Raw genomic sequence first — 57,671 nt, 5'->3', positions numbered from 1 at the left:
TTTGTTCACAGTGAAAAAGTGATTCTGTATTTTTATGTAAAAATATATAAATATGTGAACAATATTACAAATAAAGATGCAGTATAAGCAAATATAAATGTTTATTGATAACGATAAATATATACTTGAGTCGCAATTGTTAATAAAATATTAAAAAGGTGAAATTATGACTGATTCAGCAAATGTTAAAACTGTTACCGTAGATAAACTGATTTATATTCTTTTAGCTTTCTTCCTTGGAGCTTTGGGTGTACATAAGTTCTATGCAGGCCAGACCGGTATGGGTATTATTTACCTCGTTATGTGTTTAGCAAGTTTTCTGGTTATTCCGGGACTTGTTCTGCTTGTCTGCGTATGGTGGGAAATCATTGTGGCTGCGATGGCAAATGCTGATGAAAACGGCCGTATTACTCTTAAGGCCGGTTTTGTAAATACCAAGGCTTAAAATCAGGGAATTATTAGTTATTTTCTGATTAAAACTTCAGCAGAATCGAGCTTCGCATGATTTTGCTGAAGTTTTTTTTTGATTTGTGTGCTGATTTTCATCATACTGTGTTCTGATGTCTGCAGTGAAGAAAGATTTTTTACCGAGAGGTTGTTATGCGTGTAGAAATAAAATCAAGTGAGATAATGTACAATTTCAACACAGATTATGATTTTCAGGATGACAGTTATGCATTCATTCTGATGCCGGCTTCAGGAAAGAGGGCGCTGCAGATTTATCTTTCTTTCAGCAGAGCAGTCATGTCTGCTGTTCACATGGATATTGATCCGTCCGGTATGAGAATAAATCATGACATCCGGCCCATATCAACCAGACTGAGTGCGGAGGAAGTGAATGATCCTGCAAAGCTCAGTCAGCTGGTCAGGGATATTGCTGAACACGCAGGAATATCTTTTTCATCACTTCATTCGTACATAACCTCAAATCTTGATGAATTCATGCGGCAGCTGGTTCATGAGGCTCAGGAGCGTCAGCTCGGAATTAGATACAGAAACAGTTTGAACGGTACTAACGGAACGGGAATCTATAACTGGTCTGAAGTTGTAAGAGTTCAGAAACTTCCGTATATCCTGTTTGCATTTTTCCTTGGAGCTTTTGGTGTACATAAGTTCTATGCAGGCCAGATAGGTATGGGTATTGTTTACCTCGTTATGTGTTTAGCAAGTTTTCTGGTTATTCCGGCACTTGTTCTGCTTGTCTGCACATGGTGGGAAATCATTGTGGCCATGATGCAGAATTCTGACAGGGATGGTTACATCGTTCTTAAAAAAGGTTTTATTCTGACAGCTCCTTAAAAGTACCGGAACTGCGGTAATATCTGACAATCTGCGTGAAAGAACTCTCTGGAACATGAAATTCGGAATGTCCGGGGAGTTTTTTAATGACATGTCCGTAACAATGGATATTATTTAAGGAACTGCGGAAGTCTGCTGAAAAAGGTCTGCAGATCGTCGGTTTCCCTGCGAATATACTCAGCCTGTTCCGTTGGAGATTTCTTCAGAAAGAGACTGTTGCAGGTGTACTGATGAGGAAGACTGATATTGATATCACAGCGAAGTTCCCTGATGTAGAACGGTATGGATATGTGTCCGTAATCCTTGTTCACGGGAATTCCCGCATCAACGGTCAGATGTTCAGGCCATTGCGTGAATACTGCATTAGGGGATACGTCGAATGACCAGAATCCCAGATTGGTAAAAAGTCCGAATTTTGAAAGCATGAGAGGAACTTCATTTTCAACCAGAGGAAGATGAAGCGTCTTCAGGTAGATATTGAAATCCTTGCCACCGACGATGGGAATGAATTCGTCAAACTTACCTGATTCCTTAATGAATAAATTCAGATGGTGTTCTCTGATGTAGGGAATAAATTTTTCTTCAAACAGACGGAAACCGCCGGTGAGCTTGTTTACACATACAAGTTCTCTGTTGCATGCGCTGTTCCAGCGGGAATCAAGAGATTCTGCGTTTACCAGAGGTCTGAGAGCTTCCTTCAGATCCCTGAGATCCGCGTCATCCCATCCCGGTACTGTCAGAATGTCATTGAGATCGTTGTTGCAGCACAGATAGTAGCTGTCAAGCAGCGTCTGCGCCTGACGGGGCAGGTATTTCACCTCTGCGGATGAGAGACAGATGTCGTAAAGCTTGCAGAGCAGGGATGCGGCCAGGTATTCTCCCCATGATGAATACATCTTGATGATTCTTTCACCGCATATTTTAAGCAGGTCGTCGTATTCTGCCTGGTTGATGATTCCTATGCTGAAAGCACTGTCCACAAGATCCAGCTGTTTGGTCAGATTACTGAGAACAATCCCCGTGTCAGCCGCGATATCAAGTATGGTGGAGAATTTGTCACAGAAGGTGTTCATCCAGTTGAGCCGTCTTTCATCGCAGATGATTTTGGATACGGAATACTTCAGGGCCAGATGCGGGTCATGTCCGCATTCTTCATAGTAATCACCGAGGTTCGGATTGATTTCCAGTTCGTCAATAAATTTTTCCATTGAGGTGGAGTCATTTTTGAGACTTAAACCGGAAATGGAATTCGGATGTGTCTTGTTGTAGTGATGGAAAAATTTGAAAGCTCCGATTTTCCATGCGTCAGTGTCTCTTATGGAAATCAGATAATTTTTAAGTGACGTGTAATTACTTACCTTGTCCTGTCTTAACAGACGTTCGGTGTACGCCAGAACCTCCGACTGACAGGTCTGGGTGGCCCAGTACAGCTCTGGTGCGGAAAAAGGAACGTAATGAACTTCATTAAGATGATTAATAAATCTCAGGTTAAGATAAGGATTAAAGATCATTGGCGGTAAGTCTGCTCCTTATGGATACGTCAGGCTTCATAAAAAAGGAAGACTGATTATTACACATACAATCGACTGGTTGATATTTTAACAAAAAAAACAGATTTATACTGATTTTTTCATGCAACAGCAGTAAGTAAATTTGGATCTGAAGTGCAATTAACAGGAAACGAACCGGTAAAAATGTTCTCTGCCGTCATCTTGTAAGTCTGTATACAAGAGGAATGTTGACCATGAGATCCATGCCTGTAATGCCTGTATCAAATCCTATTAATTTTTCCCCGAGGCTTATCATTGCCTTGTCAAGTATTGGAGAATTACTGCTCTTTGTAAGTTTTGATGCCACAACAAGTCCTTTTCTGTTGATAGTTACGGTCAGAATCCCCCGGCCTTCAATACCTCTTTTTACCGCCTGGTAGGGATAGGTGTGAAGCTGTCTGGCTCTGTTGACAAGAATGCCGTAGGCTTTGTTGTAGTGATTTGCCTCAGCTGTATTTTTCGCTGTTCCCGAGGTTGAAGATGATGAGGCTCCGGAATCGGATGCTTCAATGCTTTTTCCTTTTTCCCCGGAAGTTCCGGTACTGCTGCCGGTCTGATTATTTATTTTTGCGGGGGAGGTTGAATTATGTTCAGCTGCGGATTTGTCAGAGGCGGTTTTTTTACTGACGGATTCCTGTCTGCGTGTTTTTTGCTGATGACGTGTTTTTTTAGTTGCAGTTCTGTTCTCCGTTTCCGTTTTTTTTACGGCTGCCGCCTTGTCGCTTACGTCTGCCGTATGCTTTTCGGCTGAGGTATGATTCGGAGTACTTTCCTTTACCGTTTCAGATGCCGTCGGTTCTCTGTGTATGTCTGAGCCTGAGACGGCATCGGGATTTACGGACCTGCCGCTTCCTCCGTTTAAGGATATTATTTCCGTAATAATCAGTCCGGAGGGATCTCCGGTATTCATTTCAGAATGATTCAGGTGATTCAGCAGGAGGGCGATTACCGCAACCGTCAGAATGACAGTTCCGGAAAAAGCTGTAATGACTGATTGAAAAACCGTTCTGTTTGTCATCTGCCTGACTGCTCTCCGTCGTTTACGGTGGTGATGATTATTCTGCCGTTTCGATGTGTTTTGGCAAGGTCGATTATTCTGATGACTTTTTCAAAAGGAGTGTTGCGATCAGTATATAGATTGATTTCCCTGTCAGGATTTTCAAGAATGGCCTGTTCCAGTTCCTCAATGGTACAAGGGGATCTGTCAAGCATCAGATTTCCGTTTTCATCAAAACCGGTTATCAGGTATTCACTGTCGGTTATAGAGGATGCATGTTCTGATTTCGGCAGTTCCGCTTTTATTCCGGTGGTAATGAAGCTTGTGGTCAGGACAAAGAAAATGATAAGCATGAAGATAACATCGATTAACGGGGTCAGATCGATGTTGAAATCCTCTTTGTCTGAATCGTACAGAAAATTACTCATTCCGGAAAAATCCTTTATTACTGTCTGACGTCAGCCGGTTCATCATGAAAATCCAGACCGTTGAGTCTGCCGGCGGTCGCCGCTTTCAGTTCCGGTCTGTTGTCGAGATCATCCATATTGAGACTGAGTTTATTCAGAATGGATCCGCTGATTGTTCTGACCCACAGGTTAATAAGATGAAAGGCAATAAGTGCCGGAATGGCTATTACAAGTCCCATTACTGTGGTAATCAGCGCTTCGGATATGCCTTTCGACAGAAGAGCAGGGTTTACTCCTGTATTGAGTGACAGAGCGTCAAAGACTTCAAGCATACCGAGAACCGTTCCCAGAAGTCCGCACAACGGAGATATTACGGCAATAACCTTAAGGCAGGTCAGGGCGCTGAATAGACCTTTTAATCTGATGTTGAAAAGAAATCCCGTTTCCTGACGGATGTTTTCGGCGGAAACTTCCTTTCTGTTCAGCAGACGTTTAAGAGTAAGTACGGATATGTAGCAGAATTCATTTCCGTCAATCCACTTTTTCAGATCTTCAGGAAGTGAACGCAGACTGGAGGAAGATTTCATGAAGGCCCTGAATTTCATCAGAGACAGAAAAACATAACTGAAACTGTACAGTGCCAGAAACGCGGCCACGACGGCCATAACAATCAGAACCAGTCCCACCGGGCCGGTAACGGTATAAATTTCACTAAACATCAGAAATTTCAAATATCAGAACAGGTCATAAATTACGTAAAACTGTTTTTATTATACACCATAAGGCAACCGAAAATTGCTTTTTTATGGATAAAGAAAGAGGTATCGTGACCTGTCACGATACCTCTCTGTTTTCATTGTTTACTGAACCTTAACTGTACGGACAGTAATATTACTTGCCTGTGCAGACCTGTTCAACTTCGTTCAGTAATCCCATGTCGATATAGATATCGGTCATGTACGGTAAGAGATACCAGGTACATAAGAAGCCGACAATGGAAAGAACAATGGTATATGGAATCGCCATAATGAACATTCTGCCGTATGAAAGTCTGATTAACGGTGCGATTGCAGAGGTTAACAGGAAGAGGAATGCAGCCTGTCCGTTAGGAGTTGCAACTGAAGGAAGATTGGTGCCTGAGTTGATGGCGATGGCCAGCATGTCAAACTGTTCTCTGCTTAAAGAGCAGTTCTGGAAGGCATTGTTAATCTGAGTTACGTACACTGAAGCCACGAACACGTTGTCAGATACTGCGGAGAGCACACCGTTTGCCACATAGAAGAGAGGAAGCTGAGCAGCCTTGTCCACTGAAAGCACCCATTGGATGATAGGGTCAAACAGATCAAGATGAGTGATTACCGCAACGATGGACAGGAATACACACAGCAATGAAGTGAACGGCAGACTTTCAGTGAATGCCTTGCCGATTTCTGATTCACTGTTAACACCGGTGAATGTGGTGGCAAGAATAATAACTGAAAGACCGATTAAACCTACAGGAGCCAGATGCAGAGCCAGACCTACGATTAACCAGATTGCCACAAGAACCTGACAGATGAGGGATATCTTCTGACCGGTGGTCTGATTGCTGCGTCTCTTCTGGTAGTTCTGTTCGAGAATTGTATAAACCTGTTCAGGGAGAGGTTCACCAAAGCCGATGATCTTGAATTTTTCCACAAAGATACAGGTCAGAATACCGCAGATGAATACAGGAACTGATATAGGAGATACACGGAGGGCAAATTCAACGAAATGCCATCCTGCGGTATCACCGATAATAAGATTCTGAGGCTCACCGACTATGGTAAAGATACCGCCGAGCGCGGTACCGACAGCTGAGTGCATCAGCAGTGAACGAAGGAATGCTCTGAATTTGTCCAGAACAACACGATCTTCGCCTGAAACCTTGGAGTTATCGCTTAATTGAGTCTTTTCAGGAGTGATTACACGGTGATAAATGGTGTAGAAACCGGTGCACACGGTAATGATTACCGCAAGAACGGTAAGTGCATCAAGGAATGCTGAGAGGAAGCTTGCGAGTACACAGAAAATAACCGAAAGGGTTACTTTTGACCTTACCGAAAGCAGAATCTTTGTAAATATTGCAACAAGCAGTTCTCGTATGAAGTGAATGCCTGCCACCATGAACATCAGTAAGAGGATAACTTCCAGATTGTGATATATTTCGGCCTTTACTTCTTCCACTGTAGTCATGCCGATGGCAATGGCTTCGATGGCCAGCAGACCGCCTGGAAGAAGAGGATAACACTTAAGAGCCATTGCCAGAGTGAAAATGAACTCGGCAACCAGACACCAGCCGGCTACTGAGGCTGAAGCGCTGTATATGAAAGGATTGGCTATTAAGAAAAACAGGATAAGGTGCTTATACCATGTCGGTGCATCACCAAGGAAATTAGATTTGAGAGCTGTTAGCGGCGATACATTGCCAGGAGCAGCTTTCACGTTACTGTTCATATAAGATTAAATCCTCAAAATAAAAAACATAAAAAACAAAAAAATAGAAATCCGTGCTTATTATACATTTTTTTGTGAATTGCGTTAAAAGATTGTAAAAAAAATAAAGAAATCATTTTGTGTGACAGTTGACGGTTAAATAAGCATCAGGGCCGTCGGAACAAGTTATTAACGGCTTGCGGAACGGCAAAAAATAAACTCTTTTTATAATAGCGTTTTGAGATCTAAAGTGATAAAATGCTCACGTTTTTTATGTGGCCGCGTTAAATTCTGCGGCCGTAAGTTAAATTTAATCAATCGATCGGTATAGTTTGTATGAATTTATTTTCATTTAGTGAAATCTCGATCATCACTATAATGATTGCTTTATCCTCAGTGATAGGTATTTTACTCGGGGCAATAAAGTATAAAGGTGTTGGTCTGGGTATCGGCGGGGTTCTCTTCGGCGGTATTTTTATGGGATGGCTTGCTCAGGAGCTCGGATGGATTCCTAATTTCTCCGGAGATTCTTTTAAAACTATTTTAGATAACGGCGGTGACGTCGTTAAAAATGCAGAGGCTGTAGGAAAGGTACATACTTTCAAGGAAATTCTCCACTACGTTAAGGAATTCGGCCTTATCTTATTCGTATATACTATCGGTATACAGGTTGGTCCTGGCTTCTTTGCTTCTTTAAAGGGTGCCGGTCTCAAGCTTATCGGTTATGCCGTTCTCATTGTATTCCTCGGTGCAGCAATCGCCCTCAGCTTCAATGTTTTCTTTGACATGAATCTTGATTCAACCATCGGTATCTATGCCGGTGCTGTTACCAATACCCCTGCTCTCGGTGCCGGTCAGGCCATGATTAAGGATCTGGTGGATGGTATGGCAGCAGGCGCTGTTCCTGCAGGTTTTGACGCAAACAACGTAGCTTCTGCCTATGCTGTTGCATATCCTTTCGGTATCTGCGGTATCATCATTACCATGCTGCTCATCAGATTCTTCTTCAAAGTTAACATCAATGCTGAAGGTGAAAAGTATGAACTTCAGAAGAAGAGCAACAGAAAGGATCTGGATACTCAGAACGTTTCTGTAAACAATTCTGAATTATTCGGTCTCAAGATTTCTGATATCAGCGTTCTTAAAGGCAACAAGGTTATCTGCTCCCGTTTAAAGAGAGGTGATATCTTAATGGTTCCTAAGGCTGATACCGTTGTTTACGCAGGTGATATTCTTCACCTCGTAGGTAATGATGCCGATCTTAACGCAGCCTGCGGCTTCATCGGTGAACCGGTTCAGGTTTCATTAACCACCAAGGGTACCGAACTTTCAGTTCGCAAGATTGTTGTTACCAATGAAAAGATTCTCGGTAAGACTCTTGATTCTCTTGAAATCAAATCAAAGTTCGATGTTGCAGTGTCACGTTTAATCCGTACCGGTATGGAATTCATTCCTCATAAAGGTACCACACTGCATTTCGGTGACCAGTTAAATCTCGTTGGTCGCAAGGAATCAATCGATGCGGTTGCCAATATCGTCGGTGACAGCACCGTAGCCATGCAGAAGGTTCACATGTTACCGGTATTTATCGGTCTGTTCCTCGGTATGATGCTCGGTTCCGTAGCAATCCCTGTTCCAGGTCTCCCTGCTGCCCTCAAGTTAGGTCTTGCCGGCGGTCCTCTGGTTGTGGCTATTCTTCTTTCACGTTTCGGTCACAATATTACCTTTGGTAAGATGCACTGGTTCATGCCTGCATCAGGTAACAGTGCATTAAGAGAAATCGGTATTGTTCTGTTCCTTGCCATCGTTGGTTTCAATTCAGGTGCAAGCGGATTCGTGGATACTCTGGTTCACGGTGACGGTCTTACCTGGATGGGCTATGGCGTGTTCGTAACCTTTATCCCTATCTTCATCTGCGGTATCCTTGCTTACAGGGTATCAAAGATTAACTATCTCTCAGTATGCGGTGCCATGGCAGGTTCTATGACAGATCCTCCAGCTCTGGCTTTCGCAAACGGTATGTACAAGAACTCAGAAGCAAGTTCTTTAGGTTATGCAACCGTATATCCGTTTACCATGTTCCTGCGTATTCTTACTCCGCAGCTCATGATTGTAATTGCTTACGCATTGATGTCTAAGTAATTCGAATAGACTGAAGATATAAACGGCAGAGGTTATCCTCTGCCTTTTTTATTGTTATCCCTGCCGGACCGACGGATTCGGCACATTTACTGGATGAAACGGAAATATAAATGCATAAACCAGGTCTGGATAAATACGCCATATGGGCGGTAAGACTTATAAAGAGCGGACTCAGAATCATCATAACGGAACCGGGATACTGGTTTCAGTCTCTCGTTATGGCCGTTTTGTCTCTGATGTTCCTGCCTTTCTGCTGGTGGATTCTTCCCATGTTCATATCGCATAAAAGACTGATTATCGTCAGGGAGATTTTCGGACTGTCATTGAGATTAAAATGGGTTTTTCTGTTGGAAATTCCTCTGGTTATGACTGTTTTTTCCGGATTCGTGATGCTGTACGGTTATCTGTGGAAAGATGAACTTGAGGCGGAACTCAACGGAATTCAGATCGTAACGGGGCAGCCTGTCGGATATTCGTGGCTGTGGTGGGGGATTCTCGGCACCGTGTATCTGATTACAGTGGTGAATGCTCTGATATTCTATATTTCAATCAAGATACCGGGACTTAAGGATTACGTTGCGGTTAAAGTATCGGCCAGACAGCTGTGTAAGGATTATATGCAGGTTGTGCTGACTGTCTTCGGTCTGGCAGCTCTTATAGTCGTATACAATGCCCATCTGCCTCAGATTATGTCTTTTCTGCAGAAGTTTATTACTGCTCATATAACGGATGTGAGCGGCAGCGGAATATTCAGACGTGATGACGTTTTTTTGATTGTAGGTGGAGTCTACTACACCGGGGTGGCGGTATATACTCTGAGAGTTCTGTCCAGATATCTGTTTCTGCGTCTGCTTAAGAATCTGCAGAACAGAGTCATAAAGTTGACGTAGTACGGAGAGTGGATGACTTTTTACTGATATTTTCAAAGAATGTCACGGCACTCGGTCAGGCCGTAAAAAAACAAGGCCTGAACTTTGGGGAAAGTAAACAAGCCTTGACTTGGAGGTTTGGTTTATTTATTGTAGTCCGTTATTATTAACGGTATGTGGTAGTTAATTTAATCAGCTTTATTGTGCGCCAGTGCAGCATAAAATCCGTAGGGCATCAGGCAACAATAGTTTTAATAGGTTCCGTTGTCATTAAATACCTGACGCAGGTCTTCAAGCTTCTCAAGTAATGCGTGAGAGAATACTTCTGAACCGGTCTTTTTATAATGGTCTACCTGATTTAAAGCGACTCTCTTTGAACCGTAATATACGGACCATACTTCAGCAACCTGTCTTAAATTAGGATCCTTCTTAAGCAGGGCAAGACAGCAGGTTTCTCTGGTTGTATGAGGAATCTGAGCACTGCGTGATTCAATTCTTTTTATCAGTTCGTTAGGATTATAGCGGTTTGCGTATTCCTCGCTTGTTGTTTCCATGTTACGCAGGCCTGCTTTACCATAATTTCCTGACATGATACTAGATATGGTATTCAATAGTCCCATGAGCCATCACCATTGATTCTTGAATGAGTTAAGTTAATATGTAAGTTTGAGTTTATTTATAATTCATAAGTCACTGATTTTTGCCTGCACTTTTAATTGTGACGGCAGTCTTGTTATTTAAATATGTTCTCTTCGTCAGTAACCGAATGTATTTTAGTTAAATTGTTGTTTTAAATGTAGAATACGTGTTAAAAATTTACACAAAATCACAAAATAATGTGTTTGGTGTATGATTATACGTGATATTGTTCTCGTTTTATGTATAGAAATTTATAAATATGTTGAAAGTCTAAAAATTAAGCGTGATGAAAAATTAAACATCTGTTTAGCTAAAAAACTGCAAAAAGGTTAACAAAAATGTCGGACGGCGTTTTTGGGGAGAATAATGAAAAAGGCAGGACACAAATATGTCATTTATTGTGTGTTACGGCATAAAATCTTTCTTCTGTTTCCGCAGGAGAGGGACTTTGTATGATTTTTTATGCTTTTTTTGATAAACTCAAGATACTTTGAAACTGTCAGACAGCTGAATTTGTTTCAGTCAGGATTATCGGTAAACATAAAATACATGCAAGGTTTGATATGGCTTCTGAGATGACTGCATTGCTTGAGAAAGGCTCTGAAGATGATTCACTTCACTTTGAAGATTTTGTACTGAATGGTAAAGGTACCGTCAGAGTACCGGCAGCAGAGGCGGGAAAATGGAAAAAGGTCGTTTTACGGAGTATTCTGACAAAGCAGTACTGGATAATATCCGGTGTTATTCAGGCCGTGTTTATCGTATATCTCTTCTTTCCTTTCCTTTTCCCTTTTTTAACCAATATCATGACCGCCGTTTCCGTCATGTATATCATATCCGAAAAGTATATCCGTAAAAACACGTCATCCGAGATGTTTTCCGCTTTGGGAAAAAGCTTTCTGGACACATTTATCTTTTCTCTGATTGATACGCTTATTCTGTGCTGTTTCTTCCTGGTGATAACCTTAATCTTTGTTGTGGGACATGTTACCGATTTTTACGATCTGGTAATCAGGTTCTATCAGTCCGGAGAGCAGAACGGTATTCAGCCTCAGGATGCTTGCATATGGGGTGTCAGACTGGTTGGTTTTTCAGTAGGCTGTTTTTTTGGATTTTTCTATTATTTCATTAAGGCTTTTACAATGCCTTTGATAGTTCTCGGCAACGTGCCTGTTTTCAGAGCCATGTTCATGAGTATTTCTGCCGTAAGAAAGAATTTTATTCATCTTCTGCCCGGAATAGTGCTGTATTCAATGACTTTCAGTCTGCTTATGCTGGTTGCTGTGAACTTCATGTTTATGGTTTTTACCGGCGGAATAATGCTTTATCTGACCGTGATTATGAACCTGGTTACAGGTATTCTGAATGACAATATCGTGTCATCGTTACTTGCACTGCTTGTCATACTGGCCATACCGATTATTACACTGATTGTAATCTCCGTATGGCCCGGATTGTATCATGTCGGACAGGCTGAATCAGCCATGGATATTTTCTGGTCTCATATCAAGACCAAAAAAGCGGCTGATGATAACGTCAGAGATGCCGAGTTCGAATGATGTAAGCCGCAGACATATGTCTTACGCCGTGCATGTATGCGGATGTGATATTCAGGTAATTCAGTGAATTACAGCATTTTACCTGTTGTTGTAATTGCTTCTGATTAATGCTTTGACGCTTATTCCATTTATGTCGGTTAAAAACAGATACTTAAGACTGATAAGCGGTAATATCATCAATGTCATAATGCTTTTCCTTTTATTTATTTCTCTGTTGTAAACAGCAGCTTCCGGCTTTTTTTTGAAAAATGAGTTTTCTGCTTTACCTGCTGCATGCTGTTTCTATGCCTTTTCTGAAGAATATTGACTCCGATAATTTGAACCGTATCAGATTATCTATAAAATATTTTTATAACACAATATAATTAAATAGAAATTGCCTATAACAAAACGCAAATATATAATTATCACATTCCTTGAGGAACAGACCTGAAAGGACTTCTGCTTAAGGAATGTTGTTTTCTGAAATTGCTATTTCATTCTGAAGAAAAGGAATTCCGGAAAGAGGAATGGTTGACACAGGTTAATGTTTCTTTTTTCGGCTTCCTCAGAAGAATTTTTTACTTATAACTACTTAAGGTTTTCAGACCATAAGAAAGGAGATACACAATATGTTAAACACCATCATCGGTTATCCTCGCATCGGCGGTAAGCGTGAACTCAAGTTCGCACTTGAAAAATATTTCAAGCATGAAATTCCTGCCGAAGAACTCAAGTCAGTTGCAGCTCAAATCCGTAAGCAGCATTACGGCTACTTCGCAGAACAGAATATTGATCTGGTTCCATGCGGAGATTTCTCTTTCTATGATAACCTCCTTGATACCGCATTACAGTTCGGCATTATTCCTGAACGCTATGTGAAGTCAGGTCTTAACGATCTTGATACCTATTTTGCTATGGCCCGCGGTGTACAGACCGATAGCGTGGATCTGAAAGCCTTACCTATGAAGAAGTGGTTCAATACAAACTACCACTACATCGAACCTGAATTCGACGGTAAGAACGTTGTTAAGTTCAATCCTGTATTTCTTTCAGGTCTGATTGACGAAGCAAACGAATTAAAGCTTAACTACAAGGTTGCCCAGACCGGTCCTTTCACTCTGCTCAAGCTTGTTAAGTACGTTGCCGGCACTTCAGTTAATGATCTCAGGGATGCTCTTGTTAGCGAATATGTTGAATTCCTTGATTTCTGTCGTTCAAAGAATGCATCTTTCGTATCATTCGCTGAACCTTCACTGGTTAAGGATTTAACCGCTGAAGACAAACAGCTTTTTGTTGAAATCTATCGCAAGCTTCTTTCTGTAAAGGGTAATCTCAAGATTGGTCTTGATACCTATTTCGGTGATATCAGAGATATCTACAATGAAGTAACCTCATTAGGCTTTGATGCCATTTCCCTGGACTTCAGAGAAGGCAGAAAGACCTTTGATCTTATCAGAGCAAACGGCTTCCCTAAGGATACCGTTCTGGTTGCAGGTCTCATCAACGGTAAGAATATCTGGCGCAGCAATTACGATACCGTAATCAAGGCTCTTGATGAACTCAAGTCTTTAGGCATCAACTGTGCTTTAGGCTGCAGCTGTTCATTACTCCATGTACCTGAAAGCACTGAATTTGAAACCAAGCTTTCAGCCAAGATTCTCAGCTATCTTTCTTTCGCAAGACAGAAGCTTGCCGAACTCAATGAAATCAAGGCAATTGTAAACGGCGATTCCGGTGCCGACAAGTTCCTTGCCGACAACAGAGCATTGTTCAGTGTTAAGCGTGTTGAAGATGATGCGGCTCTTGATGCCAAGATTGCTTCACTCACCGAAGCTGATTTCACCAGATTACCTGAAAGAACCGAACGTCTCCGCATTCAGCATGATGTTCTCGGTCTTCCACTGTTCCCGACAACTACCATCGGGTCATTCCCTCAGACTGCTCAGATCAGAGCTTTAAGACGTGATTTCAAGAACGGTGCCATCACCAGACAGGCATATGAAGACGGTATTGCCGCTCTGACTGTAGACTGTCTCAGACTGCAGGAAGAACTCGGTCTTGACGTTCTGGTTCACGGTGAATTCGAACGTAACGACATGGTTGAATACTTCGGTGAAAAGCTTGACGGTTACATCTTCACTCAGAACGGGTGGGTTCAGTCATACGGCAGCCGTTGCGTTAAGCCTCCTGTAATCTGGGGTAACGTAACCCGTAAGGAAGCTATGACCGTTAAGATGAGTGCATTTGCCAACAGCAAGTCTGACAAGGATGTAAAGGGTATGCTTACCGGTCCGGTAACCATTTTCAACTGGTCATTCCCTCGTGAAGATCTTCCTGTTAAGACTTCAATTCAGCAGCTTGCTCTTGCATTAAGAGATGAAGTACTGGATCTTGAAAAGGCCGGCATCAGAATCATCCAGATTGATGAAGCTGCCCTGAAGGAAAAATTACCGCTCCGTCGCAGTGACTGGGAAAGTGAATATCTTGATTTTGCTATTCCTGCTTTCCGACTTGTTCACAGCGGTGTTAAGCCTGAAACTCAGATTCACACTCATATGTGCTACAGTGAATTCAATGAAATCATTCCTTGGATTGACGCAATGGATGCTGACGTAATCACCTTCGAAGCTTCACGTTCAGACTTCGCCGTACTCGATGCATTGAAGGCCAATAACTTCAAGACTGAAGTAGGTCCTGGTGTTTACGATATTCATTCACCACGCGTTCCTTCAGTTGACGAAATCGTGAATGCATTAAAGCTCATTGTTTCAAGAGAAGACTACCACAAGGTATGGGTAAACCCGGACTGCGGTCTCAAGACCAGAGGAAACGAAGAAACCAAGAAGAGTCTGCAGAACCTTGTTGAAGCAGCTAAGATTTTAAGAAGTCAGTATAACTAATTTCTACAATCTTGCCTGAAACAGACAACAGGCTGTTTTGATTGCCGGACAGAATTTTGCTTAATATTGCAAAGTCTGTCCGGTTTTTTTATCAGTATTAAAAAAATACGTGAGTCTGAAAAATGATTGTGCTATCCTGGATAAATAAAAATTGAAAGAACATTTATTATCTGTACGGGGTGGATTATGCTTGAGGACGGACTCTATGAACAGCTTGTAAATCAGCTGCTTAAGGAAAAGATAAATGACGGTTCAAAAATAGTTGATACAAGAGAGCTGAGTGAAGAGGATGCCTCAAGAACCTTATCAAGATACGTTGCTGAAGTTGTAGAGCTCGGGATGAATTCCTGTAATAACGTTTCGTCCAAAATTCAGATGGCAAATAATCTGATTGAGAATCTTCAGTTACAGACAAATGAAAATTCCCTGAGCAGTTTCGCCATTCCACTGGAAAAAATCAATGACAAGGGAACGGTCGGTGCTCTGGAACTGCTGTCCGTATCCGGACGTGAGAACAATGTCAGAACCGTTAATGACAACGTAAAACCTGTCAGACCTCAGACATCTCTGGTTGAATCAAGCCTGTTCACCGGCTCTGAAAAGGAACCTTCGATGTTTGCCGAACTGCAGAAGGAGATTTTAACGGCTGACAGAATTGACATGCTGGTGTCATTTATCCGCTGTGCGGGAATACGTCTGATCTATGACCAGCTGAAGCTCTTTACCGGCAGAGGCGGAAAGTTAAGAATAATCACCACTTCGTACATGGGAGTTACGGAAGCCGCCGCTGTGGAAAAGCTAGCCGAACTGCCTAATACGGAAATTAAAATATGCTATGAAACAAAGCATGTCGGACTTCATGCCAAAGCCTATGTATTCTGTCGTAATACGGGGTTTTCCACCGCGTACATAGGTTCATCCAATCTTTCTCAAAAGGCTATTTCCTATGGTCTGGAATGGAATCTGAAAATTACCAGAAAAGAACTTCCAGAAACGTTTGACAAGGTAGAGGAAACCTTTGACATATACTGGAATTCTTCAGATTTTGAGATTTTTTCTCTCGATGGAAAGTCACGTCTTATTCAGGCTCTTAAACAGGAAAAACAGAGAGGAAGCAGCATATCGAAAGGTGGTTGCTACCTTTTTGAGGTAAGACCTTATAATTATCAGCAGGAAATTCTGGATAAATTGCAGGCTGAAAGAGAAGTCAGAAATAATTATCACAATCTGGTGGTGGCTGCCACCGGTACCGGCAAGACTGTAATTTCAGCGTTCGATTACCGTAATTTCTGGAAGAATAACCATAACGGCAGGGTGGATGATTATCCTAAACTGCTTTTTGTTGCTCACCGAAAGGAAATTCTGGTTCAGAGTCTGGAAACGTTCAGAGCCGTGCTCAGAGATGCAAATTTCGGAGAGCTCATGGTTGATTCATTTATTCCGGAAAAGTTTGAACATCTGTTTGTTTCAATCCAGAGTCTGAACTCCAAAAGTCTGACTGAAAAACTGACACCGGACTACTACGACTTTATTATTGTCGATGAATTCCATCATGCCGCCGCTCCTTCATATCAGAAGCTTCTTTCTTATTTCACTCCTAAAATTCTTCTCGGGCTGACAGCTACACCTGAACGTATGGACGGAGAGGATATTCTAAGATATTTCAATTATCGTGTTGCCGCGGATATCAGACTTCCCGAAGCCATAGAAAAAGGGCTGCTCTGTCCTTTCCAGTATTTCGGTGTCAGTGATACTGTTGATCTCAGTGAAATCAGGTGGACAGCGGGAGGATACGACAAAAAAGAACTGTCCAATGTATATTCACTCAATACTGCTGTAGCGGAAAGAAGAGCAGATTCCGTGATAATGAATCTCAATAAATATGCCATGGACTTGAGCACGGTAAGGGGACTGGGATTCTGTGTATCCGTTGAACATGCTAGATTTATGAGTGATTTCTTCAACAGAAACGGGATTGCTTCCGAGTACCTGACCGGAAATAGTGATGACGAATTGAGAAACGGGGTAAAAAGCAGACTGGTAAAGGGGGAGCTGAGTTTCATATTTGTAGTGGACATCTACAACGAAGGTGTGGACATACCGGAAGTAAACACCATTCTGTTTTTAAGACCTACGGAGTCACTTACAGTGTTCCTGCAGCAGCTTGGTCGCGGTCTTCGTCTTGCCGACGGTAAAGACTGTCTAACTGTTCTGGACTTTATAGGTCAGGCCAATAAAAAATACAATTTTGAGGATAAGTTCAGAGCACTTCTTTCCCGTACCAGAAAAGGTGTAGCTGACGAGGTTAAGAACAGATTTCCTTCTGTTCCAAAGGGATGTTACATATCACTTGAGAAAAAAGCGTCAGAGTATGTTCTCAGCAATATTTCCGGTTCCTACAGTTCCAGAAAGGGGATTCTCAGCCGTATGGCCACCTTTGCTGAGGATTCCGGAGAGGAACTTACACTGAGTGCTTTTCTGCGATATTACAAGCTCAGTCCTAAAATATTCTATAAATACAAAGCTTCATTCAGCAGTATGATGTGCGCGTGCGGATTCATTGACGAGTGCGAAGAGGTTTTTGACGGAAGGGCATGGTACGGTCTGGCTGTCATTGATTCACGAAGATGGATTGGTTTTCTTCTTGATTTTCTTCCTAAGGCTGAAACAGCAGATTTTAATGCGCTTTCAGTAATTCAGAAAAAAATGCTGCGCATGTTCTGCTTTACTCTGTGGGATAAGGTAAATGTTGAGGATGATGTTAATGCCGGGAGCATTAAAGGCAATATTCTCAGACTTGTGCGCAACAGAATCATTATGAATGAAGTAATGGAGCTTCTTGAATATAATCTCAGCCGAATAGACTTTGTTGACAGGCCTGTTCTTGATGATAAGGATCTGCCGCTGGATCTGTACTGTACATACAGCAGAAATCAGATTCTGGTTGCCTTTGACTATTACAATGTAGGTAATATGCGTGAAGGCGTGAAGTATTTTGATGACTGTAAAACGGATATCTTTCTGGTGACTCTTAACAAGAGTGACAGGGACTACTCACCTACAACCATGTACAAGGACTATTCCATAAACGAGAATCTCTTTCACTGGCAGAGTCAGAGTACTACAGGCGATACAAGCGCAACAGGTATGAGGTATATTAATCATGCCGCCACGGGAAACACGATACTTCTCTTTGTGAGGGAAAGAAAAAATACGGCTGTCAGCGGATTTACCGAAAGCTATACATTCCTTGGAAAAGCAAATTACGTATCGCATACCGGCAATAAACCAATGAGCATCATATGGAGACTTGAAGATCCTATTCCTTCGAAATTCCTGAAAAAGACCAGTAAACTTCTTGTCGGTTAAAGGCATGGACGGTTAGAAATGAACTGCCCGGGAGCGTTTTAGAAGTGAATGATAAAACAGCAGGATATAATCGCAGCTGCAGTTGTTATATTCACCTTGAAAATTAGTTCTTTATGAATAAAACGTCTATAACGGAAAAATCTTTTATGTGAGATAACTCATAATAAAAATATGGTATATAATTATAATCCATGCGATTATTTAAATGTTGATAGGAGAAAATATATGAATCGTCTTGTTTATAATTTAACGTATTGGCCATGCATTATATTGACAATTAATCTGTACAGGAATTCGGTAGAGCAGAATCAAAATACAACTTTACTTGCTATCGGCTCTGCTGTTGCTATTGCTTCCATTGTGATAGCAGGTATCAGAACTAAATCAATGGGAAAGTCGTTGTGGAACCTGATTTGGTTATTCATTCCTTTTGCCAGTTTTATATATGCACTGTATATAGGCATTGCTAATAAAAAAAAGTAACTGTTTGAACAGTACAGGTAAAGAATAGGGGGCAATATTATGGCCAGATTGGGATGCCGTTGCGGAGCTGAAATGACAAACACGGAAGGCCCGTCACCTCATCGGCTGAACGTGTTTTTAAAATCAGAGATTGACAAAGCATTATCATACAATCAGGATATCTCATTATGGGATTTTTATACAGGATGGGATGAACTGGCTGAGTGCCGGAATTCGTTCCAGAACCGTTCTGAACCTATTGAATACTGGTACTGTACCGGGTGCGGACGCATCTATGAAGTTCAGGCTGTTTCCTGCGGCAGAATACTACGGTGCTTCAAATCTGTTTCTGATTTAACGGAGAAATATAGCCCTGAAGGTTTAGAGGAATTATTTATACTCTGGGATAAAGAAATGGATGATTTTCTTGATTTGGGGAACGATTACCGGCTTAAGGATTATGTTTCTCAAGTGAAAGTAAAGCATTACATATCCTCTGATCAGAAAACAGTATACGGTCTTGATGCGGCTGAAAATAGATTGATTTGCAAATACATTCTGGAATCCTGAAGAAAATACAAATATCTTACCTGTTATCGCATGTGCGAATACCATATCTGCAGTCCGTACAGTCAATTGCGGTCTTAATCTGAAAAACAGCTGCCGAATTCACTTCTGTTCCATAAAAATTCCCCGTTATGCTTCAGGCATAACGGGGAATTCAATTCATTACCGTCCGTTAGTACAGAATGTTGGACAGAATTCTGATGGCATCATCAACATTGCCGTCAGCCTGCCCCTTCGCATACAGAGAACTGATGTAGTAGGTAGCCATTTCGTTGCCCTTAAGAGCTGCTGACTTGATGTTACCCAGAGCCTTAACAGGGTTCTTGCTGCCGCCGATACCGTTCATCTGCAGGGCTGCGAAGTTGAAGGTAGCCTTATAGTCACCGGCAGAATCGGCGTAGTTAAGGTTTCTGTAGGCTTCTTCAGCGTTAATGTTGGTACCGATACCCATCAGGTAGAAGATACCGAGGTTGTTGTATGCCTTGAAGTATTTCTGGGCTGCTGATTTGTGCATCCATTCGAATGCCTTTTCATAATTGCCTTCGTAGAAATAATTCATTGCCAGATTATACTGAGCCTTTGCGTCGGTAGGTTCTGATGAAGCAGGTTTCTTGACTTTTGAGTCTGCATCATGAAGAATATAACGACCAGGGTTATTGCCACAGATACGCTTTGCCTTGTTGAAGATATCATTATAGTTTGCAATACCGAGATTACGAACTTCTGTATAATAGAACAGGTTCATAAGAGCTGCGGCACTCAGGAGGGTGGTGTTGTGGGTTGCTTTACCGGTTTCACCCATGAGTACTGAATGGCTGCAGGTCTGAACGTTCTGACCCATCAGGATATCTCTTGCAAGCTTTGCCTTAGGTGCGGTCACGTTCCTCAGAATTCTTGAAGCGTGAGCCGGATTCTTTTCAATGCCGCGACCGTAGAAGTAGAAGGATGCAAGAATAACCTTGCTGCCGTCACTGAGCTTGTCTGCAGGAACTCTGTTCAGAAGAGCGAAGATTTCCTTGTAGTCACGCTTGTTTTCAGCGAGCTTGGTACGAATCAGGGATTCGATACACTTGGTTGAACCAGCCTGCATACCCTTGTTGTAGTACTGCATTGCGGTTGCCAGGTTTCTCTTGCCTGAAGCATCGGTTGAATACAGGTCACCTGCGTGACAGAATGCGTCAGGAATGTTCTTTGCCATACCAATCTTGTAGAATTCCTCGGCCTTCTGCAGGTTTTTGGTAACACCGTTGCCTGTTGCATACAGCAGACCCATTTCAACAGGATACTGTTCCTGAATTTCCTTCGGAGCAGTAAGGATCATCTTTGAGATTTCCTTGGTGTTGTTGGTCTTTGCATAGTACTTGAGAAGGACGGTATCAACGTCCTTGTCGTTCTTGTGCATGTATTCATCAAGATATTTCAGTGCTTCCTTGCTGGTAGACATGTTGCCAATCAGAGCCAGACCTGCCTTGCGGTAGGCATCCTTGACGTTGTGACGGGCTGCGAAGATATACAGATCCTTGATGGTCTGTTCATCTGATGTCACGTTCTTGACGCTCTCATCTTCATAGAGTTTTGCAAGCTGATAGGCTGCATTGCCGTTCTTCTTGGCGGCACTGGTAAAGAAACTTGCAGCCTTTCTAGGATCTGCCTGAACTCCCTTGCCGTCGAGGTACATCATACCAAGCTTGTACTGAGCGTCGGTGTTGTTCTTTTCAGCAGCAAGACTGAGGAACTGGGCAGCCTTCTGATAATTCTGCGGAATTATTGAACCGTCAAGATAGAGGTTACCGGCAGTATACATTGCATCCTGCATACCGGCTTCGGCAACATCGATTACATACTGCGCACCCTGCTGCTTCTGCTGTTTGGTGTACTTACCCTGCAGGTAAATGGAACCGAGCATGTATTTAGCTTCAGGATATCCGGCTTCAGCTGCCTTTGCGAGAAGGGCGTTACCGTTCTTGATGTCACGTCTTACGCCTTTCTTACCGCTGATGTAGCGTGAAGCAAGTTCATACTGGGCGATAGGATTGCCCGCGTCTGACTGAGTCTTGAGAGTCTTGAAATCAGCCTTTGCCAGCTGTTCCTTGGTAAGCATCTGAACTTCTTCAGTGCTCTGGGCTGCCTTTTCAGCTTCTGCCTGAGCAGCAGCGGCAAGTTCTGCTTCCATCTTGGCAGCGGCTTCTTCTTTTGCAAGAGCTTCCTTGCGGGCTGCTTCAGCGGCTGCTTCAGCCTTGGCGGCTTCCTGTTTTGCCAGTTCTTCAGCCTTGGCTGCTTCAATCTTAGCCAGTTCTTCCAGACGTGCGGCTTCTTCTCTTGCGGCTTCTTCAGCTTCCTTGGCAGCGGCTTCGGCTGCAGCCTTGGCGGCGGCTTCGGCTTCAGCATGCGCAAGTTCCTGAGCCTTGGCTGCTTCTTCAGCTTCACGACGGGCTTCTTCAGCTGCACGGGCAGCTTCGGATGCCGCTTCTTCCTGCTGTTTTACTTCAGAGGTGGTGTTCACGGCAAGCTCAATGGTGTCTTCATCGTTACTTGCAATGGCAATGAGGTCGTCTGCTTCATTGGTATCCTCAACGGAGAAGGCGTCAACGTCCAGATCCGCAGGAGATGATGCCAGAAGCTGAAGGTTAGGAGTTACGTTTGAAAGATTTTCCAGCTGCTTGTTGATTGAGTTTTCTCTGGTTGCCAGATATTCATAAGGAGAATTGAGCAGAGATTCAAAATCAAGCAGGACCATGCTTTCTTCAATGGTCTTGAATGAACTTACAATCTTGAGCTTTTCCTGAGCCTGACGCTGTTTTGCGGCAAGAAGCGGACTTGAAATAAAGATTAAGTCGGCATTGCGGCGGATATCAAGAGTGTTCAGCAGACTGTATGAAGGAAGGTTGAGGTTAACCAGTTTGCCTGCAATGTTGTTACCGTGATAGAAGCCTCTTTCAGGGAACTGCTTCTGCTTGTTTTCTACCGCTGCAAGTTCAGAACCGAGAAGTTCAAGCTTGATAGGAGTTTTTGACTTTTCGTTAATCTTTTCCATCAGCTTGATGTCTTCGGAATAGACATTGATGTCATTCTGACTCATTTTGGTCATGCCTGACTTCATCAGATTCTTGTATTCATTGAGTTTAGGTGCGGCCACGTAAATAGTGTCGTTGGTGCAGCCAGGAATTTTCTCCTTGAGAGAAACTTCATAAACTTCGAGCGGAATTCTGTCGATAATAAGATTATCGGTAGGTACAACACGGTTGATTACGCCGTCTACTGTAAAGCTGTCAGTGGTGTTTATCTGACATTCGTAGAAATTAACCGCATTGTTTGCGAAATTTACTGCCTTTCTTACAGCCTTGTCGTAGTTTTCGGTGATCTTCTGGTATTCATTTGCACTGGCCTGAGGATCATCGTCCATTCCCGGCTTAACAAGGGCAGGGTAGGAGATTACGCTTGGCAGCACGTGATTGAGGTTTGCCAGATCCTGAAGTGTGGTGGCATTCAGTTCGGTAAAATCGTCATTGGTAAAGAATTCACGATTGTCACCGATGCTGGTAGGAACCTTCTTGATCATGATGTTGATTTCACGAACCATGAAGTTTCTCATTTCGTATGGAGAAATTCGGCTGTAGTCATCAGCACCGATGAGATAGCGGCAAACTTTGAGAGCGTCGATAGGTCCATAGAGAGAGCGAATATCTTCTATGGTGTAGTATGCGTTTCTGGAGAAGGCCTTGTATGCCTTGATTGAGCGCATGAGTTCCTGTTCTTCTACAGAGTTCGGCTTATAGAAGGTGAATATGTTCTGTGCAACGTCAAGGTAGAACTTGTAGGTTTCAGGTACTGATTTGGCATTCAGCTGTTCGGAAATGTTCTTGAGTTTGCCTCTGATGTTGTCCAGTGCACCTTTGGAAAGATACGGACTGATATCAATTTCAAGAATTTCGCTTTCATTCTTCTTGCTTAACTTGCTTAATTCAGATTCAATGGCATTGATTTCCTGAAGATCGAAATCGTCGAGATTTTCGGTCTTCTGCTTCTTCTTGTGAAGCTGTTCTTCCAGTTCGGAAATCTTGATTGCCTTCAGTCTGTTGGTCAGATTTTCAACGTTGCTGAAATCATCTGACAGAACAGAGTTGTACAGGGCGGCTGCTACTGCCACCGGATTGTTCTTCTGGTCATCCTGAACATGGAGATTGTCCGTAACATCGTCACTGCTGTCCGTTCTGCCGTTTAAATAAGCCCATGTGCCTACACCGATTACGCCTGCTGTTGCTACAACGCCGAGTGCTATGGCTGCAGGTGAGGTGTTTCCTTTTTGCTTGAATGTACTCATTTTGTTTTTCGCTCTTGATAATTTAAGAAGAATGTCGCCTTCAGCATGTAAAACCCTGCATGTTCAGGTATTCATACTATTTTGATTCTAAAACATCGACAGGTATATAACAAAGAATACTGAATAATTGTGTCAATACCTGTAAGTTATTTCACAACTATTTTATGAGAGTGTTCTTTATATATGTAAGTTTTTTATACTTAATCCTGACGGTTTAGGAAAAATATACTGATTTATCAGTACTTTTCAGAAAGTTCAGAAATCAGTTTCGGCTAAGTTTTTCTTATAAGTCGTTATTATTATCTACGGGAATTCCCGTTTCCTTTCATATGTTGATTTCGCCGGCACAAAATTGCATTGCTGTTGAATTAACGGTTAATATCTTGGATTAATTTTGTTAAATCGTACCGGTCTTAAAAGTCATCAGGGAATAGAAAGTGATTTCTATTCCCCGATCTGGTTTCAGATACTATCTGCAGTTAAGACTGAAGAAAGTCCCCGACAGTGACGGAGCTTCAATCACGCCTGAAGATACCGCTCCCTTGCCCACAAGTTTGGTAAGGCTGCAGGTTCCGAGTCCCAGAGTGTTCCAGACTTCATTGCTGATGGCAATTTCTCTGGTGCTTTCACCGATGTTCAGTACATAGAGTACACGGTCGTTCTGGTACTGTTTCAGGTCAATGTATACGCTTTCATCACTGTAGATGTGTCGGCGGCTTCCGTTTGGCAGTGCCTTATGAGTATCGCGGAGATTCAGATATTCTGCGATATCCTTCTTCAGGTTGAGTTCCTGAGAGTTGAATCCGCTTGCTCTTGCCTGGGTTCTTGCCACGTGGTCGTCACACTGGTTGACTTCGTAGCACTTTGATGCAGGCGGCTTAGCGAAGTTAGGCATGTCTTCACCGACTTCGTCACCGTAGAACATGATCATAGGACCGGACATGGCGGTCATGTAACTGAATACTGCACGATGGGCGTTGTAGTATGAGTCACCCTTTCTGCCGTCCTGTTCGTAACCTGCTCTCTGGAGAAGGTCGCCGAATCTCACGATGTCGTGGCCGGAAATGTAGTTGGTCATTGAAGCATGTACTTCAAGATTGTTCAGCTTGTTGGTTTCCTCGTTCAGGAATGAAACAGGCTTTGAACAGTCGCCGTTTGAAAGAGATTCCTTGGTTGCGAATACGCGAATCATGGCGTTTCTTGAAGGAAGGCTGATTGCACTTTCAAGACTGTTGTTTACGAATGCTACATTCTGATAGTCCTTGAGGTTGTATGAAGCCATCTGAGCCATCATGAATGCTGCAGGCTGTACAGTCTGGTTGCCCAGCTTGTATGAATTGCTGCTCTTGGCAGATTCGGCTTCCATTGCCTTGCGGATTTCCTTCCACTGTTCAGGCTTGATCTGATAGGTCTGGTCAAGTCTCCATCCGTCGATCTTTGCTTCCTTAACCCAGTAGGTGGCAACTTCCTTGAGGAAGTCCAGAGACTGAGCTGTGTTAAAACAGGTACCGTAGGTGAAAATCATGTTGTCAGGATTACCGGTGATGTCACGACACTGCTTGTCTGCAACCAGACGGTGACCGCTAGGGCTTACAGGGTTAACATTGATCTTTGAGTGACCGAATGCGGCGTCGAAGATTACGCGCATGCCGAGAGCGTGTGCCTTGTTAACCAGTTCCTTGAGTTCTGCCTTTGTACCGAACTTAGGGTCAACTTCAAAGTAGTTTGAAGTAAAGTAGCCGGTACCGTCGAGCTTGTACAGTTCAGCATCCTGATCCTGCGCAACCTCGGTTTTGAAAATAGGGGTGAGAAGAATTGCATTTGCACCGGTGGACTTGATGTAGCTGAGGTTTTCGATAATGCCCTTCAGGTTGCCGTCATGCTGGCTCGGGCCCCATGCGTAACCATATCCCATGGCTCCGCCTTCTCCGTGAAGATAGCTTTCAACCATAATCTGGTACATTCTCATGTTACAGTTCTTTGCAGGACCGTTAAAGCAGCCCTGTCCGTCATTTTTGTCGGAACTCAGGTTGCTAGGTGTGATCATAATAGGGGTTGCCAGAACACTGCGTTTGCAGACTACTTCTTTTTGCCAGGCAAATGTACCTGCTGCATTTGCTGTTCCAAGATCAGTGAGTACTGTACCAGTGAATGCACCTAATGCCAGACTGGTAAGAGTCGCGAGTTTCTTTATGTTCATTTATTTATTTCCTCTAGAATAAATGTTTCCCTTTAACTTTAAGATATGTACTTGGATCAGATTCCTCAAACGTATAAATCCATGGCTTCCTTGCCACAGATTTACATCGCATATCCTTGTGCTTCTCTTCCGTTTTGTTTTATTTATATTTGACATTTTTTACGGGAAGAACATGCTATGCCGGTGAAAACTTCTGAAAAAGATTTTCACATGGTTTTATTATATCATTTACATTTCTGAAAATATAAGAATATTGTTGAAAAGTTTGATAAAATGGTGCGAGTTATTATATATATGTAAAAAACTTGTAAAAAATTTTGCCGTTTGCGTTTAAAAATCTCCGAAAAGTGCATAAAAACAACAGTTTAGAAAATTTTAAAAAGTAAATTTTTTAATTTTTTTCAGAAAATTCTTCCGATAATTTTTGCAGTAAAAGCGTTTTTGATAGTTTTTTGCTGTTATAAAAAATTTATTATACAGGTCTTTTTTTATATAAAATATCTATATATCGTAATCAGGAGGGGGCCGGATGATTTTCAGACAGGATGTTATCCCGGTGTGAAGTGGCAGGCATAAATCTCTGGGGGAGGCCGAACGGCAGGGTCAGGACGGATTCACCGTACCGGCACTGCCGTTTTCCGAAAGATGCGGGCTGCAGATCCTACTTCTTTTTCTGTGCGTGTTTTACTGCCTGTCTGTGATTAAGTCTTGAATCGATGTCATTCTTGAGATTGTTGACCCATCTGTTGTAGTTTCTGTGGATCTTTCCGTCCTTGTAGGCGTCCGGACCTGAACTGTGCTTAAGCTTGATTTCAAAAGAGTTTGCGGTGTATTCCACAACTGAGGTTACATCGATTTTACCCGGTTTGGAGTAGGATATCTCAACCTCGTGATCGTTGGAATTGATTACAGTCCAGTCTCTGTCTACAGCCGCGGCAATGATTTCGTCCTTTATTTCAGAGTTTGTCAGACCGTATGATGCCGGAATCACTTCTGAAGGAGTAAGTACCGGTGCTGTGGTGCAGGCTGCTGTGAGCATGGCGCTGAATGCGAGTGCCATAACCGTTGATTTGCTGAATTTCATATTGAAGTATCCTTTGCGCTTTATTGTCTTGCGGTATTGACGGGACATGTCGTCAGAACCAGAACCGGTTTCCGGAATACGGTTCTTTTAACATATTGCCCGTGTCGTTTTGTTTATGTTTTCGTGTCAGGTCCGAATACCGTCTGAATCAGATGCGTCTTTTTTCCTGACAGCCCCGCGTATCAGATTAAATGATTCACGTGAATATCAAGAATAAAAATTTTTACTGATGTTTCAGAATTGTGACTGTAAACATTTTTTGAACAGTGTCGCGCGGCATGGATTCGGATGATGCACGGTGAAAGACGACATTTCAGAAAAATTTGAATTTTACGAAAAAAATAGTAATATTGTAGTCAGTTTATACACCTGTCGGAGTGCCTTGCGGCTGAGATCATTTTATGAAATCCGTACAACCTGCCCGGGATAATGCCCGCGAAGGGAACAGATATAATCTTCTGGACCGTCAGGTCTTCAAGACCATTCCGTACCGGTGTTTTTGTATAGTTACCTCCGGAACAGTCTTATGTCAGAAACATCTCCATCACTCAAAGAAATATTTTCAGAAAGAGAAAAGGCCTCTCAGGAAAGATTAAAAACCCTGCGCGGTTATGCCTACCCGCGTTCTGCACGCAGATACATTCCCGTACCCGGGACGGATTACAGCGTTCCTTCAAGAACAGTCAGTCTTACCAACGGTGAAAGCGTGGATCTTTATGATACCGCGGGTATTTACGGTGACACCTCGGCTGTCATTGATGTGACAAAGGGGGCTCCGCTTGTTCGTGAATCATGGCTGAAAAAACGTGATGATCTGAGGATTGTTGAAGGAGCTTCCGAAAAGTGCGGAATATCATCCGCCAAAATCACCCGTGAAAGTGAAGGCTGCATGACCCAGCTTGCTCTTGCAAGAAAGGGAATAATCACCGACGAAATGAGATATATTGCCGCCCGTGAGAACATCGGTGCAAAATCGGATTTCTTCACTCCGGAAATGGTCCGCGAGGAAGTTGCCGCCGGCAGGGCGGTAATTCCGGCCAACGTGAATCATCCTGAAGTGGAACCGATGATAATCGGCCGCAGATTCAAGGTGAAAATCAATTCAAACATCGGTAACAGCGCCATTACCTCTTCAATTGCGGAAGAGGTTGAAAAGATGGTGTTCAGTACCATTTACGGCGCCGACACCGTAATGGATCTCAGTACCGGCAGGTATATTCATGAAACCAGGGAACAGATTATCAGAAACTCTCCTGTACCAATCGGAACCGTACCTCTGTATCAGGCTCTGGAAAAGGTAAACGGCATCGCGGAAAATCTCACCTTTGAGGTGTTTAGGGAAACCCTGATTGAACAGGCTCTTCAGGGTGTCGACTATTACACCATTCATGCAGGTCTTCTCCGCGAGTTCATTCCGATGGCCTCCAGAAGACTTACCGGCGTGGTATCACGCGGCGGTTCAATCATGGCAAAGTGGTGCATGTTCCATAAGAAACAGAACTTCCTTTATGAAAGATTTGATGAAATCTGCGATATCTGTGCGAAATATGATATCGCCATTTCACTCGGTGACGGTCTGAGACCGGGATCTATTCATGATGCCAATGATGAAGCTCAGATTTCAGAACTCAAAGTACTGGGAGAACTGGCTCAGCGTGCCTGGGCAAAGAATGTTCAGGTTCTTATTGAAGGTCCGGGACATGTTCCTATGAACCGCATAAAGGAAAACATGGAACTTGAGCTTGAATACTGTCATGAGGCTCCTTTCTATACCCTGGGTCCTGTGGTTACCGACGTCGCTCCGGGATATGATCATTTTACCTCAGGCATCGGTGCGGCCATGATTGGATGGTTCGGTACCTCAATGCTCTGCTATGTTACTCCGAAGGAACATCTCGGCCTTCCTAAAAAGGACGACGTTCGTGAAGGTCTCATGGCCTACCGTATAGCGGCTCATGCGGCTGATCTGGCAAAGGGACATCCGGGAAGTACGGCATGGGACTATGCAATGAGCAAGGCTCGTTTTGAATTCAGATGGGATGATCAGTTCGCACTCAGCATCAATCCTGAACTTGCCAAGCGTTTCCATGATGAGGACCTTCCTCAGGACTGCCACAAGGCTTCAGAGTTCTGCTCAATGTGCGGACCGAAGTTCTGCTCCATGCGCATAAGCAAAGAAATCAAAGAACTCGCCGGTAAATAAACCGGTGATTTTGCAAGGATAACGGTGATAAATATGTTGGATACAGTACTGACCATTGCCGCAACCGACAGCTCAAACGGTGCCGGAACCACGGCGGATCTTGCCACCCTTAATTTCTTCGGTGTATACGGTGTTGCCGCCATTACCGCGGTTACCGCCCAGAATCTGAACGAGGTTCTGGCGGTCAAGCCTGTCAAGAACAGAATCTTTACCAAGGAACTGCAGGCTCTTTCAGCTGATTCCATGCCGAAAATCAAGGTGATAAAGCTGGGATTAATCCCGAACGAAAAGATTTTAAGAACCACGGTTACCTTTATCAGGGAGCAGAAAAAACTCAACCCCGACATTCTTGTGGTATGGGATCCTGTTGCTGTTGCCGGGACTGGCGGAGAGCTTTCGGAGATAAATTACAGCCTGTGGCTGCACATCATTCTCCCTCTGGTTGACGTGTTCACTCCTAATTTAAACGAAGCTCTGGCTCTGTGTGAGGGATTTGAAGTTGATACCTCCGGTCTTAAGAACTGCATGGACAGTCTTACACAGCTGTCTCTCTATTTCAGGAAGCTCGGTGCCGGAACCGTATATCTTAAAGGCGGCCATCTGCCTGCTCTCATAAACGAGGATGAGAAGACCGCCAAGGGCAGGTCGTCAAAGCAGGGAGTTTCCGAATTTGAAAAGCTGACATCCTACATTTATGATGTCGTCGTCAGCGGTGAGAACAATGATGTTTATTACTTCGGCTGCGGCAGGTTTGCCGGTGCGTCAAACAGTACCGGTGTTCACGGTACCGGATGCATTATGGCAAGTGCCGTTGCCGCCATGCTGGCCAAAGGATACAACGCCGTCGATGCCATAGCCTATGCCAAGGCGTACATGACACGCGGCATTGAAAATTCGGTGGACGTCGGAGCCAGAAGCCGTCTGTTCAGACACGGGTATATAAACAACAGTGAAATGCTGCAGTATTTCCCTTATATGGCGCGTACCGTTTCAGAACTGGAGCTTATCTGCAATCCTGCGGAAAACACTGGATTTGCACCGTGTGCCCACGATCTGGGACTGTATCCTGTGGTGGACAGTTCAGAATGGATTGGTATTCTCTGCGAAAACGGGGTGAAAACCATGCAGCTTCGCATCAAGAAGCCTGAATCATCCGAACAGCTTGAACAGGAAATCGCCAAGAGCGTGAAACTTTGTGAAAAATACGGCGCCCGTCTCTTCATTGACGACTATTATGAGCTTGCCATCAGGCATAAGGCCTACGGCGTGCATCTCGGTCAGGAGGATCTGATAGACGCCAAGCTTAATCCGATTAGAGAAGCAGGTTTAAGACTGGGTGTGTCCACTCACGGTTATGCGGAAATCGCCAGGGCATGTCTGCTGAAACCAAGCTATATAGCTCTCGGACATATCTATCCGACCGGTTCAAAGGTTATGGCCTCCAGACCTCAGGGACCTTCAAAACTTGCCGATTACGTGGCGCTGGTGGACCCGGCATATCCTACCGTGGCCATCGGCGGCATCAAGCTGCATAATCTAGGTGACGTGAAATCTTCCGGTGTCGGTTCCGTGGCAGTCATAACCGCCATTACCGCCGCTCCGGATCCCGCAGCGGCCGTAAGGGAATGGCTTGATGCCGTGGGAGCAGGTTCTTCGGATCCTGCGGTTAAGACCGAACGCCGGGGCAGAACCGTTAAAAAGACTTCATCCGGATCTGAAACCGGTGTATCAAAGAGCAGGACGGTTTCAGCAAAAAAGACGGGAACCGGCAGATCAGCCTCTGCCGCCGGAACTTCGGCAAAGGAAAGAGCCCGGAGAAAAAGCCGGTCGGTAAAGACAGAAAAGACATCAGAGGATAACGCTTAGACGGAGAGTTTTATGATTGTTTTTGTAAATGACGAAAAAGTGGAAACATCTGCATCCAGCCTTGAGGAACTTCTTTCAGGTCTTCAAGGTCTTCCGGAATATTATTCCGTTGCCGTGAATGATGAGATTGTACCCCGCGGAACCTACGCCTCCTGCGTGCTTAAGGAAAACGATTGTATTACGGTTTTCGCCTTTATGCAGGGCGGTTAGAAGAATACTTCACTGAACGGGGGCCTGTTCAGTGAATACGGAGAAGAGGATAATATCTCCTGCGCCGCACCGGAATTATTGTACGTAACATATCTGAAAACATCCGGTATCGGATTTTTTCCGGATGTTCTGAATATCAGGTAATTAAAATGAGTGATGAATTAGTAATCGGAGGAAAGAGTTTTTCCTCAAGACTGTTTACCGGAACCGGTAAATTCGCAACTGCGGATCTTTTAAGCAGGGCTGTTTCAGCCTCGGGATCCGAACTGGTGACCATGGCTGTTAAAAGATGTGATTTCAGAAATGAGTCAGATGCCATTCTGCCGGCTTTAAAAAAGCTTCCCGGCGTGAATCTTCTGCCAAATACATCAGGTGCCCGCAATGCGAAGGAAGCCGTGTTTGCCGCCAATCTCGCCCGTGACGCTCTGGGAACCAGCTTCATAAAGGTTGAGGTTCACCCGGACCAGCGTTATCTGCTGCCGGATCCGGTGGAAACACTTGAAGCCACCAGAATTCTGGTAAGTCAGGGATTTACCGTTCTGCCGTACTGCAGTGCCGATCCGGTTCTCTGTCTGAAGCTTGCCGATGCAGGTGCCGCGGCCGTAATGCCTCTCGGTTCCCTTATCGGCAGCAATCAGGGACTTACCACCATGTCCATGCTGAAGGTTATCATTGCTCAGAAGACTGTTCCGGTTGTTGTTGATGCCGGAATCGGCAAACCTTCCGATGCGGCTCTGGCCATGGAAATAGGTGCCGATGCCGTACTGGTCAATACAGCCATAAGCGTTGCGAGGGATCCCGTAGCCATGGCCGAAGCCTTTGCCATGGCTGTGAAGGCCGGCAGAAAGGCTTATCTCTCCGGTCTTGGTCCTGTTTCCGAAACCGCTCATGCCACAAGCCCTCTGGAAGCGTTCCTCAAGGACTGCGGCTTATAGGAGAAATTCATGAGTTTTTTTGATGAAATCGGCAGATACAGACTGAGTGATCTCTCAGCCGAAGTGCTTAACAAATCAGAAAGGGAAGTTGACGCGGCCCTCGCCAAAAGCCGTAATGACGAACAGCTGGATCTCGGGGATTTCATGGCCCTGATTTCGCCAAAGGCTTCACCGTATATTTCAGACATGGCTGTTCTTGCACAGAAGTATACACGTCGCCGTTTCGGTAATACCGTCAACATGTATGTTCCTCTCTATCTGACCAACTCATGTTCCAATCAGTGCCGTTACTGCGGTTTTGCCGTCAACAACAAGTTCAGGCGTCGTATTCTGAATGCTGAGGAAACCAGAATCGAATGCGAGGCAATCCGTAAAATGGGTTATGAAAACATCCTGATTGTTTCAGGAGAAAACGCCCAGCGCTGTGGTATGGACTATTTCCGTGAAATGGTGCCTGTGGTGGGCGAGTATGCCTCATACATGATGATGGAGGTTCAGCCTATGGATACTGACGAGTATGCTGAACTCAGGCGTCTGGGAGTGGATGCCGTTATGGTTTATCAGGAAACCTATGATCCTGAATGCTATGACCGTAATCACCTCCGCGGCAGGAAAAAGGACATGCGCTACCGCATGGAAACTCCTGAACGTCTGGGTGATGCCGGAATGGACAAGGTGGGCATAGGTGCTCTTCTCGGACTTTATGACTGGCGTGCCGATACCGTTGCCCTGGCGATGCATCTTATGTACATGCGCAAACATTACTGGCAGACCAGAATGAGTCTTTCATTCCCGAGACTCAGACCTGCTGCCGGAGGTTTTGAACCGGAGTATCCTATAGGGGACAGGGATCTTATTCAGACCATCTGTGCATGGCGTCTTTTTGACAATATGCTGGAGATATCCATTTCCACCAGGGAAAACGCCCGATTCAGAGACGTGATTACTCCGATTGCCATAACCTCCATCAGCGCGGCTTCAAGTACTCAGCCAGGAGGGTATGCGGTGGACAGACACGACCTGCCGCAGTTCATCATCAGTGATGACCGTTCAGTGAAGGAAGTTACCGATGCCCTGCGTCTTAACGGACTTGAACCGGTATTCAGAGATACCAGAAGCTCAATCGTCTGTCAGGCGTAAAAAGAATGACGTTATGAAACAAAGAAGCTCTCCTCTGATAAAGACGGAGAGCTTTCTGTTTAATGGCGGTATTTTCTGAAGGAGGTGACAACGACTCCGGTTATTTCACACTCCAGATCAGAAGTGAGCGGAATAGGACGGTATTTCGGATTTGCCGGTATCAGCTGGGGGTTAGGGTAGTCCTTAAAAAACTTGGCCGTAAATTCCCCGTGAATTGCGGCTATCACCAGATCTCCGTTTCTCGGCGGCAGTGAACGATCCACAATAAGGTAGTCTCCCGGCTGGATGCCCGCATCAATCAGGGATTCTCCCTCCACCTGAAAGATATAGCTTGATGCCGGATGACGGATGCAGAATTCGTTCAGATCCAGTGAGCTGTCAATATATCCGTTGTTCGGCAGCGGAAATCCCGCAGCCACCTTTTCAAGTGACAGAGGCAGTTCTACCCTGCTGACGTTTTCTCCGGTCTGATAATCAGCCGGAGCAGCAACCGGAGTAAGCTCCGGACTTTCTGATTTTTCCTGATTGCTCATCTGTTCTCCTGTTTTATCTTTCTGCCGGTGCTTCGGTTTTTTCCAGACGGGCCTTTCTGTCAGCTCTGATTTTATCAATGTCGGGAACCAGAAATGCCAGCAGGGCGGCAACGAAGGCTACTGCGGTGATGGTGTACATGGTGTAGGCGATGCCGTATGTATCGGCGATATATCCTAGTATCGGGGAGGTGAGGCCTCCGAAGCTGATGCCGAGACCTATGGTTATGCCGGAAGCAAAGCCTACGTGGCGGCAGAGAAATTTCTGTCCCAGAACCATGGATACGCTCAGCGTGCCGTAGATACAAAAGGCTACCGGAATAAGCAGCAGGGAGGCTGCTATGCTTGAGGATGCCTGATTAAACATCAGCAGGAACGGCACGGATGAGGCGGCACTGTAGAAAAGCACCTTCTTGAACCCTATGCGGTCAGCGAGAATCCCTCCGGCGAGACTGGCAAATGCCGAGCAGACGGCAATAAGACTCAGATTGAGGTTAGCCTGCTGGGAATTTAGACCGAAGGTTTCAATGAAGTATACCGGAATGAACGTGGTAAGGCCGAACAGCACCATGGATCTGAAGAATATCATGGCGGTCAGCATGGCAAAGCCTCTGTAGTCTTCCTGTTCAACTGATGCGTTGAGCTGCTGTCTCTTTTCCTCTGTTCTGGTGTATTCAACATACTTGCGGTTGCGCAGTATCAGCCATGTTGACATGATGAATGCCGGAATGCCGATAACCACGATTCCCGGAAGCCCCCAGAGGAGTGTGGCTCCGGATATAAGACATGGACCGGCCGTAAAGCCGAGATTTCCTCCCACAGAGAAAATACTCATGCCTTTTCCCTTGTTGGTGGTGGAAACGCTGTTGGCTATTTTACCGGCCTGAGGATGGAATATGGCCACGCCGATGCCGGAGGTGGTAAGCAGCAGAAACAGCAGGGAGAAATCCGTGATAAAGCCTATGAACATGAGACCGAGGGCTGAGATGATGATTCCGAGACTCATGAGATAAGGTCTCGGCTTGCGGTCACTGATGTAGCCTACGATCGGCTGAATCAGTGATGAAACCAGAGTTGAGGCCAGAACGAGGTAGGACATTTCCTGTTTGCTGTGCAGAACTCCGGAATTCAGCATGACGGTAAGAGCCGCGCTTACCGAGCCCTGATTTATGTCAGTGGCAAAATGAGCCAGCAGGAGAATAAGATTTTCTTTATAGGTTTTTACGAATTTAATCATGACTGTATCTGCCGTGGATAATCTGCGGTGCAGAAGGTTGCTTTACCGCGTCGTGTGTGTAAAACTGCGTGTTCCGGCAATTATATCATTTAAGCGGGATACAGTGATGAATTTTGATTAATCTCACAAATTGAAAAGCGGTTTCCGCTAATAATCATCAGGCTGTCATCAGATGCCTGAAACAGCTTCCGGCACTCCATTTTTTATTTTTTCCGTGATGTTTCTTCCTTATTCCTTTCTTCCATGAGCTTTCTGCCTTTACTTACCTTTTCGGCATAGCCTGAGTTTTTCATTCTGTGTTCAGATTCACTGAGAAGCGTACCGAAGCTTTTCAGGAATGGAGCGCTCCTGTGAAGTCTGAATATGGCGGTCAGGAATTTATGCAGCGTCAGTATGGCGATGCATATCATTACTGTTTCAATGACAATCAGTTTAAGGTTAAGCGAACCGGAACCGAAACGCAGACCTGTATGAATCAGTTCTCCCAGACTGTCCTTAAGAAAATATCCGGCGATAGAAATGACCGCAAGAGAAAGCACTGACAGTGCGGAAAATAAAATAACTGCGCGTGTCTGGGATTTTCGGAAACTGCGGTATCTGTATGACCGCAGTATTTCCGGAACTGCCGCAAGTTCAATCGCGTTGTCGTTGTAAAGACTGCTGTGACACTGAGGACATCTGATTACTGCAGGTCCGATGCTGTCTTCAAAAAGAGCATGTCTGTCAAGAAGACAACCGCAGTAGCCGCAGCAGTTGTCTTCAGTGAGATAGATGTCATTGCGGTTTTCATCATGGCCTGAAGCCGCAATGTCATGTTCTGCATTATCTCTGGAATTTATAAGGTTTCGGTATTTTAACGGCAGTCTGACGCCGAATCTTGCCATTGCTTTAAGATACTCGGTATTTCCAAGTCTGGCCGCTGAACGTTCGAATTCCTTTCTGACGTCATCAGTATATCTGGAGGTATAATAAACCAGAAAAATCAGACTTACTGAACACAAGACCGTTACGATGGTAAAAACAGTGTGTGACGTACACAGAGACGATTCTCCTGTCAGACATACGTAGGTTCCGGAAAAGTAAAGATATGCAGCGTATCCCGCCACTGTCAGAATCATCAAGAGAAATGCTCCGAGAAGCACGGCCGTATTGTCAGGATGACCGGTAATGGCTATCTCTCTGTTTGCGGGATTGAAGAAAATCTGTCCGCACTTTGTACAGCACTGCAGCACGGGGCCGGGTCTGCGGCTTAAAATATCGTGTCCATGATATGCGTCATTGATTCTTTTACCAAAAGACGAATCCAGTATTCCGCGGTTGTAACTGCCGACTTTTCCGCATCTGGGACATGCCGGCAGTTTTGTATGCTGCATGGACTTGAAACTGCACATTGCCGCGTCGCGAAGATTCTGCGGGGTGTAGCCGTCGCTTCTGTAGCTGCTGCTCATTTCTATTTTCTTCTTTTTCTTTTCCCTGATGACTGTTTATGTACAGCCATCCTGTTCCTGTTGTATTAACCGTATGCTGATGTATTTTACCTTGAAAAAAGATTAATAAATAAGACAGATGTGGCAAAAAAGTCTGCTTTTCTTACTGGTCAGAGCATTAAAAATGTTGACCGTAACCGGAGTATTGATATAATAAAATATATACGCTATAAAAAATAATTTGTTGTTTGAATTTGTTTTACAGCGGTATAATGAATCTGTACGTTATGTTTCCGGTGAAAAATCAGACATGTGTGCAGCTGTTATTACGGTCGAATTCAGTCCTATGGCAGAAATTTATTTGGAAAGTCGTAAATTATGAAAAGAACTATAGAAGTTGAATATATTTTAAAGGATGAAGAAGGTAAGGAAGTGGCTAGATTTCAGGACATTGAGGAAGCTCGTAAATACGACCGCATGCTGGATGCGGCCGATGGAATCTTCAGCCTGTTCAGCAGCATCAAGGAGCTGGACGGAGTTAAGGAAAACATAAAGGACGAAATATCCTTCCAGATTGCCCGTCACAGCGAGGAGATTATGGAAATACTGGGCAGAATCAGTTCCAGAAAGAAATCCTCAAAAAAGAAGGCTGAGGCCGAAACAGCTGAAGCATCTGAAAAAACACCATCCGAACAGTAACGCCGGGAAAGAAAAATTTTTCCCTCTCATGCTGATGAAAACACGGCTGCCGGATATACCGGCAGAGACATTCATGCTGAAATTTTAAAGCCGTGTTTTTATTCCGTTTTTAGAAAAATCAATGATTTTAATGATTCTTATATAATTTTTCTGTAAATCTGTGTGATTTATGTCCAATACTGGCTGATAAATGTCATCTTTAGCTAAATTTTAATCACTAAACATGAATTATCTCGCAACAGTAATTTCATGCAGGCCTTATAATGAAAGTGTCGGTGCTTAATAAGTCGTACTGATTGTCCAGGTTTCGGTATGATAAAAATTCGGCCTGTTTTTTTAATGCATGTCAGCAGCTTTACGTACGGTTCATGTCAGCTTCTGATATCGCCGGCCGCCACTTGCAGTGAATTCAGTATCAATGCCGCTTAAGACAATCAGACTCTGTCCTGACTGTAAAAGAGGCTTTTTGCTTTCAATATCCGTGCTGTACACAGTGGAACGGATGTTCGGTACCAAGCTTTTTTAGGATTAACTCATACATTTGAGGTTATGGCTATGGAAAGTCCTAAAGTATTGTCATCAGCCGTTTTACTGGCTGTCTTCTCCACTCTTACCGCCTGTGGCGAATCGGATATTGAACTCTGTAACATGGCATATGACGAAGCCGATTACAGCAATGCCATGGAATACTGTCAGCGCAGCAGGGCGATAAGCCAGCCTGATGCCCTGTATATTATGGGACGTATTCTTACGGAAGGTCTGGGCGGAATAGAAATCAAAAGAGACGAAGGTCTTGATTACCTTTACAGGTTCCTGTTTGTACCGGGACTCAGTTTTTCGGACTATCCGTATGCCTCGGATGTTCTGAGAGAACTCTCGAATGACGGTGATTTTCTCGGCAGGCATCCGGACAAGGCAAAGAAAATCATTAATCTTTTTGAAAAAGTCATAGACAATCCAGAATTCAGGAACAGTCAGAATTATCGTGCTCTTGCCAACCTGTATATAAACGGGTGGGGAGGAACGGAGCCGGACTATGCAAAGGCGTGGCTGTATCTTGACGAAGCCTCAAAAATGAAAGATCTGGATGCCATGTATTATCAGGTCGCCATGTTCATGAACGGCATGGTTGATAAATCACCTGAAAACATCAGCAGATTCAAGGAACTTGTCGCCAGCCGTTCAAGATCCGGCGTTGCTTCCGTTGATGAACTGAGAGAGTATGCCGTTGCGCTTCTGGACAGTAAGGAAAAGGATACCGATACCGAATACGGACTGACTGTACTGCGTGAGCTGGCAGGTGACAATGACGGTGAATCAGCATATATTCTCGGAAGCTATGATCTGGAAAAAAATGATCTTCCCGGAGCGAAGAAATGGCTGAACAAGGCTTCCGAACTGGGAATTGCCGCAGCCACGATAAAACTTTCCGACGTTATGTATGCCGAAAAACAGTACAAGGGAGCCTTCAATCTTATTTCAAAGGCTGCCGAGTCAGGTGATCCTATGGCACAGTTCAAGGTTGCTCTCATTTATCTTGGAAAGACAAGTTACGGTTCTGACGTTCCGGTGGATTATGCCAGGGGCATTGAGTATCTCAACAGAATCGCCTCTGTGGATCCTGAGACTGTCGGCAGAAACAGTTATGAGTATGAGGCTCTGGTTTCTGGAAGAAGAGCACTGGCCTCCATATACACCTACGGAGCCTTTGATCAGCCGAAAGACGTGAAAAAGGCTGAAGCGCTGCTTCTTCCTTTATCCGACAGTGATGCTGATTCCGCCGGCGAACTCGGTGATATCTATGCCATGGATGAAAGTGAGCTGCATGACAATTCCAAGGCTCTTCAGATGTTTGAAAAGTCCGTAACCTCGGGACTTGCTGAAAATAATCTGATTGTTGGTTCAATGTACCTGCATGGCCTGGGAACATCTCCTAATTTTGAAAAGGCGCACCGTATTTTCACCCACGTGGCCGATGAGGGTAATATTGATGCCTACAACGACCTCGGCAATATTTATCTCAATGGTCTGGGTGTGGAAAAGAATCTTGAAAAAGCTGAAGAATTGTATATCAAATCAGCAGAGAACGGTAATCATGCGTCTCTTTACAACATGTCTGTTCTCAAGGCTTCCACAGGGGATTATTTATCCGCATATGTCTGGTCTTCCGCCTACGCTTCATGCGGATATGACAATGTCGTATCCAAGCTGAGGTATTATTACGGCAAAGTAGACAAATCCCAGCAGAAAAAGGCTTATGAGCTGGCAAATGAAACAGTTGCAAAATACGGCTGTGAGCCTAAAAAGAATGCGAAAAAATGGTGGCTGAATCCAAAGTAGCTTTTTTTCGGGCAGGGCGGGGCATTACCCGCCCGTTCTTTTTGCCGGTGCAGAGTGTTAATCTTCAGTTCTGAAATCCCTGAATGAGTCAAAACATGAACATTTAAACAGATTTGTTTTTGCATTTTCCATTATTTTTGCTTCCCTCCTTTGCCTTTATTCAATCCTACTATTATAATATTGAGTTATGGAAAGGTTCTCATGTCCTTTTTATAGAAGATTTTAGTATCGGACCGTGATATTGAATAATAGAATTTCGATGTTCAGATTGTAAAATGTTTAAGAAAATCCCCAACGTTCTGACTCTGCTGAGAGTTTTTTTAATACCTATTTATATTGTTTTCTTTCTGCTGCCGTATGACTGGAGCAATCTGGCCGCAGCACTGGTTTTCGTTATAGCATGTTTTACCGATCTTCTTGACGGTTATCTGGCCCGCAAGTGGAACGTATGCTCCAAATTCGGTGCTTTTCTGGATCCGGTTGCGGACAAGATCATGGTATGTGTGGCACTGGTTATGCTGGTAGGCTGGTTCAGTTTTCACCAGCGCGAATACTTTTCAGGTTTCTCAATTGTTCTGACCATCTGTTCCGTAATCATCATTTCACGCGAAATAGTAATCAGCGCCCTGAGGGAATGGATGGCTGAAATCGGTAAACGCGGTCTGGTTGCCGTAAGCTGGATCGGCAAGTGGAAAACAGCAATTCAGATGATGTCCATAGCAGGTTTAATCTGGAGAGACCAGGTATTTATCTTCAGAGACAACTGGATGGCATACCTTTCCCTGGTTCTGATGCTGATTGCCACCGTTCTTACCCTCTGGTCCATGGTCAGCTATCTGATTGTAGGTGTCAAGTACATGGATGATTAATCTGTAAAGACCGTACTTATCCTTAAATAGCGCCGTTATGTCTGACATGACGGCGTTTTTGTTTTAACTTCGCAGACGGCACACTTTTCCTGATAACTCTGTATCTGTCGTGATATCTGACAGGCGTCGTATGATATAATCACGAAGCGTATCGAGGCAGAAGATGAAGTGTTTATTCTGTCCCGGTCAATGCAGAATGTCGGAGGAAAACAATGTTCTACTATAATGCACAGCAGCGCAGCACCTATTCATATGCAATTCCGGGAGTAAACTACGGCATTGCTCATTTCAGCGAGGATGGAAACAGACCTGCTGAAGGCATGAATATCTTTAATCATGACAAGCTAACAGGGACGTTTAAATCCGACAGAGAGCGCTTTGTCAGTTCCGGCAGTTTCGGTTTTTCCCATGATACGAATTTCTCCTTTGAGACCTTCTCTCCCGCATCAGAATCACAGCTGATTCTGTTTCAGTGTATTTTCAATGAACTTAAAAACAGGAATTTCAAAAAGAGAACGGCAGTGCTGCTGAATATTCTGGGATTCAGGGACAGCGGTATACATATAGATGAGGATTACCTGTTCATATACGACTTTTTCAGTTTCCCGAGAAAATTTGAAATATACCTGAACAGTCAGACCGGGACGGTTACCGAAATAAATTCCTACAGTTTTGCCGATAAGACCGAATGCAAATACCCGGTCAATTCCGAAGGCGTGATATGCATGTTTGAGGAGCTGGTTCAGGATCTGTGTTCCGTATATCTTCCAAACGGGCTTACTCTCACGGATGAACAGCAGACCAAGGCCGAAATTTTAGGGTTTGACTATGTATATGAAATCTGGCCGTATGCCGGAGCATCATCAGGGATCGCGTCTGCCGTCACCGCCACAGTTCCCGGCGCTGCACAGGAACCTCCTTCTCCAGAGAAAAATGTTTCGAACGATACTCCGTCAGGTAAAGATGAATCTGTTTCCTCCGCAAAGGATGCACACAGCTTAAATGATGCTGATGAAACTTTTGAAAGAACAGATAACGTTGAGACTGATGATTTTAATCAGGCAGATATGACTGATAAATCAGTACCCGACAGGTCGGATGAGTTTTCTGATGGGGATGACGGTTATTCAGTGGAAAAAACAGATTCCGCGACTCAGCAGAATGATCAGCATTTCAACAGCGGTACGGATTATGGCGGCAGGGATTATTACGCTGGAAATCAGTACAGACATAAATCGCATGATAATCCCGGAGGACTGGATTACTACAGGGAAAAAGATCGTCAGATGGATGGTTTTATCGGTATAATCTGGTATCTGTCAGGGATTATCTGCTTCCTTCTCGGATTTTTTCTCTTTAAAATGTTTCTTATTGTGGTAGGAATTGTTCTGACATATGTAGGTAAGAATCACTGGGATAAAAAGAATAAATAATGCCGTGACGCGTAAAAGTGCGGACAACATGACAGGCATGAGGTGAAACAGGTTGTGAGAAATCCTAAAACATATATGAGCAGGCTGAAGAGAGCGGCGTTTTTTCGGAGAAGATTCAATGTTCATGTACCGTTGAAGCTTACGCTGTCTTCACTGATTATAGGCGGGGTTACGGGAATGGTGTGTGCCTTCTTCGAGATGATACCCAATATGCTGAATCAGTACAGAACATCCTCGCTTTCAGCTCTGCTAGACAATGAATCAGGAATGGTTACGGCTGCACTTGCCGCTTTTGCCGTAAGTTTCATCATGGCCGGAATCGCCATGTATTTCACACGAAAATACGCACCTGAAGCCGGCGGCTCGGGAATTCCGGAAATCGAAGGTGCGATGGTTGATCTCAGACCGGTAAGATACAAAAGAGTTCTTCCGGTGAAATTCTTCGGTGGAATTCTCTCTCTCAGTTCAGGCATGGTTCTCGGCAGGGAAGGTCCATCCATTCAGATAGGCGGTAATCTCGGGGCAGCAGTTTGTTCTCTCCTGAAAATAAAAAAAGAGGATTTTTACGTCATGCTGGCCGCAGGTGCGGCATCAGGTCTTGCCAGTGCCTTCAATGCTCCTCTTGCCGGTATGCTGTTTGTTCTTGAGGAAATGCGTCCGCAGTTCAAGTACAGGTTTTCCGCAGTGCAGGCCGTTGCCATGGCGGTAATCGTGTCCACGGCAGCAAGATCATTTATAGTCGGTAACAGTGATCCTGTTTTTGATCTGCCGATGTTTGACGGAGTCAATATCCGTAATTTCTTTGATTTCCTGATGTTCGGTATTCTGGTCGGCTGTGCAGGCGTGGTATTCAACAGGGCAGTGGGCTGGATGCAGGATTTCTATACTGCTGTCTTCAGGGGCAGACTGTGGCGCTCGGTTATGATTGTGGCCGTCGTGGGCGGATTATACGGAGTTGCTTCCATTATTGAACCTCAGGTGACCGGATCCGGGATGCATTTTATCAGTGAGTGGATTATGACTTCCTCTTCCCTGAAACTGCTTGCCGGTGTTCTGTTTTTGAGATTTATGGGGGTAATGCTCTGTTTCTGCTGCGGTATACCCGGCGGAATATTCGCACCGTCGCTTTCTCTCGGAGCTCTGCTCGGTGCGGTATTCGGCATGAGCATGCTTCATTTCGGAATCCTCAATTACGATCCCGGAATTCTGGCAATCGTAGGCATGAGTGCTTTTTTTGCGGCTTCCGTGAGAGCTCCTATTACCGGAATCATTCTGATTTGTGAAATGACGAATAATTTCCAGTTCCTGCTGCCGATGATGATAGCCGTAGTGGCGGCAACGCAGACTGCAGCCCTGCTTAAGGGCAGACCGCTCTATACTCAGATTCTTGAGAGAACGCTCAGACTTTCAGGTAATGAGGAAAAGATTGAAGAATACAGGGAATTCAAAAAGACTCACAACGTGGAATAAGATAGAAATGTTATTATTCCTGTAAACTGTTGAAAAAAAGGCCTTCTCGGCCTTTTTTCATTTGAGGACTAGTATTCGTTAACAAAGAAGTCGTTAACGATTTCCGCGTTGAATTTTGTTGCTCTTCCTTCCATTTTTACGACAGCGCCTTCAGGAAAGGCATGAGTGCGGATCATGTTGTAAATCTTGGTTCGTGGAATGCCGTAAATGGAGCAGACCTCCTTTATGGAGAGAAGTCTCTTGAGGTGCTCGTCCTTGATTTCCTCGAAAATAACGCGATATCTCTTGCCGTTGACGGTAACGATATTGCCAATGCCGGTGTTGATATTTTCCATGATAAATCCTTATGTAAACAGTAAATCATAAACAGTGTCAGAGACGAAAGGGGAGCTGGCGGACAGTCAGGAGCATGGGCTTGTCCGCCGTAAGTTCATAAAAGTAGCTCCCTGATTGCTTAATTGCTTAATTCGATTACGTCGTAATCGTAGTAGTCAAACTTGATTACTCTATAGTCCTCATATTCGGCATCAGCGCGTTCAAGAGCTTTTTTTTCGTCAATAAAACCAACGTTGTACACATAATCTCCGGAATCGGAAACGTAGTAGGCCTTCTTGTTTTCCACCCAGATGTCATAGAAACGGTACTTGCCGTTTTCGTTCTTCTTAACTTTGTCAGCCATAATCTTTTCTCCTACCGACTAATCGGTTTAAAGTGTAATACTAAAAAATGCCGGACGGCGTTAGTGATGGATAATCTGAATAAAACTGATGAAAACTGTTGTTGGTTCTGATAAGGATAGCTGCGGGTCGTGGAAAAGATTCGGAAATCCGTGAATTATCTGTCAGGCTCCGTTTCCTGCCCCAGCACCTATAATTATACTCGATTTTTTTGAACAATCTAAAAAATAAACTGATTTTTTTGAACCAGGTTACAAAATATTAAGTATATTTTTAATACTTTTGATTTTTGCGCCTCTTAATCCGTATCCTTTTAACAAAAAATTCCGTATGATTATTTATCAGGAAATGGCATGAACTTTATCGTCTTAAAAACAAACGTAAAGTATTTTCCGTTTTATAAAAATAAAACTGCAGTATGTCTGACACATACTGCAGTAAAATCATCATAATGAACGGGTAACGGTTAGTGCCTGCATTCACTTCTGAATAAAGGATCAATGTCCCTCAGGGCAATGCCTTTCTGCTTCAGCAGTGCAAGCACTCCCTTAAGAAGTTCTGCGGCATTCTCATTACTGCTTTCACCGTTGAACTTTGTCAGCAGGGCGTTTACGTCCGGAAGAGGTGTTTCAGCGGATGCTTCATATACGGCAATATTTGAAGCTTCAAGCGGCATGTGTCCGTCAAAGCAGCTTTCAGTTCCTCTGTGACAGGTAGGTCCAATCGGATCGGCTGCAATAAGAAGACAGTCGTTGTCGCAGTCGGCGGTAATAGCCTTGAGATTAAGGTAGTGGCGTGATTCCTCCCCCTTTGTCCATAATCTCTGCTTGGTACGGCTGTAGAAGGTTACCTTGCCGATTTCCAGCGTCTTGTCAAGAGCCTCGCGGTTCATGAATCCCTGCATCAGAACAACACCTGAGCGGTAGTTCTGCACGATTACCGGAATCTGGTTGTTTACCTTGGCCCAGTCAAGATCGTCAGGGTTAAAATTAAGGGTGTAATTAGTCACGTACAATCACTCCTTCCTTTCTCAGATAATCCTTTAATTCAGGAATATGGATAATACCCTTGTGGAATACTGAAGCGGCAAGACAGCCGTCGCATTCAGCTTCCTTGAATCCGTCCTTGAAATGAACCATTTCGCCGGCACCGCCTGAGGCGATTAAAGGCACGTGAGCCAGACTTCTGATAAGCTTGAGCTGCTTTAGGTCATAGCCCTTGCGCATGCCGTCCTGATTCATCATGTTCAGAACGATTTCACCGCAGCCGCATTCCTGAACCTTTTCCACCCATTCAGGAGTGGTCCATTTGGTGATAAGTGTTCTGTTGACGTCACCGGTGTACTGCTTTACGAGGTAACGGTCGGTAGCTTCATCATAATAGGAGTCAATACCGCAGACTACGCACTGAACGCCGAAACGGTCGGCAAGTCTGGTAATCAGGGTTGGATCAGCCAGAGCAGGTGAATTGATGGAAATCTTGTCTGCACCGTATCCAAGAATTCTGGCTGCGTCTTCAACGCTCTTGATACCGCCGGCAACGCAGAAAGGAATGTTGATTACTTCCGCAATTTTACGAACCCAGCTTTTGTCCACCACACGGGAATCACTTGATGCGGTGATATCGTAGAACACCAGTTCATCGGCACCTTCATCAGCATAACGCTTGGCTAATTCAACGATACCGCCCATAACCTCGTGGTTTCTGAACTGTACGCCCTTAACAACTACGCCGTCTTTAACGTCGAGACATGGAATTATGCGTTTGGCCAGCATTTTACAGCCTCCTTGACAGTAAATTTTCCTTCAAGCAGAGAACGGCCGATGATGATACCGGCGGCTCCGCTGTCGCGAACGGCCGCTACGTCATCAAGACTGCCGATTCCGCCGGAAGCCAGGAAATCGATGTGCGGGAAGATATTGTGCAGATCTCTGTAAAGATCCACGTTTGATCCCTTGAGGGTGCCGTCGCGGGAAATGTCGGTACATAGTACGTACTTGAGGTTCACTTCGGCAAAATCGTTAATCAGATCTTCGATGGTAACCGCACTGTTTTCCTGCCAGCCCTTGATGGCAATGAATCTTTTGCCGGTAGCCGGATCAATGTTGATGTCGAGTGCCAGAACGATGTGTTCTGCGCCGAATCTGCGGAACCAGTCCTTTGCCATCTTCGGATCCTTAACGGCGGCAGAGCCTACAACCACGCGTTCGGTACCGATGTTCAGCAGATCCTCAACGTCCTTTTCGGTACGGATGCCACCGCCGATTTCAACCGGAACCGGAGTGTTCTTAATCAGTTCTGAGATAACGTCAAGCTGTCTCTTTGATGTATCCTTGGCTCCGTCAAGATCCACGAGGTGCAGGAATTTTGCGCCTTCACTCACATAGAGGTCAAAACGTTCCTGAGGATCGGCATCGTATTCGGTTTTACGGGAGTAATCTCCCTGATAAAGACGGACTACCTTGCCGCCAATAAGATCAATTGCAGGTATAATCATGTCTGTGTCTCCTAGAGGTCAAGGAAGTTTTTAAGAAGTTTGTGTCCTATCGGACCGGACTTTTCAGGATGGAACTGAGTACCGAAGAAATTATTGCGGTTAACCACTGCTGAAAAAGTCTGACCATAGGTGGTTGTTGCCACGGTGTGTCCGGTTACGTCCAGAGCATAGGAGTGTACATAATAGAAATATGATCCGCTCGGAATATCCTTAAACAGCGGGCAGGAACCGTCGTGTTCAACCTGATCCCATCCCATGTGCGGAAGAACCAGTCCCGGAACCTTCATGAGACGTACGCCGCCGTCCACAATGCCGAGACACTTGACGGCTTCAGTTCCCTGACTCATGCTTTCTTCGGAAAAACCTGCCAGCATCTGCATGCCGAGACAGATTCCAAGCAGAGGCTGATGTGAGTTGACAATCAGATCGTCAAGATGTCTTTCCCTGATTGAGGCCATGGCTGCCACGGCGGAACCAACGCCCGGAAGAATCAGCTTGTCGGCGTTTCTGATGTCGCTTTCCTTTGCACTGATAATGCAGTCGGCGTCAAGGCGGTTCATGGCAAACAGTACTGATGACAGGTTGGCAACACCGGTGTCAATAATGGTAACTTTCTGCTTGGTCATTAAAGTACTCCTTTACTTGAAGGCAGATCATTGCCTTCTTTTTTTAGAGCCATGCGTAATGCTCTGCCGAAGGCCTTGAACAGTGCTTCAACCTGATGATGAGTGTTACCGGTGGTAACCTTCAGGTGCAGGGTAAGTCCCATGGCATATGCAAGACTGTGGAAGAAGTGCGGAACCATTTCGGTAGAGAGTTCTCCTACCTGCTGACGTACGAAGTCGGCATCGCAGCTGAATACGCAGTAAGGTCTGCCGGAAATGTCCATGCACGCGTCAACAGGATGATTCATCAGTGAATCGTCCGGAAGGCCTTCAAGCTTGGCTTCAACTTCATCCATGGCAACGGCGAAACCGAATCTGCCGATACCTCTCTTGTCTCCGAGAGCCTGCTTCAGGGCGGTACCTAGAGTAATGCCCACGTCTTCAACGGTATGATGTTCATCAACCTCAAGATCTCCTTCGGCCTTCAGCTTCATGGTGATGCCGCCGTGGGTTGCTATCTGGTCGAGCATGTGGTCAAAGAAGCCGATACCGGTAGAGATTTCACTCTTGCCGCTGTGGTCAAGATCAATAAAGAGATCAATCTTGGTTTCGTTGGTGTTGCGTACAACATGAGCGGTACGAGGAATTCTGGTCAGAAATTCGGTAATCTGCTTCCAGTTGTTGGTTTCAGGGTTGTAGCGTTCACCTCTGATGCCCATGTTCTTTGCCAGTTCCATATCAGTTTCACGATCACCGATAACAAAGCTGTGTTCCTTGTCGATGACGCCGGGAACAAGATAGTTGCCGAGAAGACCTGTTTTAGGCTTGCGGCAGGCACAGTTTTCATGAGGGAAGTGAGGGCAGATGAGAATTTCTTCGAAATGCACGTCTTCTGAAGACAGAACGTCCAGCACCAGATTGTGCGGGCCTGAAAATTTTTCGTAAGGAAGAGAGTCGGTTCCGAGTCCGTCCTGATTGGTTACCATAACCAGTTTGTAACCGGCATCCTTAAGAGCTTTGAGACTAGAGATAACGTGAGGTTCAAATTTGAGTTTTTCATAAGAGTCCACCTGCTTATCGATTACAGGTTCTTCAATGATTGTTCCGTCACGGTCGATGAAAAGATATTTTTCCATAGGCTTTCCATTAAAACATGAGGCAGATTCAATCTGCCTCACTAAGTAAACAAATCATATAACACGTGAACCGCCGGCATATGACTGCCGTTTAGGGCAGACGGGCGGCTCAACGAAGGAGCAGACAGCCGTGAGGTGCGAAGCCCTGGGGCTTTTACCGGACAGTAGACCGGCTGCTGTCTGATGCCAAATTACTGTTTAATTGAATGAAATACTGATAATACTTCATTCATTTCTTCTTCACTGCCGATGGTAACGCGTACGCAGTTCTGCAGTCTGGTCTTGGTGTGGAAGTCTCTTAAAATGATGCCCTTGTCGGCGCATGCCTTGAAGAGTCCTTCACCGTCCCTGAAGCGGATGAGAATGTAGTTTGCGTTCTCATAGAAAACTTCCTGAACGTAATCAAGCTTTCTTACTTCTTCCACGAATCTGTCGCGGCGTTCAATAAGTTCGGCAACTCTTTCCTTCATGATGGCGATGCCGTGAGTGCTTAAGGCCTGAACGGCAATCTGAGCCACAGGGTCGGCAATCGGATACGGATCGATTACCTTGAGCATCAGCTTGATGACTTCCTGGTCAGCCAGAGTGAAACCGCAGCGGATACCTGCAAGCGCAAAGGCTTTTGACAGGGTACGGGTTATAACCAGATGGTCATAATCCTTCATCAGCTTGACCTTGCTCTTTTCAGGGCAGAATTCGATATAGGCTTCGTCAACCACAACCAGGCATCTGCCTCTGGTGAAATCAAGAATCTGAACAAGCTTGTCGTCATCAACCACGTTGCCTGTAGGATTGTTAGGAGAACAGATGAAAATAACCTTGATCTTTTCAGGATTGTTTTCCACAGTGTTCCTGATAGCTTCAACGTCAGGCTGGAAGTCATCGGCAGGCGGAACGTCAACGGTCTTCACACCGGCGGTGTCGGCACTGATTGAATACATGCCGTAGGTCGGAGTGCTGATAAGGATTGCGTCCCTGCCCGGTTCACAGAAGGTGCGGACCAGAAGTCCGATGGATTCGTCACTGCCGCGTGAAACCAGAATGTTTTCTTCGGCAACGCCTGAGTAATCAGCATAGGCTTCAATTACTTCAGGAGGCTGACATTCAGGGTAGCGGTTGAGAGTAATTGACTTCATCAGGAAGGTTGCACTCTTAGGTGCTTCATTCGCATTGAGGAAGTTATGTCCTTTACCACCGATACGACGGGCTGACAGATAAGGGGTAAGCTGTTTTACTCTTTCAGTGGCAAGTTCTGTAATACTGCTCATGTTATTTGGCTCCGTTAAGAATGTCCATACGAATGGTTACTGCTCTCTTGTGAGCGGTAAGGCCTTCTGCATCTGCCATAAGTTCTACGGTACGGCTGAGGTTGGTTAAACCTTCGGTGGTTGCTTCCTGTACGGTGTAGCGGCGCAGATAGTCGGCAAGACCGAGAGATGAACAGGTCTTGGCATAACCGTAGGTAGGAAGGGTGTGGTTTGTACCGCTGGCGTAGTCGCCTACTGATTCAGGAGTCCAGCCGCCGATGAAGATTGAGCCTGCATTTCTCAGGTAAGGCAGCAGGGCGCGAGGTTCTCTGGTTTCCACAATCAGGTGTTCAGGCGCATAGATGTTGGAAATGGCACAAGCCTCTTCAAGAGATTCGCATACGATGGCGATACTCTTTTCCAGGGCTCTGTTGGCGATATCCTTTCTTGACAGCTGCTGAACCTGCTTTTCAACTTCAGCGATAACTTCATTACCGTAGTTAGGATTTGTTGAAAGAAGAACAACCTGTGAGTCCGGACCGTGTTCAGCCTGGGAAAGCAGATCTGAAGCAGCAAATGCCGGATTTGCGGATTCGTCGGCAATCACCAGTACTTCGGAAGGACCGGCCGGCATATCGATGGCGGCACCGCGGAAGTCTGCGCTTACCTGCTTCTTGGCTTCGGTTACGAATGAATTGCCCGGTCCGAAAATCTTGTTTACCTTAGGTACAGTTTCAGTGCCGTAGGCCATGGCTGCGATAGCCTGAGCTCCGCCGACGGTGTAGATGTCATTCACGCCACAGAGGGTTGCGGCATAAACGATGGCATCGGAAACCGGTGGAGGAGAACATAATATCACCTTAGGACATTCGGCAATCTGTGCAGGAACGGCAAGCATGAGCACGGTACTTACCAGCGGTGCGCTGCCGCCGGGAACGTACAGACCGACACTGTCGATAGGGTGAGTGTGAAGTTCACAGGTAACCCCCGGTCTGGTGCTGACTACAACCGGAGCCGGTTTCTGAGCCCTGTGGAACATGCTGATGTTGTCATAAGCGTTCTTTAAGGCTGTCTTGAGTTCAGAATCCACTCTGTCACAGGCTGATTTGATTTCATCAGCTGTAAGTTTAATATGATCAGATTCCAGACGATCAAACTTGCGGGAGTATTCCAGAAGGGCTTCATCTCCGCGATTACGGATGTTGCTGATGATATCAGCAACAAGTTTGGCCTTGCTGCCGTCATCGGCAGTGGCGGGACGGGTGAGGATGTCTACCCGTTCCTGTTCATTTAAATCTTTCCAGCTAACAATTTTCATAATATTACTTCAACATCTTTTCAATAGGTAATACGAGGATTGAACTTGCACCCAGTGCCTTAATCTTTTCCATGGTTTCCCAGAAGAGGGTTTCGGTGGAAACTACATGAATGGCTACATGAGTTGAGTTACCTGCGAGTTCGAGAAGAGTTGGGTTTTCGGCACCAGGGAGGAGAGCGGTGATTTCCTTAACCTTGTCCTTTGGAGCATGAAGCATGATGTACTTGCTGCCGTGAGCCTGAATCATGCCGTCGATACGTCTGATGAGAGTGTCGGCAATAGCCTGCTTTTCAGGATAGAGTTCCTGATCTCTCTGAATAAGTACGGCCTTTGACCTGTAAACAACCTGAACTTCCTTGAGACCGTTGGCTTCAAGTGTTGCACCTGAACTTACCAGGTCGCAGATTGCATCGGCAAGACCTGCACGCGGAGCAACTTCAACTGAACCGGTTAACAGTACGGTCTTGAAGTTTACGCCCTGCTGATCGAGGTAGCGCTTGGTGAGGTTAGGGTAGGTGGTGGCAATCTTCAAGCCTTCAAGACTCTGAACACCTTTCCATTCCTGTTCAACAGGGATGGCAAGTGAAAGACGGCAGCCGCCGAAATCGAGCTTGCGAACGAGATTGTAGCCTACAGGTAAACCTTCCTGCTGACGTTCAAGTGTTGTTTCCTCAAGTACGTTTTCGCCAACAACACCCCAGTCAACAACATGGTCCATAATAAGACCCGGAATGTCATCATCACGAACACGGAGAATGTCGATTTCCATGTTTTCAACGTGAGCAATGAGTCTGTCCTCACGCTTGTTGATCTTTAAACCGCAGCTCTCTAAAAGTTCTGTGGTTTCAACACTGAGACGACCCTTTTTCTGCATGGCGATACGAAACTTTTTAGTAGACATGTCAAATAACCCTCTTGTATGTCTGTATAATTAAAAACCCTTGGAAGTATCCGTTTTATTCTTCCAAGGGTCTTATGTAAATCTTTACGGCACTCCTGGAAGAAAGTCTTCCAGAAAATAAACCACTCCTCCTGAAAGACTATTTAGGACGATGATGGTGATGATGTAAATTATTGGATAATTGATACATTTTATTCTCTGTGCCAAACTTTTAAAACTGAATGCATTATACACTCTTTTTGTGTTATTGATAACAGTTTTTAGCGATTTTCCTGTTTTAATCTTATCAAAATACCGGTGTTTTCCGTCCGAAAGCCTCATCCCGGCCGTGTAAAACAGCATGAATGAAGGCTGTTGCTGCGTGACTGACGGAAAATCAGTCATATTCAGTCTCTGTTCAGAACTGATGATTTTTTAAAATTTCTCCTTCGGAATAGAGTACCGCCTTTCCGGCAATGCTTATTCTGTCTCCGTTCCTGCTGCAGTACAGAATACCTGTTCTTTCCGATGCCTGGAAACAGACCAGTGAATCCTTATGCAGTCTGTCGTTCCAGTAAGAAACTATCATGCAGTGGGAACTGCCGGTCACCGGATCTTCCTTTATGCCGATTTTCGGTCCGAAAACACGGCTGACGCAGTCGTATTCACGGCTGTCTGACGGGGCGGTAACCGCCGTCAGCAGTCCGTCCAGTTCCTTCAGAATGTTTTCTTTCGGATTGAGTGTTCTGACTGACGACTCATCGGGAAGAACCAGCAGCAGATCGCGATCAATGTAGGCTGCAAGCGGTCTGATTCCCAGAGCCTCCTCCATTCTGTCGGTAACTTCCGTCTCAATGCATCTGTAGGCCGGAAAATTCATGACGAACGTGTCTTCTTCTTTTCTGACGGTGATTATACCTGCTGCCGTGGTGAAGGAGAGAACTTCGGCTTTCCGTTCGAAAAAACTGAAAAGAACGAAGGCGGTCCCCAGTGTCGCATGACCGCAGAAGTCGATTTCACCGCCCGGCGTAAACCATCTGAGCCTGTAGGTATCATCCTCTTTTACGGTAAAGGCGGTTTCAGAGAACATGTTTTCTCTGGCTATGTTCATCATCAGTTCTTCAGAAAGCCATCTGTCAGTTACGCATACGGCTGCCTGATTTCCTTTAAACACGGTATCTGTGAATGCATCAACAATAAACTGTTTCATCTTTCAATTCTTTTTTCAAATCTGAACATTTCGAAATCCTCGTCATCGTGCGGACCTTTATGATGACTGTTGAAAAACTCCACAATCCTGAAACCGCAGCGGTTAACGTAGAAATGAATGTTTCTTTTTTCAAAGTACGGAGTTACCGTTTCCCAAAGTTTTACTTCAGGATGCATTTTTTCAACGGCACACCAGGCTCGGTATCCAATTCCGAGGCTGTGAGCCTTAGGAGACACAAACAGGAGATCCAGATCTCCGTGCTCTCCGTCGGTCTGTATGACCACTCCTCCGACTTTTTCATTACCGAGCATGATGCGGTATGCCTTGCCGGCATCAATGGAGTCAGAGATGGTTTTATGCGAAATGATTTCACCGTCTTCCTCGAAATGGTCATCCCGGAGACCGAATTCCTCCGTGGCTCCGTATCTGAAGGCTTCCTGATTGTCTTTTATAAACTGTTCTCTGTCATCATCAGTAAGAGGCAGAAGTACAATATCATCGTTCATTGAAAATCCTCTGTTCCTGTTTATGCCCGGTTGAAAAAGATAAATATGTCTGCCGTATGATTATAGGTGAAACGCGTATTTATGTCTCATGGGAAAATCAGAAATGCTGACGTACGGGATACGTGTGCTATGCGCTTTTACGTTCTGTTTCACCGATAATTCTGTTGATTCTGTCGGTTTCCTTCTGCTGCTGGGCGGAATTCTTGATTTTGAGAAGTCCCATGAATTTGCATACGTCCTCGGCGGTAGGCTGTATGCCGCCAAGTCCCAGATTGTCATCAGCCTTGATAAGTCTTATGGTTGCGATAATCTCCTGACGGCTTACGGAAGTGCTGTAACGGATATCTGACGGAATGTCGGACGTCTGGCTGTAGCCGATTCTGTTGATGTCGATTTTTCTGTTGCGTGAAAATACCGGCTTGTTCGGCATGTAGATAAAGTCATCCATGTCGGTAATGCAGTGAAGTTTTTCAATCACGTGATTGATTTCCTGCATAACCTTCAGCTTGTGATTGTTCTTGAACGGGGTACCTGTTTTTCGGCAGATATGTGCAAATCTCTTAACAATGCATTCTCTGCTGATAGGGGCTTCGGTACGTATCAGCATGCTGACGGCGCATTCTATTTCCTGAACGCTCAGTGCCGAGAAATCGGCGGTTATGGTAAGAGCCTGAAATATGCCTTCAAGGAAGGTCAGACTGTATCCCGCAATCTTAATCTGCGAATTGTTGATGCGTACGCCCTTTGCGTATACCACGGTATCAGAATCATAGTCAGGTTTTGTCTGGTCCTCGGCCTGCTGGCTGGCAGAAACTGAGTTTTCAGAAAAGAGTTCAATCACCTCAAAGTTAGTGTTTTCAGGAATATCCGGAACCTCATGAATCTGAGAGGTTATGTCGTTCTCGAAATACACGTCAAAGAATCCGTCAGGCAGGAGACCGGATATACCGATGTTTTCATCATCAGTCGGATTGGTGAAGCTGATGTTGTCAAGATCCGTTTTGGAGAGAATTCTCTGAGGATCACCGGCATGGTCGTCATTGATGGTGACAATGTTTGCCAGATCAATAACGTGTTCCTGCCCGCTGATTTCTTCAGGGACGGAAGGGGATTCTGTTTCCGTGTTTTCAGAAGCTGTTCCGGATATTTCTCCGGATGCCCGTGGTTCGGCAACCGGCTGAACCGGGCCGGACCTGTTCAGTTCCATTAGTGATTTTTCCAGAATGAAACCGTGAGGTACCGGAGCCTTGTTCAGTTCAGAATCGTCACCGGTAGATACCTGTCCTTCCTGGTGATCTCGTGAATCACAGTGCTCAGGCTGTGATTCATCGTTGGCGGCGGACATGCCCGAGGTCATTTCTCCGGTCTGGGCATTGCTCTTGTTATTCTTTGCCGCGCTCCTGCCGGACTCAAAGGAGGTTATGATTCTGTCGGCTCCGTTGACGTCATCCTCATCCTCATCATCGCTGCTTATGTTCATGATGTTTATGTCCATGGTGTCATAGAGCGCGTGAATGACTTTCATGTATCCGAAGCAGCTGCCTAGCCATGATGCCAGAAGTTCTCTTTCATCCACGGTATTGCACCATGAGGCCACATTGGCCACGGTGGATCTGCTGATGCCGAATTTTCTCAGCTGATCTATTGATTTCAGATAAATGAAGAGAATATATGAATCCCTCGAATACAGTGCCGTCAGGGTATGCAGAAAATCACCGAATTCCGGAATTTCCCTAATTTTAAACAGAATGTCGTCAAAGGATATGTCCGGATTTTCATTATGGATTTTCATCAGGACTGCATGGGCTGGATTATTCATCCAGCCGTCGTTGTATCCCGGAGGAGTCTGATCTGAACGGTTAACCGCATAATGGTAGATTTCCAGCATGTCCATGACATAACCGATGTCTCCGTCAGGATAACCGACGGTTCTTCTGTACATCGTAATGAGTGTCAGCAAAGTTCTTGAAGCCAGATTGGTGCGGTAGTACGGAGTCTTCTTCTGCAGGAGGTGTTTGGCGATGAGAAGTTCTCTTGCCGGATCCGTGCTCAGATCAAGAAGGTTGTAGGAATTCAGTGTGGCCGGAGGTTCGCACAGCCCCATGAGTATGCGCATGGCGGCAATGCCTGCGGAGCAGTTCTTCCTGACGTTATAGTTGATGAAGTTTTCAATGATGCCGAGTCGTCTTGAAAGAGTGCAGAACCTGAAATCAGGATACGTGCGGGTCAGATTTTCGGCTGCCTGCGGATTAAGCGCGATAATGTATTCTATTTCGGAAATGCTCACGTCAAGACCGTTGTCGCAGTCTCTTTCCTGAAGCAGTGATATGAGCAGAAATACCTTTTCGTGGATTTCGCGAAAGTAAAAATTCTCCTCCAGCAGATCCTGATAGTTTGCGGTATGAGGATCCGCCGTAAATATTTCATTCAACTCTCTTGGGGAAATATATATTTCACCCAGACTCTCAAGCTGCTTAAGCTTATAACTGTCAATTATGGCCAGATATCTAGACATCAGTACGAGCTGCTCCGATTCTGTATGACTTTATAGTTATTACCGGCAGGCAGAAGCTGGTAAAGAATTATTTGTTCTCCTCCTCACCAGGTTCCTTGTTATCCGCCTTCTTCTCACGAGGCATTTCCAGTCTTGATTCCTTTATGGCTTCCTTTACGTTTTTAAGGTTTGCTATGAACTGAGGACCTTTACGCAGGAAAAGACCTGTTGCCAGCACGTCGACGAGTGCAAGCTGCACAAGTCTGGAAGCCATTGGAATATAGATATCCGTATCTTCCGGAATCTTTGCCGAAAGCACCAGTGAACATTCTTCAGCCAGCGGGCTGTTTTCAGAGGTTAATCCGATAACGGTAGCCTTTCTGCTTCTGGCGTATTTTGCAACGTCAATGAGATCCTTTGTTCTTCCGGTATGGGAAATAAGTACAAAAACGTCTTCCAGACTGCAGTTTGATGCGCTCATCAGCATCATGACCGGGTCTTCAAAGTAGTTGCATGGAATGTTGAATCTGAAGAATTTGTTCAGCATGTCGTGGGCAACGGTGGCACTTGAACCGAGTCCGCAGAAGGTTATTCTTCTGGCACAGCTGAGCACGTCCACGCATCTCTGAATGACTCTGATGTCAACATTTTTGCGTGCTTCGTTCAGAATGGAGATGGATGAGTCAAAAATCTTCTTGGTGTAGTTTTCCGTGCTGTCGTTTTCGTCTACGTGAATGTTTACGTAAGGAATGCCTTTTGCCAGGGTCTGGGCGAGTTTAAGTTTGAAATCGGGATACCCCTCGGTATTGATCTTCTGACAGAATCTGTGCACGGTCGGTTCGGAAACACCGGCTGATTTTGCCAGCTGAGCTATGCTTGAGGCAATGATCTTCTGTGGCTGTTCCAGCACCACGTCGGCAATCTTCTTCTCTTTCGGACTGAAGAACTCGTATTTGCTTTTGATAAAGTCTAAAAAATTTAACATATACTTTTCTCTCAATATATTGATTCGCCAATCCGGTTTTCTGAGAGGCCGGAGCTGTTTCAATTCAGAACCGTCGTTTTTACCAAACGATCAGTAAGTGAATCGCGTCCGACATCCGTGCATGAGTCATACGCCGCTGTTATGATGCTTGCGGTTATCGCATGAATCCTGTCTGCAGAATTCATTAAACGGAATAATCCGTCTTCCGGTCGGCTGCTTCCAATTTTCTGTTGCAGTCTGTGTTTAAAACAGTTTTGTCCGTATTTTTTATTGTGTCTGATTCGTGTCAGACCTGTTTGTTATATGCTATTGCTTTATCGTTATGTCCGGAAATTGCAAAAATGATGAACACAGGTTCTTCATTCCAGTAAATCCGGAATGCATCCTCCGCTGCCGGGAGGTGAGTCCTTTTCAGTTCTTCCTCTACGGCATGAAAACAGTGTTATGCTGTTTAGGAAATGAAAAACAACTGTAATTATTATTCCATGAAAAAACAGTTTATTAAAAACAAAGCAACAATTTTTTGATATATGTATCTTTCTGACTGTTGATTTGCGTAAAAATAAAACTGTATTTCTAACGAAAAAGACAGAAAATTACAGATATTAATTTAAAAATGTAATTTTCTTTCATTTTAACTAAAACTTTCACAAACCTCAGGACTATAGAAACCTTCTTGTTCTAAGGTCGTTTCTTTTCAAATCATATCAAAAATTAATCTGTTTCCCTGGTTTTTGGAAATAATCTGCCTTTTTAACTCCTGTTTTACCGTAAAAGTTAGTGATTTTTTTTGCAAAATTATCATTATTTTATGTCTTTATTAGTCCGTTTATGATATAATACGGACTATATACAAGAGGTGTTTTTATGAAGGTTCCTGAAGAAATCAGAAAGGTCAAAAGACCGGTTAATACTATTGTTGAAGACTCTGGCAGAGATGGTCCTAAAAGGTATTC

Annotated in this window: 45 protein-coding genes, 1 riboswitch and 1 other annotated feature; of the genes, 19 read left to right on the top strand and 26 right to left on the bottom strand. The window is 44.7% G+C overall.

Annotation, left to right across the window (positions count from 1 at the left end; translation table 11 throughout):
* The first annotated feature begins 166 nt into the window (after positions 1–166).
* Both BMY80_RS04645 and BMY80_RS12355 read left to right on the top strand, forming a co-directional pair.
* A complete protein-coding gene (locus BMY80_RS04645) occupies positions 167–445 on the top strand; it encodes a TM2 domain-containing protein (protein WP_093141367.1) in 279 nt (92 codons plus the stop codon).
* 155 nt (positions 446–600) lie between these two features.
* The gene (locus BMY80_RS12355) at positions 601–1,299 is read left to right on the top strand and encodes a TM2 domain-containing protein (protein ID WP_218140314.1); all 699 of its coding nucleotides are present in this window, start codon (positions 601–603) and stop codon (positions 1,297–1,299) included.
* A gap of 110 nt (positions 1,300–1,409) precedes the next feature.
* On the opposite strand, the gene BMY80_RS04635 is transcribed toward BMY80_RS12355, so the two are convergent.
* The 5 genes from BMY80_RS04635 to nhaB all read right to left on the bottom strand — a co-directional run bounded on the left by BMY80_RS04635 (position 1,410) and on the right by nhaB (position 6,728).
* Positions 1,410–2,810 (bottom strand): hypothetical protein, encoded by a 1,401-nt coding sequence (locus BMY80_RS04635; RefSeq protein ID WP_093141365.1) that lies wholly within the window; start codon positions 2,808–2,810, stop codon positions 1,410–1,412.
* A 196-nt stretch (positions 2,811–3,006) separates the two neighbouring features.
* On the bottom strand, positions 3,007–3,867 hold the full coding sequence (locus tag BMY80_RS04630) for a TonB family protein (RefSeq protein WP_093141361.1): 861 nt from the start codon (positions 3,865–3,867) through the stop codon (positions 3,007–3,009).
* Positions 3,864–4,274 (bottom strand): ExbD/TolR family protein, encoded by a 411-nt coding sequence (locus BMY80_RS04625; RefSeq protein ID WP_051621828.1) that lies wholly within the window; start codon positions 4,272–4,274, stop codon positions 3,864–3,866. Before BMY80_RS04625 ends, BMY80_RS04630 begins: the two co-directional genes overlap by 4 nt.
* 17 nt (positions 4,275–4,291) lie before the next feature.
* Positions 4,292–4,972 (bottom strand): MotA/TolQ/ExbB proton channel family protein, encoded by a 681-nt coding sequence (locus BMY80_RS04620; protein ID WP_093141358.1) that lies wholly within the window; start codon positions 4,970–4,972, stop codon positions 4,292–4,294.
* A 172-nt stretch (positions 4,973–5,144) separates the two neighbouring features.
* Complete coding sequence (gene nhaB, locus BMY80_RS04615; protein ID WP_093141356.1) at positions 5,145–6,728, bottom strand: sodium/proton antiporter NhaB; 1,584 nt, start codon at positions 6,726–6,728, stop codon at positions 5,145–5,147.
* Between the two features lie 315 nt (positions 6,729–7,043).
* Here nhaB and BMY80_RS04610 point away from each other — a divergent pair, with 315 nt between their 5' ends.
* Positions 7,044–8,849, top strand: coding sequence for a putative transporter (locus BMY80_RS04610; RefSeq protein ID WP_031579094.1), 1,806 nt, complete (start codon positions 7,044–7,046; stop codon positions 8,847–8,849).
* A gap of 110 nt (positions 8,850–8,959) precedes the next feature.
* Complete coding sequence (locus BMY80_RS04605) at positions 8,960–9,739, top strand: hypothetical protein (protein ID WP_093141353.1); 780 nt, start codon at positions 8,960–8,962, stop codon at positions 9,737–9,739.
* Positions 9,740–9,969: 230 nt separating this feature from the next.
* On the opposite strand, the gene BMY80_RS04600 is transcribed toward BMY80_RS04605, so the two are convergent.
* Positions 9,970–10,338 (bottom strand): hypothetical protein, encoded by a 369-nt coding sequence (locus tag BMY80_RS04600; RefSeq protein ID WP_143066451.1) that lies wholly within the window; start codon positions 10,336–10,338, stop codon positions 9,970–9,972.
* A gap of 582 nt (positions 10,339–10,920) precedes the next feature.
* Here BMY80_RS04600 and BMY80_RS04595 point away from each other — a divergent pair.
* The 5 genes from BMY80_RS04595 to BMY80_RS04575 all read left to right on the top strand — a co-directional run bounded on the left by BMY80_RS04595 (position 10,921) and on the right by BMY80_RS04575 (position 19,199).
* On the top strand, positions 10,921–11,916 hold the full coding sequence (locus BMY80_RS04595) for a hypothetical protein (protein ID WP_093141350.1): 996 nt from the start codon (positions 10,921–10,923) through the stop codon (positions 11,914–11,916).
* 611 nt (positions 11,917–12,527) lie between these two features.
* Complete coding sequence (metE, locus tag BMY80_RS04590; protein WP_093141348.1) at positions 12,528–14,798, top strand: 5-methyltetrahydropteroyltriglutamate--homocysteine S-methyltransferase; 2,271 nt, start codon at positions 12,528–12,530, stop codon at positions 14,796–14,798.
* Positions 14,799–14,984: 186 nt separating this feature from the next.
* Entirely contained in the window at positions 14,985–18,167 is a 3,183-nt protein-coding gene (locus BMY80_RS04585) for a DEAD/DEAH box helicase (protein WP_093141344.1), read from the top strand.
* A 225-nt stretch (positions 18,168–18,392) separates the two neighbouring features.
* Positions 18,393–18,650, top strand: a complete 258-nt coding sequence (locus BMY80_RS04580; protein ID WP_093141342.1) for a hypothetical protein — start codon at positions 18,393–18,395, stop codon at positions 18,648–18,650.
* 39 nt (positions 18,651–18,689) lie between these two features.
* Positions 18,690–19,199, top strand: a complete 510-nt coding sequence (locus BMY80_RS04575; protein ID WP_143066450.1) for a hypothetical protein — start codon at positions 18,690–18,692, stop codon at positions 19,197–19,199.
* A 169-nt stretch (positions 19,200–19,368) separates the two neighbouring features.
* On the opposite strand, the gene BMY80_RS04570 is transcribed toward BMY80_RS04575, so the two are convergent.
* The 3 genes from BMY80_RS04570 to BMY80_RS04560 all read right to left on the bottom strand — a co-directional run bounded on the left by BMY80_RS04570 (position 19,369) and on the right by BMY80_RS04560 (position 26,801).
* Positions 19,369–23,517 (bottom strand): tetratricopeptide repeat protein, encoded by a 4,149-nt coding sequence (locus BMY80_RS04570; protein ID WP_093141337.1) that lies wholly within the window; start codon positions 23,515–23,517, stop codon positions 19,369–19,371.
* Between the two features lie 469 nt (positions 23,518–23,986).
* Positions 23,987–25,717, bottom strand: a complete 1,731-nt coding sequence (locus tag BMY80_RS04565) for an alpha-amylase family glycosyl hydrolase (RefSeq protein WP_093141334.1) — start codon at positions 25,715–25,717, stop codon at positions 23,987–23,989.
* Positions 25,718–26,378: 661 nt separating this feature from the next.
* Positions 26,379–26,801, bottom strand: coding sequence for a hypothetical protein (locus BMY80_RS04560; RefSeq protein WP_093141331.1), 423 nt, complete (start codon positions 26,799–26,801; stop codon positions 26,379–26,381).
* A gap of 363 nt (positions 26,802–27,164) precedes the next feature.
* A riboswitch (TPP riboswitch) is annotated at positions 27,165–27,262 on the top strand.
* Positions 27,263–27,327: 65 nt separating this feature from the next.
* On the opposite strand from BMY80_RS04560, the gene thiC reads away from it, so the two are divergent.
* The 5 genes from thiC (at position 27,328) to thiH (ending at position 33,155) form a co-directional block, all read left to right on the top strand.
* Positions 27,328–29,004, top strand: coding sequence for a phosphomethylpyrimidine synthase ThiC (gene thiC / locus BMY80_RS04555; protein WP_093141329.1), 1,677 nt, complete (start codon positions 27,328–27,330; stop codon positions 29,002–29,004).
* A gap of 33 nt (positions 29,005–29,037) precedes the next feature.
* Positions 29,038–30,870, top strand: coding sequence for a thiamine phosphate synthase (gene thiE / locus BMY80_RS04550; RefSeq protein ID WP_093141326.1), 1,833 nt, complete (start codon positions 29,038–29,040; stop codon positions 30,868–30,870).
* A gap of 12 nt (positions 30,871–30,882) precedes the next feature.
* Positions 30,883–31,080 carry a sulfur carrier protein ThiS gene (thiS, locus tag BMY80_RS04545; RefSeq protein WP_093141324.1) on the top strand — a complete coding sequence of 66 codons (198 nt, stop codon included), beginning with the start codon at positions 30,883–30,885 and terminating at the stop codon, positions 31,078–31,080.
* Between the two features lie 149 nt (positions 31,081–31,229).
* A complete protein-coding gene (locus tag BMY80_RS04540; protein WP_093141321.1) occupies positions 31,230–32,015 on the top strand; it encodes a thiazole synthase in 786 nt (261 codons plus the stop codon).
* 9 nt (positions 32,016–32,024) lie between these two features.
* Positions 32,025–33,155 (top strand): 2-iminoacetate synthase ThiH, encoded by a 1,131-nt coding sequence (gene thiH, locus BMY80_RS04535; protein WP_093141319.1) that lies wholly within the window; start codon positions 32,025–32,027, stop codon positions 33,153–33,155.
* Positions 33,156–33,214: 59 nt separating this feature from the next.
* On the opposite strand, the gene BMY80_RS04530 is transcribed toward thiH, so the two are convergent.
* From BMY80_RS04530 to BMY80_RS04520, 3 genes are all read right to left on the bottom strand, one after another.
* Complete coding sequence (locus BMY80_RS04530) at positions 33,215–33,688, bottom strand: LexA family protein (RefSeq protein WP_084155428.1); 474 nt, start codon at positions 33,686–33,688, stop codon at positions 33,215–33,217.
* A 13-nt stretch (positions 33,689–33,701) separates the two neighbouring features.
* On the bottom strand, positions 33,702–34,922 hold the full coding sequence (locus BMY80_RS04525) for an MFS transporter (RefSeq protein ID WP_093141316.1): 1,221 nt from the start codon (positions 34,920–34,922) through the stop codon (positions 33,702–33,704).
* Positions 34,923–35,125: 203 nt separating this feature from the next.
* On the bottom strand, positions 35,126–36,370 hold the full coding sequence (locus BMY80_RS04520) for a hypothetical protein (protein ID WP_093141313.1): 1,245 nt from the start codon (positions 36,368–36,370) through the stop codon (positions 35,126–35,128).
* Between the two features lie 357 nt (positions 36,371–36,727).
* Between BMY80_RS04520 and BMY80_RS04515 the strand changes: the two genes are divergently transcribed.
* The 5 genes from BMY80_RS04515 (at position 36,728) to clcA (ending at position 43,160) form a co-directional block, all read left to right on the top strand.
* Entirely contained in the window at positions 36,728–37,048 is a 321-nt protein-coding gene (locus BMY80_RS04515; RefSeq protein WP_031579210.1) for a YebG family protein, read from the top strand.
* A 555-nt stretch (positions 37,049–37,603) separates the two neighbouring features.
* A complete protein-coding gene (locus BMY80_RS04510; RefSeq protein WP_177178491.1) occupies positions 37,604–39,388 on the top strand; it encodes a tetratricopeptide repeat protein in 1,785 nt (594 codons plus the stop codon).
* A gap of 275 nt (positions 39,389–39,663) precedes the next feature.
* Positions 39,664–40,257: a CDP-diacylglycerol--glycerol-3-phosphate 3-phosphatidyltransferase gene (gene pgsA / locus BMY80_RS04505; RefSeq protein WP_093141308.1), complete on the top strand. Its 594-nt coding sequence runs from the start codon at positions 39,664–39,666 to the stop codon at positions 40,255–40,257.
* Positions 40,258–40,469: 212 nt separating this feature from the next.
* Positions 40,470–41,690 (top strand): hypothetical protein, encoded by a 1,221-nt coding sequence (locus BMY80_RS04500; RefSeq protein WP_093141306.1) that lies wholly within the window; start codon positions 40,470–40,472, stop codon positions 41,688–41,690.
* Positions 41,691–41,744: 54 nt separating this feature from the next.
* Positions 41,745–43,160, top strand: a complete 1,416-nt coding sequence (gene clcA / locus BMY80_RS04495) for a H(+)/Cl(-) exchange transporter ClcA (protein WP_143066449.1) — start codon at positions 41,745–41,747, stop codon at positions 43,158–43,160.
* Between the two features lie 68 nt (positions 43,161–43,228).
* Here the strand turns inward: clcA and BMY80_RS04490 are convergent, their stop codons facing one another.
* The 14 genes from BMY80_RS04490 to hexR all read right to left on the bottom strand — a co-directional run bounded on the left by BMY80_RS04490 (position 43,229) and on the right by hexR (position 56,715).
* Positions 43,229–43,495: a helix-turn-helix transcriptional regulator gene (locus BMY80_RS04490; protein WP_031579219.1), complete on the bottom strand. Its 267-nt coding sequence runs from the start codon at positions 43,493–43,495 to the stop codon at positions 43,229–43,231.
* Positions 43,496–43,614: 119 nt separating this feature from the next.
* Entirely contained in the window at positions 43,615–43,839 is a 225-nt protein-coding gene (locus BMY80_RS04485) for a hypothetical protein (RefSeq protein ID WP_093141300.1), read from the bottom strand.
* A 464-nt stretch (positions 43,840–44,303) separates the two neighbouring features.
* Positions 44,304–44,846: a phosphoribosyl-AMP cyclohydrolase gene (locus BMY80_RS04480; protein ID WP_245730038.1), complete on the bottom strand. Its 543-nt coding sequence runs from the start codon at positions 44,844–44,846 to the stop codon at positions 44,304–44,306.
* Positions 44,839–45,612, bottom strand: coding sequence for an imidazole glycerol phosphate synthase subunit HisF (hisF, locus tag BMY80_RS04475; RefSeq protein WP_093141298.1), 774 nt, complete (start codon positions 45,610–45,612; stop codon positions 44,839–44,841). The genes BMY80_RS04480 and hisF overlap by 8 nt, the downstream gene beginning before the upstream one ends.
* Positions 45,594–46,334, bottom strand: coding sequence for a 1-(5-phosphoribosyl)-5-[(5-phosphoribosylamino)methylideneamino]imidazole-4-carboxamide isomerase (gene hisA / locus BMY80_RS04470; protein WP_093141295.1), 741 nt, complete (start codon positions 46,332–46,334; stop codon positions 45,594–45,596). Before hisA ends, hisF begins: the two co-directional genes overlap by 19 nt.
* 11 nt (positions 46,335–46,345) lie before the next feature.
* The gene (hisH, locus tag BMY80_RS04465) at positions 46,346–46,960 is read right to left on the bottom strand and encodes an imidazole glycerol phosphate synthase subunit HisH (protein ID WP_093141293.1); all 615 of its coding nucleotides are present in this window, start codon (positions 46,958–46,960) and stop codon (positions 46,346–46,348) included.
* On the bottom strand, positions 46,960–48,075 hold the full coding sequence (hisB, locus tag BMY80_RS04460; RefSeq protein WP_093141290.1) for a bifunctional histidinol-phosphatase/imidazoleglycerol-phosphate dehydratase HisB: 1,116 nt from the start codon (positions 48,073–48,075) through the stop codon (positions 46,960–46,962). Before hisB ends, hisH begins: the two co-directional genes overlap by 1 nt.
* Before the next feature lie 191 nt (positions 48,076–48,266).
* Entirely contained in the window at positions 48,267–49,343 is a 1,077-nt protein-coding gene (gene hisC, locus BMY80_RS04455; protein ID WP_031580097.1) for a histidinol-phosphate transaminase, read from the bottom strand.
* A 1-nt stretch (position 49,344) separates the two neighbouring features.
* Complete coding sequence (hisD, locus tag BMY80_RS04450) at positions 49,345–50,640, bottom strand: histidinol dehydrogenase (RefSeq protein WP_031580096.1); 1,296 nt, start codon at positions 50,638–50,640, stop codon at positions 49,345–49,347.
* Positions 50,641–50,644: 4 nt separating this feature from the next.
* Positions 50,645–51,541 carry an ATP phosphoribosyltransferase gene (gene hisG / locus BMY80_RS04445; protein WP_031580095.1) on the bottom strand — a complete coding sequence of 299 codons (897 nt, stop codon included), beginning with the start codon at positions 51,539–51,541 and terminating at the stop codon, positions 50,645–50,647.
* A gap of 29 nt (positions 51,542–51,570) precedes the next feature.
* Positions 51,571–51,705: a sequence feature (His leader region), on the bottom strand.
* 233 nt (positions 51,706–51,938) lie between these two features.
* Positions 51,939–52,730, bottom strand: coding sequence for a PhzF family phenazine biosynthesis protein (locus BMY80_RS04435; protein ID WP_093141285.1), 792 nt, complete (start codon positions 52,728–52,730; stop codon positions 51,939–51,941).
* On the bottom strand, positions 52,727–53,236 hold the full coding sequence (locus BMY80_RS04430) for a GNAT family N-acetyltransferase (protein ID WP_031579584.1): 510 nt from the start codon (positions 53,234–53,236) through the stop codon (positions 52,727–52,729). The genes BMY80_RS04435 and BMY80_RS04430 overlap by 4 nt, the downstream gene beginning before the upstream one ends.
* Positions 53,237–53,363: 127 nt before the next feature.
* Entirely contained in the window at positions 53,364–55,751 is a 2,388-nt protein-coding gene (locus tag BMY80_RS04425; protein WP_093141283.1) for a hypothetical protein, read from the bottom strand.
* Between the two features lie 67 nt (positions 55,752–55,818).
* Positions 55,819–56,715, bottom strand: coding sequence for a transcriptional regulator HexR (gene hexR, locus BMY80_RS04420; RefSeq protein WP_051621918.1), 897 nt, complete (start codon positions 56,713–56,715; stop codon positions 55,819–55,821).
* Between the last annotated feature and the right edge of the window lie 956 nt (positions 56,716–57,671).

The sequence above is a fragment of the Ruminobacter amylophilus genome (assembly GCF_900115655.1).
GTDB lineage: Bacteria > Pseudomonadota > Gammaproteobacteria > Enterobacterales > Succinivibrionaceae > Ruminobacter > Ruminobacter amylophilus.
The sequence above is the reverse complement of the archived record's forward strand: the minus strand, read 5'-3'. Positions and strand labels throughout refer to the sequence as shown.

Excerpts from the sequence above, each read along its gene's own strand:
- BMY80_RS04430 (WP_031579584.1), bottom strand. The coding sequence starts at position 53,236 with ATGAACGATGATATTGTACTTCTGCCTCTTACTGATGATGACAGAGAA.
- pgsA (WP_093141308.1), top strand. The coding sequence starts at position 39,664 with ATGTTTAAGAAAATCCCCAACGTTCTGACTCTGCTGAGAGTTTTTTTA.
- BMY80_RS04635 (WP_093141365.1), bottom strand. The coding sequence starts at position 2,810 with ATGATCTTTAATCCTTATCTTAACCTGAGATTTATTAATCATCTTAAT.
- BMY80_RS04510 (WP_177178491.1), top strand. The coding sequence starts at position 37,604 with ATGGAAAGTCCTAAAGTATTGTCATCAGCCGTTTTACTGGCTGTCTTC.
- BMY80_RS04490 (WP_031579219.1), bottom strand. The coding sequence starts at position 43,495 with ATGGAAAATATCAACACCGGCATTGGCAATATCGTTACCGTCAACGGC.
- BMY80_RS04560 (WP_093141331.1), bottom strand. The coding sequence starts at position 26,801 with ATGAAATTCAGCAAATCAACGGTTATGGCACTCGCATTCAGCGCCATG.
- BMY80_RS04610 (WP_031579094.1), top strand. The coding sequence starts at position 7,044 with ATGAATTTATTTTCATTTAGTGAAATCTCGATCATCACTATAATGATT.
- BMY80_RS04605 (WP_093141353.1), top strand. The coding sequence starts at position 8,960 with ATGCATAAACCAGGTCTGGATAAATACGCCATATGGGCGGTAAGACTT.
- BMY80_RS04500 (WP_093141306.1), top strand. The coding sequence starts at position 40,470 with ATGTTCTACTATAATGCACAGCAGCGCAGCACCTATTCATATGCAATT.
- nhaB (WP_093141356.1), bottom strand. The coding sequence starts at position 6,728 with ATGAACAGTAACGTGAAAGCTGCTCCTGGCAATGTATCGCCGCTAACA.
- hisG (WP_031580095.1), bottom strand. The coding sequence starts at position 51,541 with ATGTCTACTAAAAAGTTTCGTATCGCCATGCAGAAAAAGGGTCGTCTC.
- BMY80_RS12355 (WP_218140314.1), top strand. The coding sequence starts at position 601 with ATGCGTGTAGAAATAAAATCAAGTGAGATAATGTACAATTTCAACACA.
- BMY80_RS04425 (WP_093141283.1), bottom strand. The coding sequence starts at position 55,751 with ATGTCTAGATATCTGGCCATAATTGACAGTTATAAGCTTAAGCAGCTT.
- BMY80_RS04540 (WP_093141321.1), top strand. The coding sequence starts at position 31,230 with ATGAGTGATGAATTAGTAATCGGAGGAAAGAGTTTTTCCTCAAGACTG.
- thiE (WP_093141326.1), top strand. The coding sequence starts at position 29,038 with ATGTTGGATACAGTACTGACCATTGCCGCAACCGACAGCTCAAACGGT.
- BMY80_RS04595 (WP_093141350.1), top strand. The coding sequence starts at position 10,921 with ATGGCTTCTGAGATGACTGCATTGCTTGAGAAAGGCTCTGAAGATGAT.
- thiC (WP_093141329.1), top strand. The coding sequence starts at position 27,328 with ATGTCAGAAACATCTCCATCACTCAAAGAAATATTTTCAGAAAGAGAA.
- BMY80_RS04525 (WP_093141316.1), bottom strand. The coding sequence starts at position 34,922 with ATGATTAAATTCGTAAAAACCTATAAAGAAAATCTTATTCTCCTGCTG.
- BMY80_RS04435 (WP_093141285.1), bottom strand. The coding sequence starts at position 52,730 with ATGAAACAGTTTATTGTTGATGCATTCACAGATACCGTGTTTAAAGGA.
- BMY80_RS04580 (WP_093141342.1), top strand. The coding sequence starts at position 18,393 with ATGAATCGTCTTGTTTATAATTTAACGTATTGGCCATGCATTATATTG.
- hisC (WP_031580097.1), bottom strand. The coding sequence starts at position 49,343 with ATGAGCAGTATTACAGAACTTGCCACTGAAAGAGTAAAACAGCTTACC.
- hisH (WP_093141293.1), bottom strand. The coding sequence starts at position 46,960 with ATGACCAAGCAGAAAGTTACCATTATTGACACCGGTGTTGCCAACCTG.
- BMY80_RS04575 (WP_143066450.1), top strand. The coding sequence starts at position 18,690 with ATGGCCAGATTGGGATGCCGTTGCGGAGCTGAAATGACAAACACGGAA.
- hisB (WP_093141290.1), bottom strand. The coding sequence starts at position 48,075 with ATGGAAAAATATCTTTTCATCGACCGTGACGGAACAATCATTGAAGAA.
- thiH (WP_093141319.1), top strand. The coding sequence starts at position 32,025 with ATGAGTTTTTTTGATGAAATCGGCAGATACAGACTGAGTGATCTCTCA.
- BMY80_RS04600 (WP_143066451.1), bottom strand. The coding sequence starts at position 10,338 with ATGGGACTATTGAATACCATATCTAGTATCATGTCAGGAAATTATGGT.
- BMY80_RS04530 (WP_084155428.1), bottom strand. The coding sequence starts at position 33,688 with ATGAGCAATCAGGAAAAATCAGAAAGTCCGGAGCTTACTCCGGTTGCT.
- hisA (WP_093141295.1), bottom strand. The coding sequence starts at position 46,334 with ATGATTATACCTGCAATTGATCTTATTGGCGGCAAGGTAGTCCGTCTT.
- thiS (WP_093141324.1), top strand. The coding sequence starts at position 30,883 with ATGATTGTTTTTGTAAATGACGAAAAAGTGGAAACATCTGCATCCAGC.
- BMY80_RS04645 (WP_093141367.1), top strand. The coding sequence starts at position 167 with ATGACTGATTCAGCAAATGTTAAAACTGTTACCGTAGATAAACTGATT.
- BMY80_RS04570 (WP_093141337.1), bottom strand. The coding sequence starts at position 23,517 with ATGAGTACATTCAAGCAAAAAGGAAACACCTCACCTGCAGCCATAGCA.
- hisF (WP_093141298.1), bottom strand. The coding sequence starts at position 45,612 with ATGCTGGCCAAACGCATAATTCCATGTCTCGACGTTAAAGACGGCGTA.
- BMY80_RS04625 (WP_051621828.1), bottom strand. The coding sequence starts at position 4,274 with ATGAGTAATTTTCTGTACGATTCAGACAAAGAGGATTTCAACATCGAT.
- BMY80_RS04620 (WP_093141358.1), bottom strand. The coding sequence starts at position 4,972 with ATGTTTAGTGAAATTTATACCGTTACCGGCCCGGTGGGACTGGTTCTG.
- BMY80_RS04585 (WP_093141344.1), top strand. The coding sequence starts at position 14,985 with ATGCTTGAGGACGGACTCTATGAACAGCTTGTAAATCAGCTGCTTAAG.
- BMY80_RS04630 (WP_093141361.1), bottom strand. The coding sequence starts at position 3,867 with ATGACAAACAGAACGGTTTTTCAATCAGTCATTACAGCTTTTTCCGGA.
- BMY80_RS04485 (WP_093141300.1), bottom strand. The coding sequence starts at position 43,839 with ATGGCTGACAAAGTTAAGAAGAACGAAAACGGCAAGTACCGTTTCTAT.
- metE (WP_093141348.1), top strand. The coding sequence starts at position 12,528 with ATGTTAAACACCATCATCGGTTATCCTCGCATCGGCGGTAAGCGTGAA.
- hexR (WP_051621918.1), bottom strand. The coding sequence starts at position 56,715 with ATGTTAAATTTTTTAGACTTTATCAAAAGCAAATACGAGTTCTTCAGT.
- BMY80_RS04565 (WP_093141334.1), bottom strand. The coding sequence starts at position 25,717 with ATGAACATAAAGAAACTCGCGACTCTTACCAGTCTGGCATTAGGTGCA.
- BMY80_RS04515 (WP_031579210.1), top strand. The coding sequence starts at position 36,728 with ATGAAAAGAACTATAGAAGTTGAATATATTTTAAAGGATGAAGAAGGT.
- hisD (WP_031580096.1), bottom strand. The coding sequence starts at position 50,640 with ATGAAAATTGTTAGCTGGAAAGATTTAAATGAACAGGAACGGGTAGAC.
- BMY80_RS04520 (WP_093141313.1), bottom strand. The coding sequence starts at position 36,370 with ATGAGCAGCAGCTACAGAAGCGACGGCTACACCCCGCAGAATCTTCGC.